The following is a 57671-nucleotide window of genomic DNA, read 5'->3' on the forward strand; positions in this document are numbered from 1 at the left end:
GCTGGCATCAGGCAACACAGCCAAGATGAAAGTCTACGCAATGATGATAGTGGCTGTATTCAACGTGGTGTCTAACCTCATATTCATTCCCCTGTACGGTGCATTGGCAGCCGCCTGGACAACGGTAGCAAGCCAGTTCCTGCTTGCACTTTTATTCATGCTGTTGGTCAGGACGTTTATTTTCCCGTCTACCGCGCCTGGTTTGCCACTAGCATCTGGCGAATGATGCGTCTATCAGCAAGCCACCAAGTCATCGTTTTTTCGGGTGTAAGGAATGGAAAGTAATCCAGGCACGACCTTCCTGACGCCGCGCCGTGATGGCCGGCTGATTGTTTCCATGGCGGTTGTGCTGCTACTGCCAAGCTTTCTTTTCGTGGCAACGGGGGCAAGCTCTCTAGCGCCGGGCATGCTGATGGCCAGTGGTCTGGTCTGCCTGCTGAACGTCCGGCATCTGCTCAATTTCCGGTTTTCATTCCCCGTCGTCGTGCTGCTGGCCATTTTCGGGCTGGCACTCGTCAGCGCAGTATTCAGCCTGCTGGATCAAGCGGTACACAAGCCCATCATGTCCCTGGTGATCCTGCTTGTGCTGGTGTCCGCCCTGGTGCTGGGGCGGCGAATCAGCGACATGGAGCCAGAAGCCACCCGGCGGAGCCTCTCGTGGCTGGTTGGCTTTTTGCTGCTGCTTGGCTGGCTGGCCATCGTATGGAGCCCGAGGTTCTCAGGGTACGCACCGCTTGAAAAACCGGTGTTCCCCTTCTCGGAAGAAAGCCATTACGCATTGGCGCTAGGGGTGCTGGCCTGCGGCATGGTCTACGCCGAGACCACCCTGAAAAGCCTGTTCATTCTGGGGAACATGCTGGCGCTGGCGCTGGCTTTTCCCAATCTGACGCTGCTTGTCTTTGTGTTTATCGGCTGCTTTGTGTTCAGCATGCGGTTTCCCAGGCTTGTTTTCTGGAGTATTTTTCTGGCGGGTGGGCTGGCCCTGCTGCTTGGATATTTTTTCGTCCTTCCGCAATTCACCTACTTTGCCGACAGGCTGGACTTTTCCGACACCACCAACTTGACGACGCTGGTCTATCTGCAGGGCTGGGGCCTGGCCTGGCTGAATATGCTGGATACCCAGGGCCTGGGTCTGGGTTTTCAAATGCTGGGCGAGGCCGGCACGCGCTATCCACACTACACGGACAGAATCGTCGAGCTTACCGGCCAGGAGTTCAACATATCGGATGCAGGATTTCTGGCAGCAAAGTGGATAGCTGAGCTGGGGTGGTTCGGCAGCTTGATGGCAGTCGCCTTTCTTGCGTTTCTGCTCGGCTTTGCCTGTGTCGGGAACGCGCTGCGGCGCCAACTGAAATACCTGCCCGAGGTGGATCGCGCCCGCCATGTTCGCCGGCTATGGCTGTTAGGATCCATATTTGGCTTTGTTGTCGAAGTGTTTCTCAGAGGCTATGGATACTTCTCACCCGGCGTCTTCTGGATAATAGCTTCGCTGTATGCCTTGCACTGTGATCGAGCCCGGAGCCTGACATGAGCCATCGTTTCGCATCAATCAATGTCGTCATCATCAACGACTTTGCCCATGTTCAGGGCGGGGCCGCAAAGGTGGCGATAGAAAGCGCTATTGGGCTGGCGGAGGCAGGGCATCGGGTGTTTTTCATCTATGGCGACGGCCCGGCCAGTGAGGCACTTTTTCATCCCAACATCCAGCTGATTGACCTTGAAGAACAGGAACTGTTGAACAACCCCAGCCGTTTCCTTGCCGCCAGGGAGGGCCTGTGGAACCGCCGCGTCGCTTCCAGGGTGGCAGAGGTGCTGCGTGGACTCTCAGCCGAGCATACGGTTGTTCACTTGCACAGCTGGGTCAAGGTGCTCTCACCCAGCGTCATCCACGCTATTCGCCGTGCGGGATTGCCGCTGGTCACGACGCTTCATGATTACTTTTCCGTATGCCCCAACGGCGGGTTTTACAACTACCGTACACAGTCGACCTGTCCGCTTAGGCCTCTGTCGGCCGCCTGCCTGGCAACGAATTGCGATGCGCGAAGCTATCCGCAAAAAATCTGGCGCTCGGCGCGTCAGTTCCTGACCTCAATGGCTGGCATGCCGAGGCATCAGCGACATTTCATCTATGTCTCCGAGTTCAGCAGGCGCGTCGTGGAGCCTTACCTGCCGAAAGCGGCCAATCTATGGCACGTACCCAACCCCATCAAGGCCAACAAAGAGGAGCCGGTGCTGCCTTCACGCTCCACGACAATGAGTTTCATCGGTCGGTTGACGCCGGAAAAAGGCGGCGATGTCTTCGTTGAAGCTGCGCGGCTTACGGGCATTCACGCCAAGCTGGTAGGCGCAGGAAGCATGCAGGACACATTGGAGGCCAGGCTGCCCGACGCCCAGTTTACCGGATGGCAGCCTCATGCGGCGGTGATTGACCATATGAAGACATCACGCTGCGTCGTACTTTCCAGCCGCATTTATGAGACCCAGGGCATGGTGGTAGCCGAAGCCGCGGCATACGGGGTGCCCAGCATTGTTTCCAGCGATTGCGCCGGCAGCGAGTTTATTGAAGATGGCGTGACCGGTCTGCTGTTCAGAAGTGGCGACATCAACGATCTGGCAGAAAAGATGCGCCGACTCGCCAATGACGATGCCCTGGTCAATCGGCTTGGCAAGCAGGCCTATGCGCGCTTCTGGGAGGCGGATCTGACAGCGCAGCGTCATGTCGATAACTTGATGACCTGCTACCGCCACATGCTTGCCACGCAGCGCTGATAAGCCAAAGCCAGCTTGATATCATGCATCAGCCGACGCTGACACCACTCGACAACAGAGATATGTTCCGTGCCAACTGAAACCGCGCAAAGCCTGATCGTTGTGCCTACGTGCAACGGCCTTCGCGACCTGAGGCGTCTCGTTGCCAGCCTGCCCGAGGACATCGATCTCTTCGTGATCGATTCCTCCTCCTCCGATGGCACCGGCGAGTATCTGCAGGCGCAGGGAATCGACCACCTGGTCATTGCGCAAAGCGAGTTCAACCACGGCGCCACTCGCCAGCGCGCCCTGCGTGAGCGCCCCGGGTATGCGTACTATATCTATCTGACGCAGGATGCCTGCCTGGCAGAGCCGCAGGCGCTTGAGCGCCTGCTGGCGCACTTTGAAGACCCGCAGGTGGGGGCCGTCTGTGGTCGCCAGCTGCCACATCCCGATGCTAATCCTCTGGCCGCTCATGCACGGTATTTCAACTATCCCGCCCCGTCTCGTCACAAGCGTCTGGCCGACGCGGAAGAGCTGGGGGTCAAGGCGGCGTTCATGTCGAATTCCTTCTCCGCGTATCGTGCCGACGCCCTGCAGGCAGCCGATGGCTTTCCGGCTCATGTCATCCTGGCGGAAGACATGTACGTCGCGGCGCGCATGTTGCAGAAGGGCTGGACAGTCGCCTACGCCGGGGATGCCTGTTGCCATCATTCCCACAACTATACCCCCTGGCAGGAATTCAAGCGCTATTTCGATACCGGTGTCTTTCATGCCAGCGAGCCATGGATTCAGGACGAACTGGGCGGCGTCAGCGGTGAAGGGCGGCGTTTCGTGCTGTCGGAGCTTCGCTACCTTGGAAAGGCTCACCGGGTCTGGTGGCCTGCGTCGATGCTGGCCACGGCCATGAAACTGGTCGGCTATCACCTGGGCAAGCGGCACAGCTATCTGCCACCACGCCTTCGCCAGGCGTTCAGCATGCACAGAGGATACTGGAATTGAACAAGATGCCTCACGCCGATCCGTCAGCATTGCATCAGGAGGACTGCGCCCATGCCATCTAGTCTGCACACGCTCAGCGGCTTTTCCGCCTATACGACTCAGGCCGTGCGGCTGGTGGACCTTACTATCGTGCTGCTGTGCGGCTGGCTTGCCTATTGGCTGCGGCTGGGCACGTTCAGCATGGATGAACGCTATCTGTGGCTGCTCACCCTGGGCGCTCTGCTGACGCTGCTGGTATTACCCAGCCTTGGCATTTATCAGTCGTGGCGCGGGCGCATGCGCGGGCAGCTGATGCTGCGCCTGCTGAGTGGATTTTTCCTCATTGGTGCGCTGATCACGCTGATCCTGTTTCTGGCCAAATCCGGCATGGCCTACTCGCGACTATGGCTGGTCGCCTGGATGCTGAGCGCCGCCGGTGGCTGCATTTTGATTCGCGCAGTGGCATACCCTATTCTCAACCGGCTGCGCGCCAGCGGGCGCAATCGCCGCACCCTGCTGCTGATAGGCGACGCCCATTCGTGCGCAACCGCCTGGCGGCAGCTGCAGCGCGTGCCCACCGCCGGCTTCGAGGTCGAGCGCATTCTGCTGATAGATGATGATCATCAAGAGGAGCTGGCGGGCATCCATCACGAGCGCTATACGCTGGGCGATCGGTTAGAGCACACGGAAGAAGAAGTGTGGATCTGCCTGCCGCTGGCCGAAGGCGATTGGGTCAAGGAAATACAGAACGCTCTCAGCCAGTCCACCGGTAACGTGCGCTACATGCCGGATCTAAGAGACTTTAGGCTGATCAACCATAGCGTTTCACAAGTGGCAGACCTGTACCTGCTCGACCTGAGCTGCTCGCCGATGACCGGCAGCAACCGCCTGCTCAAGTGGCTGGAAGACAAGCTGGTCGCCGCCCTGATACTGCTGCTGATCTCGCCCGTGCTGGCGGTGCTGGCCGTTGGTGTCAAGCTCAGCTCGCCGGGGCCGGTGTTCTACCGCCAGGAGCGGGTGGGGCTCAACGGCGTGCCGTTCATGATGCTCAAGTTTCGCTCCATGCCGGTGAATGCTGAAAAAGGAGGCGTTCAATGGGGCGGCGCGCGTAACAAGGAAGTGACCGCTTTTGGTGCCTTTCTGCGCAAGACCAGCCTGGATGAGCTGCCGCAGTTTCTCAACGTGTTCAAGGGCGACATGTCGATCGTCGGCCCGCGGCCCGAGCGCACGCAGTTTGTGCAGACGTTCAAAAACGAGATTCCCGGCTACATGCAAAAGCACATGGTCAAGGCCGGCATCACCGGCTGGGCGCAGATTAACGGCTGGCGCGGCGACACTGACCTGACCAAGCGTATCGAATGCGATCTCTGGTACATCAAGAACTGGTCGCTGTGGCTGGATGTGAAGATCATTCTACTTACCGTGCTCAAGGGGTTCGTTCACCGTCACGCCTATTGACGGCGCGCTACCCGCCCTGACAGCCTGAAGGACATGAGTGAAGGATGTTTTGCCATAGGCATCCAGGCATGGAACATCGCAAAAAGTGCCATGATGCGGGCCATGCGCCCGTAGGTTCATTGCTACCAAGCGGCGCAGGCTTGGCCCCTACCGCGCCATGTATAATGAACTAGGTGCTTGCACCGGAGACGAGTTAGGCGCTATGGTCTCATGCGGATAGAAAGTATGACGAAACGATGCGCCCATCGTTACACTGCCGGCTGGCCAAGCAGGCCGTGCAACACATTGTTAATGAAGGATGAACTTAGTGTTATCTCACTGGCTAACGCAGCAGCAACAATGTATTTTGCACCTGGGCAGGCCAAAACCGCTCTCAAAGTTGCTTGACGAGCAACTCTGAGAGCGGTCATGGCGCCATGGTCGCTTGCTTGGTATGGCCAAGCCTCGGTCGTTCCATTGGTTCAGTGAATATTCACCACGAGGAAGAAAACGATTATGTCTATGCAATTTAACGAAACGTATTACCTGGCACAGAACCAGGACGTTGCGACAGAAGTCGAAGAAGGCCTGCTGTCTGCCGAAGAGCACTGGCTTGAGTACGGTGCCAACGAAGGGCGTAACCCCAACGAAGTCTTCAACACCAGCGAGTATCTGGAAGCTAATCCGGATGTTGCTGAATCCGACATGAATCCGCTGACTCACTTCCTGGAGTACGGCGCTGCCGAAGGCCGCGCGCCGAACGCCGCCTACGCTGACGTTGCTGAAGGCTTCGACGAAGACGAGTATCTGGCAGCCAACGAAGACGTGGCCAATGCCATTGATGCCGGCGACTTCGAAAACGGCTACCAGCACTGGGTCATGTACGGCCAGTTTGAAGACGACCGCCCGGAAGCCACCGTCAACGGCACACCGGTCAGCGAAGTTATCGATGCCGGCGCCGGCACACCTTCAGACCTCACTGAACCTCTAAGCCTCGAAGAAGCACGTGCGGCGAAGGATGCGGACAACCTGCCGGCTGAGTACACGCTGCAGGACAGCGTTGCCAACATGGAGACAGCAGCGCGTGATCTGTACGACGACGCTGAAAGCATTATTGTCGTGGGTAGCGTTGATGAGCTGACCGATGGTGGTGAGCTGGTTGACATTGCCGGTGCAGCCGATACCACTTACCAGATCGAAGACACGCTGGCCAACATCGTGGCGGCGGATGACTCTCTGGTAGACAACGCTGAAGAAGGCTACGTCCTGACCGACGACACCGAAGGGCTGATCTTCGAAGATGCGAAGGCTGACAGCGAAGAGGTGGTTGTTCTGGCCGGCGCCAAAAACTCTGACGACTACAGCTACACGCTGCAGGACACCGTCGAGAACCTGAAGAACGCTGAAGACGGCGTAGTCGAAGGCGCGGAAAGCGTTGACATCACCGACTACGAAGAAGGCGATCTGGGTGGCGAAGTGACCGTGGCCGAGGCGATTCTGATTCAGAAAGCCGACATCGACGTTGACTACACCGTCAAGGATACTGCCGAGAACATCCTGGCAGCCCAGGACGAGCTGGAAGGCGTTGAGTTTACGGTAAGCGATGATGGCATCATCGAGGACGTGTCTGTTGAGGACGCAGAGTTCCTCCAGAACGCTGAAAACGCCCGCGACATCGACTACAGCATTTCCGGCACTGTTGACGAACTGACCTCCGACAGCGGCAACCTGCTGAGCGTTGTAACCGGTGCTAAAGAGTCCACCATCGTTGACAGCATGGCGAACATCGCCGGTGCTAGCGCAGGCGTAATCAACGCGGTTAACAACTACACCATCTTTGATTCGCTGGAGAACCTGGCGGCTGGCGAGAGTAGCTTGGTTCAAGATGCAGAAGAGCTTCAGCTGACCGACGGCGAAGGCGAAGAGATCGCTGAGGATGGCTTTGACCTGGGCACCCTGAGCGTTGCCGAAGCGGCGATTGTCCAGAAAGCCGTTTCCGACGGCAACGTGCCGAAGGATGCCGGCGGCTCTGATGTCACATATCAGCTCGACATTCAGGACAGCTACGAGGCGTTGACGACAGAGGCGAGCGATAACGACGATCTGTTGGGCGAAGACCTTTCCGATGTTCTGGGTCAAGGCGACGTCACGCTGGTGAACGACACCGTTGACGGTAACGGTGGCACAGGCATGGGCACTGACAATCCACAGCCGAACGAAGCCAATGAAAACGGCGAAACTCGCGACAGCGACATGGATCTGGACAAGATCGGCAAGTCCGATCAAAGCAGCGTTGTTCCTGCCGACGTTGTCTCCGACTTTTCCGGCCTAACCGTTGAATCTGACTGGAACCAAGGCTACGCGAACTACACGAATGCCGACGGCGAGACCACTTTCACCATCGCCAATGTGGCATCGCAGGTGAAAGATGCTGAAGACAACTTTGACGTCTTCAAGGCTGGCATCACCGTCAACGATACCGTCAACGATACCGTCAGCTTTGACGACCCGCTGAAGCTGAACCTGTCCGGCAACGCCGAAGACAGCTTCTACAGCGTTAAGACTCCGGCTACTGTCTTTGACATCACTGCAGAAGAAGGCAACAGCGGCGTCGTTTCGCTGGATAGCACGACAACTAATGTCGGCGACGAGGTTGCTAGCATCACCGTCAAGGGTGCTGGCGACCTGTCGTTCCAGGACCTCGCATTCAGCAACCTGAGCACGCTCGATGCCAGCAAGTCTGAAGGCGACATCAGCTTCGGCAACATCGACAAGACCACTAACGGTGACTTCTCTGGCGATGACGGTGCGAACCTGAAAGTGGCCGACGACTTCACCGCCACCACTGGCTCGGGCAACGACACGATCGACCTGACCAACGTGGGCACCGGTGGCCTGAACGGCGAAGTTGCAGTCAGCACCGGCGCAGGCAACGACGAGATCACTGCTAACGTAGGCCTGATTGAGAGCAACGAAGGCAGCAAATCGCTGGAACTGTCCGGCGGCAAGGGCAACGACAGCTTCGTGCTGAGCGGTTCCAACAGCGACAGCGAAACCGTCACCATCACGGACTTCTTCCGCGGCGATAATACGCTGACGCTGGAAGGCGTAGAGGGTGCTCTGAAGCTGGGCGAAAATCTCGGTGAGGACGGCGTCAACGTTGCGTTTGATGATGCTAGTGGCAACAACACTACGCTGACCGTCAACACTGACGACAGTGGCTCTGATGCCAACATGACCATCGAGCTGGCCGGCGTCTCCGGCGACGATCTTGCCGTAGAAGATGGCAACATCGTCATCGCGTAATCTCCCTCCCTGAGCGAGATGCCTATCGCCTGATAGGTCAAACGCCAACCCCCGCTCCGGCGGGGGTTTTTTGTTTCCTGCCCCCTTGAGGAGAGTGTTATGCCCCAATGGACCGCGTTATCCGCCACCGCGCACCGCGACAAGCGCCTGTTGCCCCGGGACGGCTACCGCCATGCCGCGCACGACCCGGTGGTGCCCGTGCTGCTGGCCGAGTTGAACCGGCTGATTCCCCATTACGCGCTGGGCTTTATCACCCGCGCGGACGCCTACCTCCCCGTGGCCCTGCTCAGCCTCGACGGGGAGCGTAATCTCTACGTCGCCCCCGACGGTCGCTGGATCGGCTCCTACGTCCCCGCGCTGATGCGCAGCTATCCCTTTGCCCTGGCCGACGGCCAGGAGGGCAACAAAATACTAGCGGTGGACGTCGAGCGCCTGAGCGACGACGGCGGAGAGCCGCTGTTCGAGGATGGTGAGCCGAGTGCCACGGTGCAACAGACCCTCGACTTTTTGCAGCAGTGCGAAGCCAACCGCCAGCAGACCCAGGCCGCCACGCAGGCGCTCCAGCAGGCCGGGGTGATTGCCCAGTGGCCCCTGACGATTCAGCGCCACGGCGAGGATGCCGAGCCGAAGGCGGTAAAGGGCCTGTACCGTATCGACGAAGCCGCGCTCAATGCCCTGGACGCCGAGACACTGGCCACGCTGCAAGGGGCACCCCTGGCATTGGCCTACGCCCAGATGTTCTCGACGGCCCAGCTGGAGCAGCTATCCGAGCGTGACAAGCGCCTGAAAGACACGGGCGATGTGCCCGAGAATCTGGACGGTTTTTTCGGGGAGGATGACGACGAGCTGAGCTTTGATTTTGACTGAGGCGCAGGGCGTTTTGCCAGCTACACTCCGGCATAATGGACAGGAGGTAGCCATCCTGCGGTAAGAGAAGGCACGTATACCGGAACCGGGTGGGTTACTGAACTCGCACCCAGCCGACTGCCGTGCGTTGCACAGTATGACCTGAACCCTGGTACCCACGCGCACGGTGGCTTATCCACCGAGGCAGGGATAGCCTCGGATACCCGCACAGGCGGTCCACTGCCCAGCTGAATCATGCGATAACAAGCCAACGACGCCCCGTGCGGCGTTTTATGCCGCTACCTGACTATTGGCCCGGATGAGTAGAAAAAGACCCGCCACAACGCCCTGACGCGCTTACAGCCTGCTATGATTCGGCCATGACCGATCTTATTAACCCCGAGCCCTCAACGGCGAGCTACGACATGCCCGTGATACCTCACGATACCCGCCAGGCGCTGATGCTCCAGCTGGAACGCTACGAGCACCTTCTTTTCGAGCCCATGAGCCAAGCGGATCTCGACAGCCTCTACGCGCTGTACGACCACTGGCAGGCCACGCTGGGCGATAGCCCCGAATCCATCGCCCTGAGCGACGCCCTGGACGACTTTATCAGTGCGGGGATAGAAGACGACGGCCAAGACAAGGACGGCCTCACACGCGCTTATATGGCGCTGTTTCAGACCGTGCGAGAAGGGGGAGAGTAGGGAAGAATGTCAAAAATGATTATTTTCGATGAGAAGGTCAGTTTTCGGACGCAGGTACGTGTGGCTCAGGTACACGCCATGATAAAAGCTTGCCGCCAGCTGCAAAGCGCTTATCGTGCTTTTCAGAGTGGAGCAATCCGTATAACGCTGCCTGGTCAAGTCGGCACCCAGCAGATGCAGGAAGCCTGGTTGACATCAACAGAACCCTTTCTCCTTGATATCCTGTCCAATTTTCGGCACGTAGCTTTATCGAACCATTTTGTCTGCGGTAACTGGGAGACATGCGACAAGCTTGAAGCGGATGACCCAAACTACTTGAGCCGCGATGCCTTGCGGCACCCAATCGATACGCGAGCAAGAATCCCCATTAGAAGGAGCGGCCCGAATCTTCTACCTCAAGCACCGGACTTTATGTGGCTGCGCCGGTTCATTCATTCTGTTGTGACTTGGGATATTACGGCAGCAGAGGGAGAAATGCCGATCAGGGATGTCGCGCTGTGTACCGATAACTGGGACGTTATTGCCGACCAGCTGGAGCATGAGCTGGATAAAGCCGTTGGCCCCGACCATGACCCTTGGCACTGGGTACGCCCACAAAACTCATCCTAGCTGGCACCCACGGCATTACCAAAAACTGGGCAGCCGCTTGTTTTTGCGATGCCCCAGCCACATGGAAGACGCCTCATCCTCGCCGGGTGAGGCGTTTTGCGTTGCGCTACGGGAAAGGCGGTGCCTACCCCTACATGACGGCATAAAACGGCCTGACGGCCCTGCTAGCTCTTCTTATCGGGTTTAGACGGCTCGGTAGTGTCATCACTCGCCTGGGCAGGTTTCTTCTCGGTCTTCGGGTCGAACTCCCAGCCCTCAACGGTTTCTCGACCGTATTTTTTCGCCCATTCTTTCAGCATGGTATTTTTGAAGCTCCGTGCTTCTACTACCTCCTCCGTATGTGGATTGCGGTAGTGCTTGAGCGGCAGGGATTTTTTTGCTTTTTTCGGGGACTTGCTGGTTTTTTTGGCGTCGCTGTCGCCATACAGCTCAAGCAGATCTGTTTCTGTCTTGCCATGCTGCTTCATGACTTTCTCAATCGCTTCCTTGAAGGCAATAGCGTTTTGATAGCTATCACTGTTCTCCAGATCCTTTCTTTCCTTCTGAATACGTTCCTGTTCCTGTACCAGGTTCTCATGGCGTTTGATGGGGTTGGGCATGCTTGGGCTCCTCGGGTTGATTATTGTCCGTAACGTACCACGCTTCACCCGCGCTATCGAACGATGAGGTCATGCGTCAGCATCAGGTAAGTGCCTATGCAGATATTTTGATGTATAGAATCACTAGCTGGCCCTAGAAGCTTATCGATCGCCTAGACGCCTCTGTAATGGGGTTCACCGGCTGCTCAGGGCTACGGCAAAAATGCACGATTAATTATGCATAGCTACTTACCGGCTTATGGTTTTCCTTTGTCTTTTTTTGGGAGGTGGTTGTTTTTTTTCTTTTTATTGGTTGTTTTTTTAATACTGGATGTGCCAAAGGTGTGCATGTTTTTAGGGGATTCGGGCTTGACGTACATCTGGTATAGACCCATGAAGCGAGCTAGGGCATCAATGCCGCGTTGAGCTTCTTCGCTATCTTTTTTGAGTAGGCCAAAATATTGTTCTTGTGCCCTCTGGTTGCTGTTCAGAATGGGCGTTTTGTAACTGCTTCCCTGACCTGCGACAGATTCCCAATATTTTCCAAGGGCATGAGTCAAGCTGTATTGCTGGGTTTCCAATACAGCATTATAGATAAGGAGCATCATGCAGGTGATGCCCTCACCGTGTGTGTATCGGTATTTCCATACGTAGTTGATGAGCCCATTGAACAGCGGGTGGTGATTTCGTTTTTTGAGGAAGTTTTTTCTGGCTTCATTAATTGAATGGTAGTCAATATATTTTTTTCCTTTCATTTCATTCAATATTCTATTAGCTTCATCAACGTAACTTGAAGTGCTGAGGTCAAGAAAGATAAATAAGACCTCTGGTGATTTTTTGAACGATTGATTGAATACATTTTTTATCGTTTCTTCATGTTTTTTGGATTGATTTTTACGTAATCGATGGTGTTTTTTTACGTCAGAATGTCGTAGCAATTTAACGAGATAGGAAAGGTGTTCGTTAATTACTAAGAGGTGATGTTGGGCTTCATCAAAAGTAAAGGTTTTTGTTCTTATTTCTACCCATGATAAGTGTAAATATGAGTGTTGAGGGCGACTTATTTTTTCATGTATTAATGTCGCTGTGGCATTCTGTATTGATGCGTGATGTGGGTGTTTTTCTTGCAGCGTTTGGCTTGTCATAAAAGCGCGATGAAACGCCTGGGTGTGAATAGATAGGTGTTCTACAGGAAGTGCTTTCAATGCGTCGTTGATTTTTTCCAGGCAATAATGAATCTGCCAAAGCCTTCCACGATTGTTGATGCCGTATGAGGCATCTTGAATATTTTGATGAAAACTTTTGGGTAGAAATTCATCCTTCAGGGAAAGATTCAGCGCAGCACCCTCTGCAAGATTTTGAGTGAGTTTTTCAACCTCTCGTAATGAATCAATGATGGCCAGTTCATACTGATCAAAAGGGCCCATATGCTTGCCTTGCCTGAGTGCGAGTATCGGGCTGGTATCGCTTGCTCTGAGCTGATCATCACGGCGAGGGCGCTTCATTATGTCGTTCCTTATAGGCAAAAAATGTAGCTGTATAGTACCCTCATAAAACTCAAAAAAATAGATATTTTTTAGTGGAAAGTTATTTTCCCACCCCGCTTCCATGGGGCTTGCGGCCATAAAAGCGGGGGCTAGGCGTTTTCCTGGTGCTGCGCGAACCAGCGCTCAAGCAAGGTCGCTCCCGGCCTTTTGGGATATCGTCGAAACTGCAACCATTCCTCCAGCGTGCGACGGGGGACACCCAGCTCGGCTGCGACCTGTGCCTGGGTGATACCGCGCCGTTTGGCCAGTGCCTTTACGTCCCGGATCAACCGACGCTTGGGTTCGTTCTGTTCCATCCTGGCGAGTCGTTGCAGGTCGTCATCGACATCCTGCATGGGGGGTTCAGAAGACGTCTGTACGGCATTGTGAGACGTGGAGAAAGAATCCCGGGGGATTGGTCCGGATGAATCATTCGCGTGGCTGTGTGACGCCTGTGGAATGATAGGCGCGATGTTGAACGGGTTGGGTCGTTGAAACATGATCAAGCTCCTTGGGCCAACCATAAAAAAGGCCTGCACCAAAAGCGCAGGCCATCTCGACAGTAAGGGAATCACCGGCTTCTTTTCTCCGTCATTGGTTGGCGGCGGTGAGTTATTCCATGTTTTTTACGTGGGTGCGGTAGATGTGCATACCATAGGCACAACAGGCTTACTTTTTGCTGGTCATCAATCCGCGCTGCCACTGCCCGAAGTGTTTGGTCTGCGCCTTGCATAGATAACTGACCCGGTGAAAGGCTTTCGGGAGCTTGTCGTAGTCTTCCAGGGGATCGAGGTAATATTGGCAAACGCCAGGCTTGAATCGGTACTGCACGCTGTTAATCGCCTCTTCCAGTAGAATACCCAAGGCACTGGCCCACGCTTCACCAATCATCCAGAATAGGTTAGGCATCTCGGAGTCCATCGTCCCCAACTGACGATAGGCATGGCCGTTCACCAACAGCATGACGTGGAAATGCACACGTCCGTTACGCGGACCGATCTCCCGGGCCACGATGTAACGCAGGGGACATTGATGCGGGCTCTGCTTACGCTTCAGGTTCGCGTCAATCTTGCTTTGTATGGAAGCAAGAAACCGGCGAATGATCTGGCTGCTTTCCTTGTGGTCAGGCAGGGTCATACTTCGCGGGATATGCAAATCAAACCGCACGGCAAGGATACGGCTGTGATGCTCCAGCGCCTTGCGAAAAACCGCGTAGGCCTGATCCAGATAACTGTCGACCAACGGTCCTTGCTTGGTCATCACCGGATACACCACGCCTTCGGCAGGGGAGTATTCGGGGGCGTAATGCAGGCTGTGGTTACGGTTGTCTTTGGAACGCTTGGGGTGGGACATGACGATATCTCCATTCGTGTCAGAAAGAATCGGCGAGGCTTGTAACCTCGCCGTTATCGCCACGTTGCGACGTAGAGTAGGGCGGTATGACGAGATGGCTGGCAGAGGCGAAGTGAGCAGGCTTCGCCCTCACTGTCCCCGACCGTATCAGGATCATCACATGCAGCCCTTTTGGGGGCTGCATGAGTGCCTGGCGTCATCGGTATCAAGTCCTTGACAGGACTACGGTATCCGCCTTCATGGCTGAGCTATTGTCGTCCCTCTTGAAGGGGACGATAGACACCTTGTCGGTCTACTGTTGAACTACTGTATATTAACATATACCTAAATGGACGCTGAGCCGAAAGGCCGGAAATGACGGGTCAAGGGAATCCCATTATCCGGCAGGGGCTATCCGTCCTTGTCTGTCAACCACTCTAACGAGAAATGAACGTGGCATCACATGATACGCCTACGTAAGAAATGACATCAGGCCTTCCCATGACGCGAAAAGTCGTGATCTTCTTTCACCCCGCCTAATCTGCTTCCCTTCTCGATTTGATTCAAAAAAATCTCAGCCCTGTATTACCAAGGTGAAGCTAGTGCACACCACTGGCCTCACACAACCACACGTACAGGAGCACATAGCCATGTCGGTATATTGCCCGAGCTGCGGCTCGCATCAGGTGATCACGCGCAACGTCGGCCGCAAGGTCGGTGGGGCCACGGGAGCCGCTGCCGGTACGGCGTCAGGCGCAGCAGGGGCGTTTAGCGGCGCAGAAGCCGGCGCGCTGGTCGGCGCCTTTGCCGGCCCTGTGGGTATCGGCGTTGGCTCGCTTGCTGGTGCCGTGTTCGGCGGCCTGGTGGGTGGCACGGCCGGTGGCGTAGCCGGTGCCAGGCTGGGCGACGAGCTGGACAGCAAGGTACTTGATAATCACGAGTGCCGCGCCTGCGGCCATGCCTTTGGCTCGCCAGTGGAGTAGGGCACAGCCCGTCACCCCACCAAAATTTACCACAGCGCCTTGCTGTTATATCCGTCCTTCATCAGCGGCCCGTTGCCCCAAGGCACGGGCCGTTATGCCGTGAGCGGAAGAAATATTATCAGGAGAAACATCATGAGCCAGAAAGCCATACACGCTAAAACGCCGCTGTTTCCGGTCACGCAGGAAGAAATCGAGCGCAGCACGCTGATTCCGTTTGAGCAGGCCGGTCAGGATATTCACGCGGATACAGCGCCTTCCATCGATACAGCGCAGGACAAGCCGCTCTCGTCCAAAGCCAGGCCTGGGAGCGTGACGGCGTCTGTACTGGACGCCATCGAGCAAAGCGGTATGCCGGAGCCCGTGAGTCGTGATGCCCGTGTTAAACGCCCACAACCGCAACAACGTCGCTATCGCGCTCACGCCCGCCGTCTGGTGGATACTCGAGCTCTAGATCGCAGTGCCTGGCTGAACATTCGTCAGGGCGGTATCGGCAGCTCAGATGCCGCCGCGGCCATCGGCCTGCATCCGTACAAGTCTCAGCTGGAACTCTGGCTGGAAAAGACCGGCCGTCAGCCGGGAATGACTGAGCCGGATAAAGAAGCTCAACTCACCAGCCCGCTTCACTGGGGGCAGGTACTGGAACCGATTGTGGCTGACCATTACGCCAAGCACACCGGTTATCGTGTTCAGCGGGTCAACGCGATTCTGCAGCACACGAAGTATCGGTGGATGATGGCCAACCTTGACCGTGAGGTGGTGGGCAATGCCGATGTCGAGGTACTGGAGTGCAAGACGGCGGGTGTGCACGGGGCACGCCTCTGGAAGGACGGCGTGCCCGAGTACGTACAGGTACAGGTGATGCATCAGCTGGCCGTCACGGGGCAGCAGGTAGCCGACGTGGCCGTATTGCTGGGCGGCCACGAGCTGCAAATCCACCGCATCGAACGCGACGAGGCCATGATCGAGCAGCTGATTGCCCTGGAACGCCAGTTCTGGGACTGCGTGGAGCAGGACATACCCCCGCAGGCCAACGGCACGGAGTCCGACGACCGCGCCCTGCGTCAGCTGTTTCCCCGGGACGACGGCGAGATATTGGATTTCACCGAGGACGGCGAGCTAAGCCAAGCCTTTGCCGCTTTGCAACAGGTACGCCAACAGCTCGACACGGCAAAAAAGCAGGAAGCCAAGCTCAAGCATCGCCTTCAGCAAGCGATGGGTACCGCTACTCAGGCGACGTTCCCCAGCGGCAGCCTTAGCTGGAAACAATCCAAACCCAGCACGCGACTGGATGCCAAGCGGCTGCAGCAGGAGCACCCCGAGATTTGCGCGGACTATCTCAGGACCGTGCCCGGCTCGCGTCGCTTTGTGGTGCGCCAGTAGGGCGGTGACGACCCGATACCCACGCCAGCGGTGAAGCGCATCAAGGCCGTTACAGCGGCGATGACGTCATACCCGCACCTATATCAACTCATACCACGCAACGCCTCAGCGCGGCTTCTCTGGCCGCTCTGGGGCGTTTTTTTATGTCAGGAGCACTCTCATGCTTAAAGGACTCGCCATTACCCCGCCGATACTCGGGCGGATCGCCATCGGTAAGGTGGTCGAACAGAACGGTAAGCGCCTGCCCCGCAAGGACGATCAGTTCACTATCACCTCCCAGCTTCAAACCAAAGAGGGCTGGATACCGCACCCCATGGACGAGCTGCTGCGTGGCAAACAGGACGGCAAGCTCCGCGAAATCCCCATCCGCTTTTTGTTCAACGACCCCGACCTCAATCTGAGGGCCGAATACACGCTGTTTGATCGCCAGACCGCACGCCCGCTGTGCGTAGGCGACGGGGAACAGTGTAAACGCCGCACCCGCGACGGCATGGAGACGCTGCCGTGTCCCTCGCCAGATATGTGCCCGCTGGCTCAGGGCGGTGCCTGCAAGCCCTACGGACGGCTTAACGTGCTGATAGGCGACGACGACCCGTTGGGCAGCTTTATCTTCCGTACCACGGGCTTCAACTCGATCAGAACGCTCGCGGCTCGCTTGGCCTATTTCAAAGCCGTAGCCGGCAACCGGCTGGCCTGTATGCCGCTGGCTCTACGCCTGCGCGGGAAATCCACCCGGCAAAGCCGGGGTACTCCGATCTTCTACGTGGACATCACTCTACGCGAGGGCTGGACGCTGGAAGACACCCTGGCCGAAGCCCGGCGTATCGACGAGGAACGGCAAGCGATGGGCTTTGATCAGAAAGCCCTCGATAAGGCCGCCAAAAGCGGTTTTGCCAACGGCGCGTTTGAAGACAGTGCGGAGGAATCCGCCGACGTGGTGGAAGAGTTTTATCCCGAAGCCACCCAAGCGAACGATGCCGGGCAGCAGGGCCAAGCGGCCAATGCCCCCAACACGCTGGCTGACAAGCTCCAGGCGAAGACCGAGCAGGCGCATAAGCAGGAAGGGCAAGGCCAGAACGGCCAACAGCCAAAGCCCACGGGAAAAGGGCTGACCCCGGCGGATAAAGATCCCCGGAAAAAGTAAGCCTGACTCACTCCACCCAACAAGCTGTTATCACGCCATTTTTTACCCCTACGCCATAGCCCGCTCCCCGCTGCCTGAAGGGGCGCGGGGCGCTATGCCGTGGTGTGGGTATCCGAATGAGAAAAACATATCAGGAGATAGACCATGCAAATTTTGACCCACGACCGCCTGCACCGTCATGCCCCCGCGATCTTTGCCCAGGAGCCCGATAACGCCGTGTCCGAGCGCTACGGCTTTGTGCCCACCATCAACGTGGTGGATGCCCTGCAGGCCGAAGGTTGGTATCCGGTACGCGCCCAGCAAACCAACGTGCGCGACATGAGCCGCCAGACCACCGCCCGGCACATGATCCGCTTTCGGCAGGAGCCTGACCGACAGATAGACCTGGGCGACAGCGTGGCCGAGTTGGTACTCACCAACAGCCACGACCGCAGCGCCGCCTATCAGCTGGATCTGGGCCTGTTTCGGCTCATCTGCTCGAACGGCATGGTGGCCCCCGTCAGCGACATGGGCGGGATACGGGTACGCCACGGCAAGCATGTGGTGGACGAGATACTGGAAGGCTCCGTTGCGCTTAGCCATCAGGTGCCGCGTATTGCCGAGGGCATGGAGGTGTTTCAGTCGACGATGGTGCATAGCGGCGAAGCCCGGCTATTTGCCGAAGCCGCGCTCGCCCTGCGCTATGGCGATGATTGGCAGCAGCACAGTCCCATTCGCCCGGACAACGTTCTCCAGGCCCGACGCACCGAGGATGCGGGCGGCACGCTCTGGCAGGTATTCGGGCGAACCCAGGAAAACCTGTTTAAGGGCGGCGTGCGTGGCAAGTCGGCTAGTGGCCGTCGTACTCGCACTCGAGCCATTAATAACGTCACCGAGGACGTGCGCCTCAACCGCGCCCTCTGGACGCTCACCGAACGCTTTGCCGAGCTGAAAGGCGCGACGCTCCCCGCGTTTCCTGAATAACCCTCGGCAGGCGATCCCCAGCCTGCACGGCCCAATTACGCCCATTTATCCCGGTCTGGTTTTACGCGACCGGCTTATCTACTGGAGGCCACATGTCTCAACCACAAGCCCACCAACCACAGCCCAAGCTCATGGCCGGCGAGCAGCCCGGCACCTATCAGCTGTCGCAGGACGTGACCGCCGAGGAACTGCTGTATCTGGCCAAGATGATCGCCCGCCGCAAGCTGCGCAAGGGCAACAAGCTCACTGCGCCCCACACGGTGCACCGCTGCCTGCAAACCCTGATGCTCGACTACCCGCATGAAGTCTTTGGTGTGCTGCTGCTCGATAGCCAGCATCGCCTGATCACCTTCGACGAGCTGTTTCGGGGCACGATCGATTCGGCAAGCGTCTACCCGCGCGAAGTGGTCAAGCACGCGCTCCACCATAACGCTGCCGCCGTGATACTGGTTCACAACCACCCCAGCGGCGAACCCGAGCCCAGCGACGCTGATAGACGCATTACCCGCCGCCTGCAGGATGCCCTGGGGCTGGTGGATATCCGGGTACTGGATCACGTCGTGGTAGCTGGGGAGGGCTTTACCTCGTTTGTCCAGCGGGGGTGGCTGTAAGGCTGACGCCAACGCCACTGCCCGCTTTTTCTTCCATCCTTTTTATTACCGCTCTGTCTCACGGTCGTCCTTAACGACACTGTGGGACAGGGCACGGCGATGGGTATGCTTTTTTTTTTGGTTTTATATCGGACGTACTGGGCGCACGGCATGACCCGGCGGGGCCTGGCAGGTGGTGTGCTATAATGGTGGCATTGAAACAGGAGCACGCATGGCCAGTCACTCGCACGATATCGCCTACAAGGAACTGTTCAGCCATCCCGAGTTTGTGCAGCAGCTGATCGAAGGCTTTGCGCCTGACGACATCGCGGCGCTGATGGACGTCACGACGCTCAAGCAGCACAACGGGCATTACGTGACGCCGCTGAATCAGGAAAAGATCGAGGACGTGGTGTGGTCGGTGAAGGCTACGTGGGAAGGCGTGACTCAGCGGGTCTATCTCTACATCCTGCTGGAGTTTCAGTCCCGCGTGGATTACATGATGCCCGTGCAGATGATGCACTACGTGGCGGGGTTCCACGATCAGCTGATAAAAAACGGCGTGACGACCCCCAGCAAGGGGTTGCCGCCGGTATTTCCTATCGTGCTGTATAACGGCGCTCAGCGCTGGACAGCCGAGCGGGACGTGTCTGACATGATCACCCCGCAGCCCCCCGGTTTCTTGCAGCCGTATCAACCGCATCTGCGCTACTACCTGGTGGATGAAGGGCGCTATAGCGACGAAGACCTGGCCGAGCGTAACAGCGTGCTGAGCGGGATTTTTGGTATCGAAAAAGCAAAAGATGGTCGCGAAGCGCTGCAGAAAGCCGTCGATCGTATCGTGGCGATTATTCAAGCCGACCCGGACAAGGACCGCATCGACCGCATTGTCACGCGCTGGATCAAGCGGCATTTTGAACGTTTGGGGGCGAAGGTCGATCTAACAGAGCTGAATAGCCTGGTGGAGGATAGAAATATGTTGGCAGATAATCTGGAAAATTGGGCGAAGCGCGAGCGTGAGGAAGGCGAGAAGCGCGGCGAGGCCAAAGGCCGTACAGAAGGCCGTACAGAAGGCCGTATCGATACGCTACGCAAGCTGATCGAGCTCAAGTTCAATCAAGTACCGGCGTGGGTCGATCAGCGTCTGGAGCAGGCCAGCGAGCACGAACTGAATCATTGGGTGGAGCAGATATTGGTTGCGGATTCGCTGGACGTGCTGTTCGGCGACTGATTAACGTAGCCCGGTGGAGAACAGGAACATGCTGGCAGACAACCTGGAGAATTGGGCGAAGCGTGAGTGCGAGGAAGGCGAAGCTAATGGCGGCTAATTCACCGCTGGATTGGCTGTATCGCGTTGCTCGACAACCTTTGGAACAGCCTCTTGATAGCGTCACAGACTTGGCTGAAGCCGTTTGGTATCACGGCTATGTACCGACGGCCAAAGAGCTGAAAGGCCTCCAGCGTGCTGTGGAGCAAGAGCAGTTTCAGCGTGTGTTATGTGCCTTGGAACTCATCAGCCAGTACCCAGTATGCCAGCGTAAAACGGCGCGTTATTTGCAGACGCTAACAGACCAGTTTCACGAGCAGCTGTTTGGGCCAGCCGCCAAGCCGACACAGGGGCGGTACTCACCAAGCTTACGCTGGGGGCTGAAAGAAAGAACTGAAGTGGACCCCAAAATTTGGACAGGGGCCTAAGCTCTGATTCACCATCTCCATGAGGAGAAAAATCATGAGCAAAAAACGCCAGCAGTACAGCGCATCATTCAAGTCAAAAGTCGCTCTGGCCGCCCTCAAGGGCGAGCAGACCACGTCTGAAATAGCCGCACGCTTCCAGGTTCACCCCACCATGGTGAGCACCTGGAAGCGTGAGCTGATGGAGAACGCAACCGATCTCTTTGAGGGCAAGAAAAAGACGAGCAAGCCGTCCAATGAGCCCAGCAGCGACGAGCTTTACCGCGAGATAGGCCGACTGACGGTGGAACGCGATTTTTTATCGCGCAAGCTCGATCAGTAAGCCGTCAACGCCGATTGACGATGATCGAGCGTGGCCACCCCCAGGTCAGCACTTCACGCCAATGTGAGCTACTCAAGCTGAGTCGTTCCTCGGTGTATTACATCTCCCGTGCGCAACGCCACGAGGATCTCGACATGATGTATCTACTGGATCAGCAGCACCTGGAAACGCCGTACTATGGCTCTCGCAAGATGCGAGTTCACCTGCAGCACCAGGGCTACCGGGTGAATCGGAAGCGGGTGCAGCGCTTGATGCGCACCATGGGCATTCAGGCGGTGTATCCGCGTCCGAGAACCAGCACCCCGGGCGATGGGCACAGGATCCATCCGTATCTGCTGAAAGGCCTCAGGATAGATCGGCCCAACCAGGTGTGGGCAACGGATATTACCTATCTTCCGCTGGCTCGGGGCTTCATGTATCTGATCGCCATCATCGACTGGTACAGCCGCAAGGTGCTGTCCTGGCGGGTCTCCAACACCATGGACACGGACTTCTGTGTTGACGCGCTTGAGGAAGCGCTACAACGCCACGGAACGCCGGAGATCTTCAACACCGATCAGGGCGTTCAGTTCACCAGCGACGCCTTCACCAGTGTGCTCAAGGAGCATGGTATCCGTATCAGCATGGACGGCAAGGGCTGCTACCATGACAATATTTTCGTGGAACGGCTCTGGCGTAGCGTCAAGTATGAATGCGTTTACCTCACCGCCTTCGAGGACGGCCATCACTTGAAGCAGTCGCTCAGCCGATACTTCCGGCATTACAACCGGACTCGGTATCATCAGGGCCTTGATTACCACACACCGAATCAGGTGCACTACCAACAGGTCACGACCCTGGCAGCTTGAGCCGGGAATACAGCCGAAACAGAGCTTAATGGCGCCTTCAAGCTGTCCAACTGATTGGGTCCACCTCAAACAGGCCCGCTGCGTAAGGCTCTATTGCCGCTACAGACTCGTACCTATGCGGATGCTACAGGACGTACTCATGGGCTGAGCGCATAGCTGCTTGCTAGAGGATAAAAATATGCTGGCAGACAATCTGGAAAATTGGGCGAAACGTGAGCGGCAGGAGGGGGGGTATAACTGCACTGGAAGGCGCGTTACGCAACCAAATCAAGCTAAAGTTTGGTGAAGTGCCCGCGTGGGCAGATCAGCGCATTCAGCAAGCCGGTGACACTGAGCTTAGCGAATGGGTCGTGCAGATCCTGTCAGCAGATTCACTGGAAGCGCTGTTCGCGCACTAAATCTCCGCTCATCCCGCCTGTATCCTGAAGCACCACGCATAAAAAAGGCAGCCCGTTGAGGCTGCCTTTTTCGCACTGTAGCGTGGAGAAAAAACGCTTGACAGATGGTCGTGTGCTATAATAAAGGCATTGAAACAGGAGCCCCCATGAGCGACGCGGACACATCCCGAAGCAGCGATCACGACAGCCCCTGGAAGATGGCTCTGGACGCCTATTTCCAGGAGTTTCTGGGGCTGCTGTTCCCCGACATCGAAAAGCAGGTGGACTGGTCGCGGGGCTACAGCTTTCTGGATAACGAGCTGCAGAAAATTACCGCCGACGCCAACAGCGGGCGGCGCTATGCCGATAAGCTGATCAGGGTCTACGCCCGGGACGGCTGCGAAACCTGGGTATTGATTCACGTTGAAGTGCAGGGCGAACCGGAAGACGACTTTGCCGAGCGGATGTATACCTATCAGTACCGGCTACGCGACCGCTACGGCATGGATGTGGTGAGTCTGGCGGTGCTGGCCGATACCCGCGAGACCTTCCGGCCCACGACGTTTCACTACGAGCGTTGGGGGTGCGAGCTGACTTACACATTCCCCACGGCCAAGTTGATTGATTGGGAGCAGCACTGGGAAGCGCTGGAACAAAACCCCAACGAGATGTCGCTGGTGGTGATGGCCCAGTTGCACGCCAAGCGGTTGAAGGACGGCGCGACACGCAAGGATACCAAGGTTGCGCTGACGCGCCTGCTGTTTGAGCGGGGCTATGAGCGCGCGGAAGTCGTGCGTCTATTCAACATCATTGACTGGATGATACAGCTGCCGTACGGGTTGGAACCGATATTTTCTCATGAGGTCGATGAGATACAAGAGGAGAAGAAAATGGCTTATGTAAATACGTTGGAGCGTCAGGCGTTGGCCAAAGAGCGTATGAGCGTGCTGGAAAGCACGCTGCGCAATCAGATTAAGCTCAAGTTTGGTGAAGTGCCCGCCTGGGCAGATCAGCGCATACAGCAAGCTGATGATACTGAGCTAAGCGAGTGGGTCGTGCAGATCCTGTCGGCAGATTCACTGGAAGCGCTGCTGAACACTTGAGTTATGGGGCGGGCCGGAGAAGAAAGTGGCTTATGTGAATACGTTGGAGCGCCAGGCGTTGGCCAAAGAGCGTATGAGCGCGCTGGAAAGCACACTGCGTAAACAAATGACACTCAAATTTGGTGATATACCGGCATGGGCGACTCAGCGTCTGGCTGACGCCAGCCAACAAGAGTTGGAAGTGTGGGCGGAGAAAAACATGACGGCCGATAGTCTGGAAGCGGTATTCGCGCACTGACTCTCAGCTGATACCGCCCGTATCCTGAAGCACCACGCATAAAGAAGGCAGCCCCTGGAGGCTGCCTTTTTCGTATCTGTCCGTTTTATTCCTGCGGATCTTCCGTCTCCGACCCGATGCGATCCCTTGCCCGGGGCAGTGTTCTGTCTGCCTGTGCCCGCTGCCGTCGGGTTTTATCCCACGGCACGGACTGGGCCGCTGAATCTGCTGCTGATACCAAGGAGTCATGGCTCAGGTGGGCATAGCGCTGAGTGGTAGTGATCTGGTGATGGCCCAGCAGTCGCTGCACCTCGTAGAGGCTGCGTCCGGCGTTGACAAGCATACTGGCGAAGCTGTGGCGTAAATCGTGAATGCGGAGCTCGGGCATCCCCGCCTGACGTCGTGCCGTATCCCAGCTGTAGAAAATGGCGGTAAACGGCTTACCTGTTCTCGGGTTGGGAAAGAGAAATCCTTGCCCCTCCTCCCTCGGAATCTTGGCCAGTAGCGACAGCATCCCGTCCGACAGCGGCACGAAGCGCGTTTTCCCCGTCTTGTTGAACTTGATACGCCAAATTTGCTTTTCCTGGTCCATGTCTTCCCACCGAGCCGTCAGCACCTCCCGTCGCCGTGCGCCGGTGAGTAGTAGCATGGCAACAATGAAAGGCAGCTGTGTATTGCGCGATGTCTCCAGCGCCTCGAACAACCTTACCGATTCTTCCTCCTTCAGATACCGATCCCGCTTGTTATTCACCGGGTACAGGTCAATCCCGGTCGTCGGGTTGCGCGTCACACCTTCTACCTCCCATCGCAGCGCACAGTTATAAATGTAGCGACACAGCACCAGAGCGCGGTTAGTCGAGGCAGGCGCATGGGTCTGGCGGTGATAGGCCAGCATTTCGATCACATGCTGCTTTTTCACCTGGTCCATATGCAGTTTGCCCAGCCAGGGCAGGATATGCAGACGCAGGAAGGTTTCATCGGTTTCCCAGCTGCGCTTGCGGCTTTTGATGTGGGGCATGTACCAGCGCTCCACGAAATAGCCGAGCGTTGGCACTTTCTTCAGGGTTTCGCGCTTCTCGAACGGATCGTCGCCGGTCGCCACTTGAGAGAGCACGTCATGGGCTATTTTCCGCGCATCAGCCAGCTTCATTACGCTTACGCTGCCCAGCTTGCGCTCTATCAGCTTGCCGCGTGCATCACGGTAGCGGATATAATAGGCTTTGTTGCCTGACTTCAGCACCTTGAGGGAAAAGCCCACGAGCTTGGTATCGTAGTAATCCATCCGGGCTTTATTGGCGGGGCAGGTAGCGGCGCCGTCGACAAACTGCTGGGTTAGTGTCATTTTGGGCATATAGGCATCCTTCAGCTATTTAAGGCCTTTTTTTGTCACAAAAGTCAGCATCGATAACTTCAGTGTATGCTAGCTGGCGAAAACCCGGAGCACAAGCCCTGTATGTACGACACAACGCGATTGGCTATTGCCCTGCGCATGTCGCGTGCCGTCACGCGGATGACGCAGCAGGAACTGGCCAAAGAACTGGCCGTGAGCAAAACCGTCATTGCACGGAATGAAAAGCCTGACATGGCCATGCGAGCTGACACGTTGATGCGGCTTGTTTATGTGATGAACGCGAACGGTATCCAGGTCGATGTGTTCAGCACTCTTGACCAGGTGGAGCTCTATGTTTGGGGCGAAGACCTTTCTTCTATCAGCATGCGAGTGGCACGAGCCGCACTAAACCTCAACCAACAGGAATTTGCTGACCTTATCGGTGTGCCCAAGGTAAGGGTGACGCGAGGAGAGCGCCCGGGCTCGTCAGTACGGGCGGATGTGCATGGATTGCTCAGGGAAAAGATGCGACAAGAGGGCGTCACGATAGAATGGTCGCCGACGACCCAGGAATTGGCTGTCACGGTGCATCCCCAGGCACTTCAACGGCAGGAAGCGCTGCGTAAGGGAGAAAGCCTCCCGGGCGAGCCTGACGAGGACCTGGTGCCGACGCCACTGCATGAAAAGCTCAGTAATGATGCCTTACCCCGTTATCGCACGGAAAAGCGAAATACAGGGCTAAAGCCACCTTCCTCGCCGGACAAAACGTAAATGGTCCAAGTGAATATTTGATGGAAAAAGTGGAAAATATAAAAAAACAATAAAATCAGTGGCTTAAGTGAAGGCGGTGGAGTTGGCTCATGCAATGTCCATCAGGAGAAAGTGGATATGTGATGGAAAGCCATAAAAGCGGGGAATAGGGAAGGAGATAAAGTCATTAAAAACAGTGAGTTATCAAGGTGCCCGACTCGCATGCTCACTGCAGACATCATCGACACCCTTGCCGGCGACAGCGGCAACAACGTGTTCGACGCCACCGAGCTCAACAGCCTCGCATCCGGCGACTCCATCATTGACAACAACCCCAATGATAACGACGTGCTCAACGCCGAGATCAAAACGGCCAACCTGACCGGCGTGACCATCCAGAACGTCGAGGAGATCAACCTCAACGCTCAGACGCTGGGAGCAACCCAGTTTGATGCGGGCAGCGTCACCCACACCAACGTCGGCGGCACCACCATCACCGTGAGCAACCAGCGCGCGGCGTTCGGTGACTTCACCGTTTCCGGCGCGGATGACAACAACGTCACCGCCGGTAACAACATCACCAAGCTGACCGTTAACGACCTGACAGGCGGCGTGGTAGACGCCGGCCAAGCCGAGACCGTCACCGTTTCCGGCTCTGGCGATACCGACGGCGCAGCGAACGTGATTGCCAACGGCGAACTGACGCTGAACGTGTCTGGTTCTGCCACTGGCCTGAACCTCGAAGCTACCGTCGACTCTACCGTTGACCTGACTACTGCTAGTGTTACCGACATCGCCGGCTCCGGCGAAGGCGCGCTGACGCTGGAAGGTGATTTTTCTGGCGCCACCAGCGTCACCGGCGTTGATACCGTCGTTCAGGATACTGACGCATCCGTTAACGCCTCCGAGTGGGAAGTGGGCACCATCGACCTCGCAGCAGCTGACTACAGCGGCTCGCTGACCGTTGCCGACGGCCAGGACGTGACCATCTCCGAAACGCTTTCCGGCGACGGCTCCGGCGGTACCATCAAGGGCGACGCCAGCAACACCGCTGATACCGTCAACGTCACAAGCGCGCTGGCAAGCCTGGGCAACCTGACGTTTGCCGACCTCGCCACGGCCAGCATCGAGCTGACCAACGCCGAAGGCGCGGCGCTGGGCACGCTGACCACCGCGGGTGCTGATACCACCATCACCAGCGCGTCTGACCTGGCGATCGACACGCTGGCCTCCAGCGGTGACGAAGTCACGCTGAACGTAGCAGGCGATGTCAACCTGTCTAGCGGCTCCAGTGCAGAAAACCTCGACGCCTCCGGCGTGACCGGCGCACTGCAGAAGAGCACCGACGGCGGTGCTGATGGTGCACAAGAAGCGGCTGACTTCACCGCTGACAACGTCGTCGTCACCGGCGGCCAGGGCAACAACAACGTCTCCTTCACTGGTGACTCAGGCTCCGAAGATACGGTCGAATACACCGGCTTCGCCGGCGACGACACGATCGAGCTGGGCAGCTCCGGCGGCACATCAGCCGTCAGCCTCACCGGCGGCGAGAACACCGTTACCGCAACGGCGCTGACTACCGGCACGTTAGCCGTAGCTACCGAAGGCGGCAACACCACCGTTGAGCTGGCTGATCTGACCGACGGCGGCACCGTGGTGTTTGACGCGCTGGGCGCAGGCAACGACACCATCAGCATCACGTCTGACGATATCGGCACGTCCAACATCATCGGCACCTTCGCCAGCGGCACCAACACCCTGGAGCTGACCGAATCTGGTAGCGGCAGCGGCTCCGATGTGTCCAAGGCCAACCTGCAGCTGGAAGGCCTGACCGACATCGCACTGGGCAGCGACGCGACGTTTGCGGTTAGCCAGCTGAGCGGCGAAACGCTGAACGTGTCCAACGTTGCAGACAGCAACAACAACGTGCTGAAAGTCGGCGATGCTGCCGAAACAGCCGCTCAGACCATCGACCTGTCCGGCCTGACGCTGCAAAATACCGGCGGTATCGAAGATCTGGAAGTGACGGCTAGCGTCACCGGCGGCAGCGGCGATGACACCATCACCGTGGGCACCGGCACGTTCGCTGTTAACCAGTCTGAAGGCACCGACAGCTACACCTTCGGCGCAGGCGCAGACACCTACGTGGCTGCTGCTTCTGCCAAGAGCGAAATCGACGTCATCAGCGGCTTCGATGCCAGCGAAGACAAGATCGACTTCAGCGATGCCTTCTCTGGCGATGGGTTCACCGACCTGACTGAAGGCAACGGTGCCATCGAGTTCTCCACGGCGGACTACGCCAACGTAGACGCGGTGCTGGCGACCTTTGCTGCTGAAGGCAACGATCTGGCCACCGGCGCAACCGTGTTCGAGTTTGACGGCAGCACCTACGTGGTCGGCAGCGCTGATGGTGAATACGGCGCATCTGCTGACACCGTCATCGAGCTGACCGGCGTTGACCTCGGCCTGACGTCTGCCAACTTCGAGCTGGCTACCAGCGGCACCTAATCCCTCTCTCTGAGTTGGATGCCGGCGCATGAATTAACCATGCGTAACGGATAAAGCCTCAAACCCCCGCCTCGGCGGGGGTTTTTTTATGGCCTCTAGGTTGCCCCGGCAGGCCTTTGGCCTGCGTCGCGCACTGAAGTGCGTTTCTGTGGCAATCTGTGCATGGTGTCGGTGGCGTTGCGCCGCTGCGCTCGCTATCCTTGCGCTTTGTTTTTCTCCGCCTTTGCAAGGATGTGTCATGCCTTTGTGGATAGCGTTATCCCGCCCCTGGCGCTGCGGCCGATGCCGGCCGTGCCGTAGCCCGAGCCGTCGTCTTGATTGAGCGTGGGCGTCAGTGGGGCTGGGCGGCGGGTGCCGTGGCCGTGGCGCTGCTGGCGGTGTGGCTGCGGGCCAGCCCGGCGCTGTTTATCCACGGCGCCAGCGGTCTGATTGACTGGAACTATACCCAGCTTCTGTTCCGCTATGATGCCGGCTTTATCAAGCGTGGCCTGCTGGGCACGCTGCTTGGGTGGCTGCCCGGCACGCTGGACTACGCCACGGCAAGCCGGGTGGCCTATGCGCTGCTGGGCGTGCTCGCCGTGGCGTTTTTGCTGCCGTTTGTGCGGGTGTGGCGCGCAGCCGAAGGGCGAGCGGGGGCGCTGTGGCTGCTGCTGCTGGCGGTAACGTCGCCGGCCACCCTTGGTCACTTTGCCCGGGACGTAGGGCGCACGGATGCCGTGGTGCTGGCGCTCGCTATAGCGCTGCTGCTGGGGCTTGGCCGCTTGGGCGGTGCCCGGCGCGGCGCGGCGGCGGCGCTGGTGCTGAGCGTTAACGGCGCGGCCATACTCATTCACGAGGCGGCATTTTTCATGGTGGTGCCGCTGACTCTGGCCTTTTGGCACTATCGCGATGCAGCCCGCGCGGCGCTGGCATGGCAGGGGGCGTGCCTGGCAGCGTTGACGGCGCTGACGTATCTGGTGTCGACCCGGGGCGGGTTTGACGCCGTGCCGCTGGCCGAGCGCTTTGCCGAGCTACAGAGCGCTTATGGGGCGCATGTAGATAAGGGTTCGCTCAGCGTTTTGTACCACACGGGCCTTGCCGAAAACGTGCGCCATACGCTGGCAGAAGGGTTTCGTCCGGCGCGGCTGGCGCACCATGCGGTGCTGTTAGCCGCGCTGTTGCCGTTTGGCTATGTGGCGGTGCGGGTGCTGGCGGCGGTGCGCCGAGACATGAGCGTACGGGCCTGGCTGCTGCTGGCAGCGGCGTTTTCACCGCTGGCGCTGTATCCGCTAGGGCATGATCATTTTCGCTGGTGGTCGCTTGCTATCACCAACGCGCTGGTGGCGTTTGCCCTGCTGTGCCGGGCCGAGGGAGCGGTCGCTGAGCGGGCGCTGGCCTGCCTGGAAGCCAGCCGGCGCTGGGTTTGGGCTGCGCTGCTGCTGGCGCTGGTCACCGGCCCGCTTGGGGTGGTGACCAGCGTGGATGTGGCCGCCGCACTGCCCTGGCTGGAAACGCTGCGTTAGCGGGTAAACACGCCGCGAAAGTCTGCCGTGTGCTTCATGTCAAGATAGCTGCGTCGGGCCTCGGGGGTGAAGCTGTGGCCCAGTGCGCGCAAGAAGTCGTCCACCGCCAGCCGGCCGCTCCGCTTGACCAGATACAGATGATCGTGCCCGGCGTAGTAGCGCACGGCAAACACTCGGTAGGCGTCGGGGTGCTGCTCCAGGTGGGCGAGTACCGCCAGCGGCGCGCGGGACACGCCATAGTTGACGTCCTGCCAGTGTGCGCCGTGGCGCTTGCCGGCCAGCGCCCGGGCGGGGGTCAGTTCGCAGATGTCTTGCTGGCACATGCTGTCGTAGTGGGCCATACCGGCGGTATGGGTAAAGATCAGGTCGGGGTCGAGCCGCTGCAGATAGCCGGGCGATACCTTGTGGCGCGCGGTGTGGGCGGTGTTGAGCCCGACCAGGTCGTATTTCTTGCCCTGGGCCCAGTAGGCAAAGCGCCCGGCTTCCGTCAGGGCGATGGTGGTGTCCGGGGGCAGGTAGCGGTCCAGATAATAGGAGAAGTAGTAGATATATTCATTGCCCTGCAGCGCACGGATAATCCGTGCCCCGCTGGAGGCCTGCTGGGCGGTGGCAGCCAGTGCCAGCACGGCAAGGCCGACGATGGCCGCCCGGCGCAGCAGCGTGGGACGCACGCGGTGAGCCAGGGCCTGGGGGAGCAGCGCGGCCCACATGATGAGCACGATTGTCCCCGGTGCCTGAAACCGAAAGGCGGCGTTCTGGCTTTGGGTGGCAAAGGCAAAGGCCAGCAGCAGGACCAGCATCGGCACCGCGGCGGCCAGCATGCGGCCGCGGCGGGGGTGCAGGGCCAGTGCAGCCAGCGCCAGCCCTGTTAGCAGCCGGTTGCTCCATAGCCAGTCCAGATGCGGGCCAAGCCCCGGTAGGCTTTCCACCGATGTGCTCTTGACGTATAGCGGCAGCGGCAGCAGCTGGCCAAAGTAGGCGTAGCGCCAGCCAAAGTAGGCAAGCCCCACGGCAGCGCAAGCCAGCGCAGCGGCCAGGTAGGGTTTGAGCTCGCGCTGGCGCCAGGCGATAACGGCGCCCAGCAGCGTGGCCGTGACGCCCATCAGCACGCCGTCCGGGCGCAGCAGCCCAAGAACAATGCCCACCGCCGGTATCAGCCATGTCCGCCGGCTGGGAGCGGCATATAGCAGGCAAAACAGGGCGGCGGTCAGCGCGCCATATAGTGCGGTACTGAACCCGGCCAGCGCGGCCTGAGCGATCTGGGAAGACAGCATGTAGAGCGTCACCAGCACGCCGGCCAGAAGGTAATGGTACCCCCGGTCGGCGGGGGCCAGCAGGCGCATGGCCAGCCAAACGATGCCGGCAAGCCCCAGGCCGTTGAGCAGCCCGGCGGCCTGGGCGACGTCAAGCCCCAGGTAGCGAGCGCCGGCAAGCATGATCATCCAGAGAAAGTCCGTTGCGCCTTCTGCCGGCGGGCCGCCGGGGAAGTAGGCGATGCCGTTGCCGTGAGCCAGGCTTTCGGCGTAGATGTACAGGATATAGGCGTCTTCGTGCAGGTGGCCGGTGGTCAACAGGTACTGCGTTAGCCCCCAGTAGGCCACCATGGCGACAACGGGAAATAGCCAGGCCGGTAGGCGCGGCGGATTATTCGGCGGAGTGTGTTCCAGAGACATGAGCAATTCGCTGCCAGCAGTGGGGTGAAAAGACATCGGCCGAATCGGCGTCGGGCGGCGGCCGGCGGCGCTTGCGCCGCATCAGCCCGGTCTCTACCAGTTGCAGCATGGGCAGGTCGCCTTCGGTATCGCCATAGGCGTAGGTGGTGGCCGGGGCGGCCCGGGCCACCAGCGGCGCGATGCGGCGGGCCTTTTCGGCACCGTGGCAGTTGCGCCCGGCCAGCCGCCCGGTGACCCGGCCGTGAGCGGTTTGGGCCAGCGAGCTGCATATCACCCGGGAAAATCCCGCCTGAGCCGCCCAGGGGGCGAGGTAGATATCCAGCGAGGCACTGACCAGCACGCATTCATGCCCCCGGGCCTGGTGCCAGTCAAGCTGTGCCATGCCGCTGGGGCAGAGCATGGCGGGGATGGCCTCGGCGGCAAAGCGGCGGCCGCATGCCTGCAGTTCGGCCATGGCATGACCGGCGAGATAGCGCTTGAGCACGATCTGCTTGGCGATGTCGTTGCGCAAAAGCCCCGCGGCATAGGCTCCCAGCACCGGCGACAGCCAGGCCAGCCTGGCGTAGTAGGCCGGCGCGCCGACGGCAAAGCGCAAAAACGGCATCAGCGTATCGCCCCAGGTCAGGGTGCCGTCAAAGTCAAAAAAGGCCACAGGTTGCGGGGGCGCCTGGTTCATAGTGACAGCCGCTTGAACAGCGTCTCGGGAATATGGCGAATAATCAGCATGATGGGATGCCAGAACCATGGCAGGTAAACCACGCTTTTGCCCCGCTGCATGGCGCTGACGATGCCGCGGGCAACCTGCTCGGGGGTGGCCCAGAGCGGGCCGCCCTTGTTGATGTCTGCGGTCATGGGGGTGTCCACAAAGCCGGGCTTGACGGTCACCACGGCCACGCCGGCACCGGCTAGCCGGTTACGCAGCCCCTGCAAGAATACCGAGACCATGCCCTTGGCGGCACCGTAGACGTAGTTGCTCTGGCGGCCGCGGTCGCCGGCGACCGAGCTTATCACGGCCAGCACGCCGTGGCGGCTGGCTTCCATGCGGTTGGCCAGGTGCGTCAGCAGGCTGACGGTGCTGAGCGCGTTGGTCTGGCACTGGGCCAGGGTCAGGTCGGCATTGCCCTGGCAGGCGGCCTGGTCGGGCAGCGAGCCGTGGGCGATGAGCGCGGCGTCAAGGCTGCCCAGATGGGCTTCGGCGGCGTCGATCAGGGCGCCGTGGCCGTCGGTGTGATTCAGGTCTGCGTGGCAGCCGTCAATTCGCCGGGCGTCGCCGGCGCGGACGCGCAGGTCGTCCAGCAGGGCCTGTAGCTTGTCGGGGTCGCGGCCTATGCAGTAAAGCGAGGCTCCGTGCGCAACCAGTTGTCGGGCGGTCTGCTCGGCAATGGCTGAGGTTGCGCCAAAAATCACCACGCGCCGTAACGGCCGGGCAGATGCGGTAAACGAAAGCAGGCTCATGGGGTGACTCGCTGCCAGAAACGGGAAGAAAAGTCGGGGTCGATAAAGCGGCTGAACGCCTCCCACTCGGGGAAGCCGGACTGAAACAGGTGGGCCGGCATGCGCGCATCCTTGGCCGGGTACAGTGCGCCGCCTGCCGCGCTGACAATCGCGTCCAGGTCAGCCAGCAGCCGCTGAGTATCGCGGCCGCGGTTGGGGAAGTCCAGCGCCAGGGTGGTGCCCGGCCGGCAGAACGACAGCATGCCCGGGGCCGGCGCATGGCCCAGGGTCTTGAGCACGGCCAGAAAGGAGCCGTCGCCGCGCCGCGCTACGGCGTCTAGCAGGGCGGCTATGGCATCTTCGGCACTTTCGGGCGGGATGACGCACTGGTACTGATAAAAGCCGCGCCGGCCGTAGATGCGGTTCCAGCGCTGAATGGCGTCCAGCGGGTAGAAAAACGGCACGTAGTGGCCAAGGGTGCCGCCGGGGTGGGTCGGCTGACGGTAGTAAAGCGCGTTGAAGGCGCGCAGGCTCAAGCCGTTGACCAGCGAAAACGGCGGGTCGAACGGTATGCGCCGGCGACGCTCGTGAAACTGGGGGAGGCGGGGTTGAGGGGCGGCATGGCGTCCGGCCATCAGCAAGCCGCGCCCTCGTGCCCGGCCCCGTGCCAGGCAGTCAATCCAGGCGACGGTGTAGGGCCAGTCTGCCTCGGCCTGACGGCTGAGCGGCCAGAAAGCGTCCAGGTTGCCAAAGCGCCAGGATGCGGTGTGCAACCAGGGGTTGTGTATGGGCAGAAGGGCAAGCTGTACTTCGAGAATCAGCCCGGTCAGCCCCAGCCCGCCCACGGTGGCGGCAAACCAGCCGTCGTCGTCGGGGCGGCAGTGAAGCACGCTGCCGTCGCTGCGCGCCAGCGTGAGCGCGTGAACGTGGTGGCCAAAGCTGCCGGCCACGTGGTGATTCTTGCCGTGGACATCGTTGGCTACGGCACCGCCGACGGTGGCAAGGCGGGTACCCGGGGTGCAGGGCAGGAACCACCCGCAGGGCACCGTCAGCGCCAGCACCTCGGCCAGGGTGGTGCCGGCTTCGCAGCGCAGCAGGCCGCGTTCGGCGTCAAACTCGATGAAGCGATCCAGCCCCCGGGTCAGCAGCAGGGTGCCGCGCTCGGTCAGGCAGACGTCGCCGTAGCTGCGGCCGTTGCCGTGGGCCAGCAGCGGGCGCGGCAGCCGGGCCGGCAGCCCGGCGTGGCGCTGGGTCAGGGCGTGGGTGGCGTCCGGCGTCACCCGGGGCAGGCGGTTCCAGGAGCCGGGGGCATTCATGAGGCGGGCTCCGTCAGGCGTTTCTCGAGGCGGCTGCCCATCAGGCAGCCAAGGCCAATGGCCACGGCAAACCACAGGGTGGCTAAACGTGTAAAAACGGTGGCGGCCACTGCCGCAGCGGGGGGCATGCCGGCCACGGTGAGCAGCGAGACCATGACCGCCTCGGCGCTGCCCAGTCCGCCGGGCAGGAAGCTTAACGCGCCGGCCAGCATGGCCAGCGCGTAGATAAAGCAGGCAAGGCCCAGCGACACGTCGGCGCCCAGCCAGCCCAGCACCCAGTGAAAGGCCAGGGCTTCGGCACCCCAGGCGACCAGGCCAAGCAGGGTGGCCTGTGCCAGCATGGCCGGCTGGTGGCAGCGCCGCGCCCGCAGGAGAACATCGCTGGCGTGGCTCAGTAGCGTCATCAGTCGGCCGCGGCGGCGTGCGGCAAAGCGGTAAAGCGCGGCCGGCAGGGCCTTGCTTGTCAGGCAGCCAAGCGCCAGCAGAAGGCTCGCGGCACCGGCCAGTACCAGCCCGTGGGCCTGTGGGTATTGCGCCAGCCCGAACAGCGTGAGCATGAGCACGGCCAGCAGGTCCGACAGGCGTTCGCTGATAAAGGCGGCGAAGGTGGCCGGGTAGGGAACGCCATGGGGCTTGAGCAGCACGCCGCGAAACGCCTCGCCGGCCTTGCCCGGGGTGGTAGTGAGGGCGAAGCCGCCGAGGTAAATGCGCAGGCTGGCAGGCCAGGTCACGGCGTGCCCCAGCTGTTTCAGATACCGCTGCCAGCGCACGAAGCGCAGGCCGTAGTTGACCAGCGATAGCCCCAGTGCTGCGCCGGTGCCGGCAAGGCCAATCTGCCCGAAGGCAGCGGTGACGTCGTGCCAGCCGCTCCAGAAGGCAACGCCCAGGTAGCCTGCCGCCGCCACGCCGATGGAGAGTACCAGGGCGCGCAGCGGCCAGCCGCGGGTGACGGTACGGCGGGTCATGCCAGTATCCACAGGGTCGCGATGAGCCAGATGCCGAGGGTGGCAAGCATGTGCCGATCCTGAATCAGGTCCCGGGCGGTATCGTTGCCTCGGGCACGCCGATGGAGCAAGAACACGTAGCGGAAAATGCCGTACACCACCAGCGGCAGGGTGTAGACCAGCGCGGTACTGCCGTGAAGCTCGACGGCCTGGGGCGAGACGGTATATAGCCCGTAGGCCAGAATGGTGCAGGCCGCCGTGACGCCGATGAACTGGTCCAGCATGGCCGGGCTGTAGTCGTCCAGCACGCGCCGCGCCAGGCTGCGGTCGGCGCGGGGGTCGTCGAGCACCAGCAGTTCGGCACGGCGTTTGGCAAAGCCCAGAAACAGGGTCACCATCAGGCCGCAGAGCAAAAGCCAGGCGGAGGGTGCCAGGCCCAGCCCGGCCGTGCCGGCGAGGATGCGCAGCATAAAGCCTGATGAAATCAAAAAGACGTCGAGTATGACCACGTGCTTGAGCCGCCATGAGTACAGCACGTTCACTCCGAGGTAGGCCGTCAGGCAGAGCGTGACGCCGGGGCTGACCCAAAGCGAAAGCGCCAGGGCGCTGGCCGCCAGTATCGCCAGTAGCTGGATGGCACGGCCGTGGGAGAGCGCCCCGCTGGGCAGCGGGCGATGCTGCTTGACCGGGTGCGCCCGGTCAGCCTCGATGTCCATGAGGTCGTTCATCACATACACTGCGCTTGCCATGGCGCAGAAGGCGGCAAATACCAGCAGAGCCTGACCCAGCGTGTCCAGGCTCCACTGGTGGGCGAAAAGCGGCCCCAGAAAGACAAAGCCGTTTTTCAGGTATTGGTGAGGGCGCATCAGCGTGAGAGTCGGCCGCATGGTCACAGCATCCGGTACGGGCATAGGCTTGAAAGGGAGCCGATTCTACTCGACTCCGAGCAAAAATGCTCGCCATCGCCGGGCCGGGTTCCGGTAGTGGCGTCGCACCGTGACACCCGATACTCTTGGAGCCCGCTGACTTTTCTGTAACCGCAAGGACTTCTTCATGCCTCAGTGGATCGCGTTATCCAGAACCGAGCATCGCCACAAGCGCCTGCTGCCCCGGGACGGCTATCGCTTTGCCGCCGCCGAGCGCGCGGTGCCCGTGTTGCTGGCCGAGCTCAACAAGGTGATTCCGCATTATTTGCTCGGTTTTATTGCCCAGGGCGAGGCGTTCGTGCCGGTCGCGCTGCTGGGCACCCGGGACAATGCCTATCTGGCACCGGACGGCCGCTGGCTGGGTGCCTACGTGCCGGCCACGCTGCGCGGCTATCCCTTTACCCTGGCCGGTGCCGAGGACGGCAGCCGGGTGCTGGCCGTGGAGGCCGGCCACCTGACCGACGACGACCAGGGCGAGCCGCTGTTCGACGGTGATGCGCCGAGTGCTACGGTCAATCAGACGCTGGAGTTTCTTCAGCAGTGCGAACAAAGCCGCGAGACCACGCTCAAGGCCACCCGGGTGCTGGCTAAACACGGCCTGCTGGCCGAGTGGGATCTGGCCGTCCCTACCGATGCCGACGGCGGCACGCCAGTCAAGCTCGACGGCGTCTATCGGCTGGATGAAGCCAGGCTGAATCAGCTCGACGGCGAAGCGCTGTGCGACCTCAAGGGCGCGCCGCTGACGCTGGCCTACGCCCAGATGTTTGCCACCGGGCAGCACAAGGCGCTGGCCGAGCGGCTGGCGTTTCAGGCCAGGCACGCAGCGCAGCAAGAGGCCCCCGATGATCTGGAGAGCTTCTTCGGTGAAAGCGACGACGAGCTGACCTTTGACTTTGACTGACCCGGCGGTCGGCACAACCCCGGCATGACGTTTCACGGAGGAGACCATGTCACTGAAGGATCAGCATCATACCCCGCGTATCATCCACCACGGCGGCGCTTCGGGCGTCACCGGCAGCTGCCACGAGCTGGTGGCAAGCCCGGAGCACTCGCTTTTGGTGGACTGCGGGCTGTTTCAGGGCGAAGACGCCGCGGCTGACGCCTTCGCCCAGCTTGAGGTGAACTTCGATATCAGCCGGGTGCGGGCGCTGGTGATCACCCACGTCCACATCGACCACGTGGGCCGGCTGCCGTACCTGCTGGCGGCGGGCTTTAGTGGGCCGATTATTTGCTCCAAACCCACCGCCGAGCTTTTGCCGCTGGTATTGGAAGACGCGCTGAAAATCGGCTTTACCCGCAACCGGGCGCTGATCGAGCGCTTTGTTGACCGGGTCCGCGAGCTGACCGTGGCGCTTGGCTACCGCCGCTGGCACGACGTGGTGAATGACGCGGGCCTGGCGCTGCGGGTCAAGCTCAAGCGGGCGGGGCATATTCTGGGGTCGAGCTACGTGGAAGTCGCCGTCAATGACAAGACGCATGGCGACAAGGGCCCTGGCCAAAGGCACCGGGTGGTGTTCTCGGGAGACCTCGGCGCGCCGCATTCGCCGCTGCTGGCGGCACCCCGTTCGCCCTACGGGGCGGACGTGCTGGTGCTGGAATCCACTTACGGTAACCGCCACCACGAAGGCCGGCGCGAGCGCAGCCAAGCGCTTGAGCGTGCCATCGAACAGGCGCTTGAGAACCGCGGCACGGTGATTATTCCGGCGTTCAGCATCGGCCGTACCCAGGCGCTTTTGTACGAGCTGGAGGGCATCGTCCACCGCTACAAGACCCGGGCCGCTCAGGCCGGCCGGCTGGACTGGAGCGCGCTGGAGATCATCGTCGACTCCCCCCTGGCCGCGCGCTTTACCCGGGTCTACCGGCGGCTTGCGCCATACTGGGACGCCGAGGCGCAAAGGCGTTTGCGGTCAGGCCGCCACCCCTTGAGCTTTGCCGGCGTCTACACCGTGGACGACCACGCCGAGCACGAGCAGACCGTCAAGTATCTGGCCCAGAGCGGCCGCCCGGCGGTGGTGATTGCCGCCAGCGGCATGTGCGCCGGCGGGCGGGTGGTCAACTATTTGCGCGCGATGCTGGGTGACCCGCGCCACCAGGTGCTGTTTGTGGGCTATCAGGGCGCGGGCACCCCGGGGCGGGACATTCAGCGCTACGGCCCCGCCGGCGGCTACGTGGTGCTCGACGGCGAGCGCATTGACATTCGCGCCGGTGTGACCACCATCAGCGGCTATTCGGCCCACGCCGGGTGCGACGACCTTTTGCGCTTTGTACGCCGCATGCGCCGCTGGCCGGGGGAGATCCGTCTGGTGCACGGCGACGACCACGCCCGCCGGGCATTGAAGCAGGAGCTTGAGGCCATGGCGCAAAAGCGCGGTGAGAACGCCAGGGTGATGCTTCCGCAAAACGCGGTCTGACCGGCCCGGGGGTTTGCTTTTGTGCCGCGAGTGGTTTTAACTGGCCGCCGATTATCGCTTGGCTGAAACATCGGGGAGTATTTCATGGCAGACACGCAAACGCTGACCATAGACGGTGTCGATTACCGGCTGGAGGAACTTTCCGAAGGCGCGCGCCAGCAGGTGGCCAACCTGCGCGCCGTGGACGAAGAAATCGAGCGGCTGCAGCGTAGCCTGGCCATTGCCCAGACGGCCCGGAGCGCTTACGCTCGCGAGCTGGGCGATGCCCTGCCCAAAAAACACTGAACGTTGGCTGACAGGGCACACGGATGACGCTGGCTGCCGGGCACCGCGAGCGGGATGAACAGCGCACGCGGGCGCTATTCAATGCCTTGAGCCTGATAAAGGTGTTCGGGGCGTCATTGGTGATGGCCTCGCACTATGCCGGGGCGTATTTTTCGACGTCGTTTTATAGCTATGGCACAGGGTGCTTTTTTGTCGTGGCAGGTTACTATGCGCTTAATCAGGAGCGCAGCCGCGGTTTTTACTACCTGCTAAAGCGCCTTGCGCGCCTGTACCCAGGGTATTTGCTCGCAGTACTGATATATTTACTGGCGCGTCCGCTGCCGCTGGCCGAGTGGCCGGAGCTGCTTGGGCATCATTTGGTGTTTTTACTGACGGCGTCCGAGCCGGCGACGGTGTTTGCCCTGAATCCGCCGTTTTGGTCGCTGCCGGTCTTTTTCACATTCTTTGCCCTGGTGGCCTGTCTGCCTCGCCTTGAAGTGCGCGGCTGGCAGGTGGTGGTGCTGATGGGGATGGCTGCAGCGACCGTCATGCTGGGGGCAGATCAGTGGCGTAACGGCTACCTTGAGCTTCTGGCGTGGCCGCTGCACTTGTATGCCTTCTGGCTGGGCGGCTGGCTGGGGCGCGTCGTGCAGTTTTGCCTTGAGGGCATGCGCCACCGCTATACGCTGCTGGCGGGCGGGCTGATGCTGGCCGTCATTGCCTGCGGGATGTTTCATGAATGGCTGACCCAGACGGTATTTGGCGGCGAAACCTATGCCTACCGCGGCGCCATGGTCGTGCTGCATGCCGCACTGTTCTGGTGCGTCAGCCGCAGTCCGCTGATCACAAGGCGCCTGGCTGTGCTCAACTTTCTGGGTACCGTCAGTTTTGGCGTGTTTTTATTCCATGAATTGCCGATACTCTGGCTGAAGTCCGTTTTTCCAGCGCCTATCGCCGTGGTGGGGTCGGCGGCGTTGTCGGTGGTGCTGGCCTGGCTGTCCTGGCGCTGGGTTGAAGTGCCCGCCCAGCGCTTTATTCGGCCTCGGCTGGCGCGGTGGCAGGCAAGCGTGGCGTCATGACGGTGGCCGGGTGACGCAGCAAGCCCTCAATAGACATATGGCGAAAGGAGCCTGACAGGTGAAAATATTGGTAACCGGCGGGGCGGGGTTCATCGGCTCCGCCGTGGTGCGCCACTTGATCCACGATACCGAGCACGCGGTGGTCAACCTCGATGCGCTGACCTACGCGGGCAATCTGGAGTCGCTTTCCGGCGTGGCGGACCATGAGCGCTACGTCTTCGAGCACGTCGACATCACCGATGCCGAGGCGGTGGCGCGGGTGCTGGGTGAGCACCGGCCCGACGTCATCATGCACCTGGCGGCGGAGTCCCACGTGGACCGCTCCATCGACGGCCCGGCGGCGTTCATGCACACCAATATCATGGGCACCTACACGCTGCTGGAGGCCGCCCGCACCTACTGGCAGGGTTTGCAGCAGAGTGCGCCGGAAAAGGCCGCCGGGTTCCGCTTTCATCACGTCTCTACCGACGAGGTCTACGGCGATCTGGAAGACCCCGCCGAGCTGTTCACCGAAGAGACCTCCTACGCGCCCAGCTCGCCGTATTCGGCGAGCAAGGCAAGCTCTGACCACCTGGTGCGCGCCTGGCAGCGTACCTTCGGCCTGCCGGCGGTGCTGAGCAACTGCTCGAACAACTACGGGCCGTATCACTTCCCCGAGAAGCTGATCCCGCTGATGATCTTGAACGCGCTGGCGGGCAAGCCGCTGCCGGTGTACGGCAACGGCCAGCAGGTGCGCGACTGGCTGTACGTGGAAGACCACGCCCGGGCGCTGGTACGCGTGGCCCTCGAGGGCCACAACGGCGAGACCTACAACATCGGCGGCCACAACGAGAAAACCAACCTTGAGGTGGTTCATGCCCTGTGCGACCTGCTCGACGAGCTGGCGCCGGAAAACGCCCCCCGGGGCGGAGGCTACCGCGAGCTGATCACCTTCGTCGCCGACCGCCCGGGCCACGACCTGCGCTACGCCATCGACGCCGGCAAGATCGAGCGCGAGCTTGGCTGGCGGCCGGAGGAGACCTTTTCCACCGGCCTGCGCAAGACCGTGGAGTGGTACTTGCACCACCGCGAGTGGTGGCAGCGAGTGCAGGACGGCAGCTACCAGGGCCAGCGGCTGGGGGTGCTGTAAATGGCGGATACGGTACCGCAGCAAAAAACGATACTGGTGACCGGCGGCAACGGCCAGGTCGGCTTTGAGCTGCGCCGGGCGCTGGCCCCGCTGGGCCGGGTGCTATCACCCGGTCGGCAAGAGCTGGACCTGACCGACAGCGCCGCGGTAGACCGCTGGCTCGAGCGCCACGCGCCGGATCTGATCGTCAACGCCGCGGCCTATACCGCGGTGGATAAAGCCGAGGACGAACCGGCGCTTGCCCGGCGGCTGAACGCCGAGCTTCCCGCGCAGCTGGCGGCTTACTGCGCCGCGCGCGGGGCCTGGCTGGTGCACTATTCCTCGGACTACGTCTACAGCGGCGAGGGCAACACCCCCTGGCAGGAAGACGCCGCCACCGCGCCGGTCAATGTCTACGGCGAGACCAAGCGCGACGGCGACGCGGCGGTAGCGGGGAGCGGCTGCGAGCACCTGATTTTTCGTACCAGCTGGGTGTACAGCGCCCCGGGCGGCAATTTCGTCAACACCATGCTGCGCCTGGGGGCGGAGCGCGAGGCGCTGAGCGTGGTGGCCGACCAGATCGGCGCGCCGACCCCGGCGCGGCTGATCGCGCAACTCACTGCGCTGGCGCTTTCCGCCTGGCCGCGCACCGGCGAAGCGTCCGTGGCGCCCGGCGTTTACCATCTGGCGCCCCGGGGCGAGGCCAGCTGGCACGACGTGGCCGTGGCCACCTTTGATGAAGCCGCCCGGCTGGGCATGCCGCTGACGATAACCCCCGAGGCGGTGGCGCCCATTGCCACGGCGGATTACCCCACGCCGGCGCCAAGGCCGCTGAATTCGCGCCTGAACCTCGCCCGCCTGGAGGAGGCGCTGGGCGTGACGCTGCCCCACTGGCAGGCGCAGCTGGCGCTGACCGTAGAAGAAGCAAGGAGGCACCATGCAACGTAAGGGCATTATTCTCGCAGGCGGCAGCGGCACGCGCCTGCACCCGATTACCCGCGGGGTTTCCAAGCAGCTGTTGCCCATTTACGACAAGCCGATGATCTACTACCCGATTTCGGTGCTGATGCTGGCCGGCATCCGCGAGATTCTGATCATCTCCACCCCGGAGGACTTGCCCCAGTATAAAAACCTGCTGGGCAGCGGCGAGGCCTTTGGCCTGCGCTTCGAGTACGCCGTGCAGCCAAGCCCGGACGGCCTGGCCCAGGCGTTTCTCATCGGCGAAGACTTTATCGGCGACTCTCCGGTGTGCCTGGTGCTGGGGGATAACATCTTCCATGGCCAGCACTTTTCCGACCAGCTGACACGTGCCGCGGAGAAGCCCAGTGGGGCAACGGTGTTCGGCTATCTGGTCAACGACCCGGAGCGCTTTGGCGTGGTGGAGTTCGACGCCGACGGCCGGGCCATCTCCATCGAGGAAAAGCCCGAGGTGGCGAAGTCGCCCTATGCCGTCACCGGGCTTTATTTCTACGACAGCGACGTGGTGGATATCGCACGCCGGGTCGAGCCCTCCGAGCGCGGCGAGCTGGAGATCACCAGCATCAACAACGCCTATCTCGAGCGCGGCGACCTGAGCGTGGAGCGTTTGGGCCGCGGCTTTGCCTGGCTGGATACCGGCACCCATGACAGCCTGCTGGAGGCCAGCCAGTACGTTCAGACCATCGAGCACCGGCAGGGACTGAAAGTGGCTTGCCTGGAAGAAATCGCCTGGCAGCAGGGGTGGCTGAGCGATGAGGACCTGGCCACCGCGGCGGAGGCGCTGAAAAAGACCGGCTACGGCCAGTACCTCAAGCGCCGCCTTCGGGCCGGCTGAGCCGCAGAGGATGTCCTGGCGCAGCCGCCATTGCCGGCACTCAGCCGCCCCGCAAAGCAGCCTTGAGGGCTGCTTTTTTTATGCTTGCCACATACCGGCTCTGGCGCAATTTCACCGTTAGCATGTTAATGTTTAGCGGCCAAGGCAGTGCCGCAACGCATGCCTGGCAGGGAGGAAACGCAGGGCCAAAGAGGTAGCAGGTGAGCAAGGTAAAGCCGTCGGCGCGGTCCGACATCAGACCCCGGGGGCCGGCGGGAGACGCCGCTTTTGCGCCGCTTTATGATCCCAGCCTGCGCTGGCCGGTGCGCCGGGCCTGGCTGGAACTGTTTGTCCGCGAGGGCGTACAGCAGGCGCTGGGGCTGCCCCTTGAGCGCTTGCTGATGGGCGTGTGGCTTGGCCATGCCCCCGGCAGTGCTACCGTCGAGCGGCTGGGCTTGCCGCGGCGGGCGCTGGGCGAGGCCATGGGCGAGGCGCTGACGCTTGCCGTCCCCCCTCGGGAGCTGATTCAGAGCGTGCGCTGGGGCCCCGTGCCGCACCGTCAGCGGCCGTCGTCGGTGACCTTTATCTGGAACGGCGAATGGGATCGCCACCGCGGCGATTTGCGCTTCAGCTCGCGCTATGAGCTGATCCGCGAGCTTGATATCCACCGCGACGCGCTCACCCGGACTCGGCGTTTTCACGAGCTGGCGGCGCGCCTGGCCGCAGGCCGCCCCTGGCAGTCGCACCAGCAGGGCGTGCTGCTCAACACCCGGGCGCGTATTCTCACCTATCTGCAGGCCTACCTGGGGTTTCTTGACGACATGGCGGCGCACGGCTTCAACGCCGCGCGGGGCAAGGATGCGCTCGGCGTGGCGGTGAGCCGCAACGGCGGGCTGCTGAAAATCAACCGCGGCCTGCATCGGCTGGCCATGGCCCAGTACCTGGGGCTGGAAACCGTGCCGGTGCGGGTGCAGGCGGTGCATCGTCAGTGGTGGCATGAGGTGGTGGGCAGCGCCCGGGGCGCAGACGCGCTGGAGCGGCTGCGCGACGCCCTGGGCCGCTGCGTGCCGGAAAGCGCTCCCGGCGTTGAAGGCTTGGCGCCGCCGGCGCAGGACTTTCACTGGCCGGCCCCCAGAGGCTGAGCGGCACTCGGCTTCTGTCCCGAGGCCTGTTAACGTCCGCTTAATCCCGGGTCGTCATGATCTGGCCAATTTGAGGGAGCCGCCCATGCACGTACTGCTGGTCGAGGACGACGCCCTGGTGGCGTCGGGAATTCGCGCCGGACTGGAAACCTTCGACCTGGTGGTGGACGAGGTCGCCACCATGGCCGAAGCGCGCCGGGTCATGGCGTCCATGCAAAGCGACGTCGTCATTCTTGACCGCGGCCTGCCCGACGGCGACGGCCTTTCGCTGGTGGAAGAGTGGCGGGCCGCCGGGGTGCAGGCGCCGGTGCTGATTCTCACCGCCCGGGACGCCGTGCGCGACCGGGTGGACGGGCTCTCCGGCGGCGCCGATGACTATCTGGTCAAGCCGTTCGACCTGGACGAGCTGGTGGCCAGGCTGTACGCGCTTTTGCGCCGGGCGGCCGGGCGTGCCAGCGGCGTGCTGTACCACGGCGAGCTGAGCCTGGACCCCGCGGCCCGCCGGGTGTGCGTGGGCGGCGAGCCGGTAGCGCTTTCCCGCCGGGAGCTGGTGCTGCTGGAGGCGTTTTTGTACGCTCCGCGCAGCGTGCTCTCGGCCGGGCAGCTCAAGGATAGCCTCTACGGGCTGAACGACGACGTCGAGAGCAACGCCCTCAACGTTCATATTCACCACCTGCGCCGCAAGCTGGGCGCCGGCGTGATTGAAACCGTGCGCGGCCTGGGGTATCGCCTGGGCCGGGCCGACGCCGTGGCGCTACCGGACGCCGGAAGAAAGGGGCCGTCGCCTTGAGCCTGCGCGCGCGTCTGCTGCTGACGCTGGGCCTTGCGCTTGCGCTGTTCTGGGCCAGCGCGGCGGCCTGGCTGGCGAAGGATTTGGAGGACAAGCTGGTGGAGACGCTGGACCAGCGTCTGGCGCAGTCGGCGCGGATGGTCGCGGGGCTGATGCTGCAGCTGCCGCCGGAAGCGTGGCAGCAGGCCGATCGGCGCTCGCTGTCGATCCCTCCCATCGAGGGGCTGGCCTGCCAGGTGCATTCTCCCAGGGGCGAAATCATGGCGCGCACCCACAGCGACCTGGAGGGCGTGCTCGACCCCCGGGAGCCGGGCCACGCCTATCGCCGCGAGGATGGCGTGACCTGGCGGGTGTTCACCTATCGGCGCGGCGGGCTGACGATCACCACCGCCGATCGCATGGACGAGCGCGACACTGTGATGAGCGGCGTGCTGTGGGTGGCGGTGGTGCCGTTCATTGTGGCGCTGGTGGGCAGCCTGGTGGCGCTGTGGGTGGCGGTGTGGCGCGGGCTGGCGCCGCTTTCCCGGCTGCGCGAATCGCTGGCCCGGCGTGACCCGGACACGCTCGCGCCGGTGGCGCTGAAGGGGCTGCCGGCGGAGCTGCGCCCGCTGGTGGCAACGCTCAACTCACTGCTCGTGCGGGTGGACGAGGCGTTTGCCCGGGAGCAGCGCTTCACCAACGACGCCGCCCACGAGCTGCGCACCCCGCTGACCGCGATCAAGACCCACGTCCAGGTGGCGAAAAGGGTCAAGGGGCAGGCCGCGATCGACGCGCTGGACTACGCCGAGCAGGGGATCGTGCGGCTCAATCGCACCCTGGACCAGCTGCTGCTGCTGGCCCGGGTCGAGGGGCGCAAGCCCTGGCAGGAGCCATCCTGCGACGCCGCTTCTGTCGCCCAGTGCGCGGTAGAGGATACCGGCCACCCCGAGCGCGTCAGGCTGCCCGCCGAGTGGCCCGGCGCGAAGCTGCTGATGCCCCACGAGCTGGCGGTGACGGCGCTGCGCAACGTGCTCGACAACGCCCTGCGCCACGGCCCGCCGGAAACCCCGGTCCGGCTGGAGGCGCGCTGGATAGACAACAACGCTCCGGAGGGCGGCGCGGCCTCCGGGCATACCGCTGAGCTGGCGTTTTGCGTGCGCGACGAGGGCGCGGGGCTTTCGCCCCAGGGGCTTTCGCAGCTGACCCGGCGCTTCTGGCGCGACAGCCGCGCCGGAGGCAGCGGGCTGGGGCTTGCCATTGTCGCCGCCATCGTCGAGCGCTTCGGCGGCCGGCTGGCGTTTCACAGTCCCCCCGGCGAAGGCCTCAGCGTCGAACTGTTTGTGCCGGCCGTGGCCCCTGATCACGGCGACAGGGCACCGTAGTATCCCGGCAAAGCACTGCCGGGAAAACAATAATGCAAGGGAGATCGTGATGAACAAAAAGATGCTTGGCGGGCTTGGCCTGCTATTGGGCGCCGGCGTCTATGCCGGCGCCGCCACGGCGCTGGAAGGCGATCCGGAGAAAGGGGAGGAGGTGGCGCGCGTCTGCGTCGCCTGCCACCAGGAAGACGGCATGGGCAAGAACAACCCCGACACAGAGTCCTGGCCGCGGCTTGCCGGCCTGCCGGAAGCCTATATGGTCAAGCAGCTGCACGACATGAAGGCCGACAAGCGCCACAACGCCAGTATGGCGCCGATTCTCGGTACGCTCGATGACCAGGACATGGCCGACGTGGCGGCCTATTACGCCGAGCTTGAGCCCTGGCCCGAGCTGCCCACCGCCTACCACGCCGCCGACCCGGACAACGCCGCCGAGTGGCTGGCCGAGCGCGGCGACTGGGAAGACGGCAACTTTATTCCCGCCTGCAGCCAGTGCCACGGCCCCAACGGCCAGGGCGTGGGCGACAGCTTCCCGCCGCTGGCCGGCCAGCACGCAGCCTACCTCAAGACGCAGCTTGAGCACTGGCGCGAAGGCCAGCGCCACAACGACCCCAACGAGCTGATGGCAGGCGTCGCCAATCGCCTGGATGACAGCCAGATCGACATGATCGCGGAATACTACGCCACGCTTCCCGAGCGCCTGGAAGCGCGCGGTAACGAGCAAGAGGAGAGCGCCCAATGAACCTGCATATATCCCATTGGCTCATCACCGGTGGCGTCGTTTCTGCTCTGAGCGCCTCGGCGCTGGGGTTCTCGCTGGTGGCACTGGCGCAAAGCGGCGAGGTGGAGCGCGACTACCAGATCCAGCTGCCCGACCCGCCCGAGGGCGAAGTCACGTTCACGCCGCCGGCGGAGGCCGAGCTGGGCGACAGCCAGTATGACGACATGGTGCGCCGGGGGCGCGATCTCTTCATCAACACCCAGTCGCTGCGCGGCGAAAACGTGTTCAACGAGCAGAACTGCGCCAACTGCCACCTGGACGCCGGCCGGCTGGCGCACTCTGCGCCCATGTGGGCAGCCTTCGGCGTCTATCCCGCCTATCGCGGCAAAAACGACATGGTCAACACCCTGTCCGACCGCATCCAGGGCTGTATCACCTACTCGATGAACGGCAAGGCGCCGGAAAAGGGCAGCGACGTGCTGGTCGCCCTGCAGACCTATCTGCACTGGATGGCCACCGACGCGCCCAACAATACCTCGATGCCCGGGCGCAGCTACCCCACTCTTGACGATCCCGAGAAAGAACCCGACCGCAAGCGCGGCGCCGAGGTTTACGCCAACCAGTGCGCGGTGTGCCACGGCGACAACGGCGAAGGGCAGAAAGTCGGCGAACGCCAGGTGTTTCCGCCGCTGTGGGGCGACGGCGCCTACAACTGGGGGGCGGGCATGCACCGGGTCAATACCGCCGCCAACTTCATCCACGCCAATATGCCGCTGAGCAAGTCGTACTCGCTGAGCGAGCAGCAGGCCTGGGACGTGGCGGCCTTCGTCAACAGCCACGAACGCCCCCAGGACCCGCGCCGCCGCACGGTGGACTCGCTTGACGAAACCCAGGAACTGTTCCACCAGCACCAGGGCTTTTACGGCAAGGAAGTCGACGGCAAGCGTCTGGGGGACCACGAAAACTTCGGCGAGCATCCGGACGGCATCGACGACTAAGCCGCTTTGCTTGCCGGCACGATCAACCCCGCTGCCATTGGTAGCGGGGTTTTTTGTGGATACGCGTTTCGGCAGGCCTTCGGCGAACCTGTGAGAGGCTACTGAACTTGAGGAAGAGAGGCTGTTGAGCCTGTGTGAGAGCACTGAACTTGTAGGAGGGCGGCTTCGCCGCGCGACGGGCGCCGACAGGTGCCCTGGGGTTGCCAGGCTGCAGGGCCAGCATCCGGCAGGCCTTCGGCCTGCATCGCCCGGTAAACCGGCCTCCCACAAACCCCGGTAGAGCCACTGAGCTGATGGGAGGTTGGCTGCTGAACCTGTGAGAAGCTGCTGAACTTGTGGGAGGGCGGCTTCGCCGCGCGACGGGCGCCGCCAGGCGCCCTGGGGTTGCCAGTCTGTAGAGCCAATATCCGGCAGGCCGTCGGCCTGCATCGCCCGGTAAACCGGCCTCCCACAAACCCCGGTAGAGCCACTGAGCTGATGGGAGGTTGGCTGCTGAACCTGTGAGAAGCTGCTGAACTTGTGGGAGGGCGGCTTCGCCGCGCGACGGGCGCCGCCAGGCGCCCTGGGGTTGCCAGTCTGTAGAGCCAATATCCGGCAGGCCGTCGGCCTGCATCGCCCGGTAAACCGGCCTCCCACAAAACCCGGTAGAGCCACTGAGCCGGTGGGAGCTTGGCTGCTGAACCTGTGAGAAGCTGCTGAACTTGTGGGAGGGCGGCTTCGCCGCGCGACGGCGCCGTCAGGCGCCCTGGGGTTGCCAGGCTACATAGCCAGCACCCGGCAGGCCTTCGGCCTGCATCGCCCGGTAAACCGGCCTCCCACAAAACCCGGTAGAACCGCTGAGCCGGTGGGAGCTTGGCTGCTGAATCTGTGAGAGGCTGCTGAACCTGTAGACATGATGGATGGACCTGCCCCGCTTCAACGTCGTGGGTTATGTTGAAGTAGGGACCACAACACAGTGCCAATATTGAAGGAGGCAGGTCATGAAACAGTCTAACGCAACAAATCCCGTTCTTGTAGAAAGTGAAGCCGCAAAGCGGCTCAACGCCGTCGGCAGCGGCCATGCCGCCTACATCGGGCTGGACGTCCACAAGGTCAGCATCTCTGTCGCCGTTGCAGAAGAAGGTCGACAAGCGCCTGAATTCCTGGGGGAAATACCCAACGAGCCCAAGGCCATCGATCAGCTGATTCGGCAAATGAGCGAACGCTTTGCCGGGCAGCCGCTGCTGTTCTGCTACGAGGCGGGGCCATGCGGCTACGGCATTTATCATCAGATCCAGGCTAGCGGGCATGATAGTGAGGTGGTGGCGCCGTCGCTGATTCCCCAGCGGCCGGGGGACAGGGTGAAAACCGATCGACGAGACGCCGTGTTGCTGGCTCGCCTGTCACGTGCCGGGGAACTGACGGCCGTATGGGTGCCAACGGCTGAACAGGAGGCCATACGCGACTTAACACGGGCGCGAGAAGACATGAAGGCCGCCGAGCTCCGAGCACGGCAACGTCTCAATGCGTTCCTGTTGCGCCACAACAAGCCCTATCCCGGCAAGAGCCGTTGGACAGCAGCACACTACCGCTGGCTGGAAACCGTCCGATTCGACTCGCCCATTCAACAGCTTGTGTTGCAGGAGTACATCGAAAACGTCAGGGAAGCCGAGCGTCGTGTGGCCGGCCTGGAAAAGCAGATGCGAGCCGCGTTGACCGAGTGGTCACTGGCTCCCGTGGTGGAGGCGCTCATGGCGCTGCGCGGCGTCAGCTTGATCACCGCCATGACCGTGCTGTCCGAGCTGGGCGATATCAGCCGCTTCGACTCGCCCCGTCAGCTCATGGCCTACCTGGGCCTGGTGCCCAGCGAGCACTCCAGCGGCGGCAGTCGTCGACAAGGCGGGATCACCAAGACGGGCAACGGTCACGTCAGGCGTGTGCTGGTGGAGTCGGCCTGGAGCTATCGCTACCCGGCGCGCAAAACTCGTATTATCCAGCAGCGTGCCGAGCGAACGTCCCCGATGGTACAAGCCATCGCCTGGGAGGCGCAGAAACGCCTGTGCGGCCGTTATCGCCGGCTAGCCGCTACGGGGAAGGCCAAACAGCAAGTGACCACGGCGGTCGCTCGCGAGTTGGCGGGCTTCTTGTGGGCCATCGCCTGTGAAGCCATGGGCAAGCCCCACGGCAGTCGGGCCACGGCATAACCGTGCGGTTCCCGTGTTCATGGCTCAGGGGGCGTCGGGCCGACAGGAGAACCCCAGCTCCTCCTATGAGGCCCTGCCCTCCGGGGTAAGGTGACCCTCGATTGTAGACCCGGGAAGCTCCGCGACGAAGTGATGACAGGTCGGTAACCAACCCACAAATACCAGAGAGATCCACCGTCGCTAACAGCCCTTCGCTTCCTGAGCCATGAGCATGGAGAGCATCGCATGTAGTTAGCCTCAGCCAGTCGTTGACAGGTCAATCCATACCAGGAGGGCGGCTTCGCTGCGCGATGGCGCCGTCAGGCGCCCTGGGGTTGCCAGTCTGTAGAGCCAATATCCGGCAGGCCTTCGGCCTGCATCGCCCGGTAAACCGGCCTCCCACAAAACCCGGTAGAACCGCTGAGCCGGTGGGAGCTTGGCTACTGAACTTGTAGGAGGGCGGCTTCGCTGCGCGATAGGCTGAACTTGTAGGAGGGCGGCTTCGCCGCGCGACGGCGCCGTCAGGCGCCCTGGGGTTGCCAGTCTGCATAGCCAGCACCCGGCAGGCCTTCGGCCTGCATCGCCCGGTAAACCGGCCTCCCACAAAACCTCGCAATAGCGACTACCCTGCAGGATATTGCCTGGTGGAGGAGTTTGCCATGTCGACTCCCGGTTACGTCTCTCTTCGCAAGGGGCGGCTATCGCTCCCCGGTTACTGCTATCACATCACCATGTGCACTCGAAATCGACAGCCTGTATTTCTGGACTACCTTCACGCAAGGTCTGCATGCCGCACATTCGGGGAAAAAGCCATTGGTCGATACGGCGCCACTCAGGCTTTTGTGGTCATGCCGGATCACGTTCACTGGCTTTTGCAGCTTGAGGGCGATTTGTCCGGTGCGGTAAGGGTGTATAAATCCAAGGTGTCGATCGCCGTAGGGCAACCGGTATGGGAGGACGGCTTTCATGATCGCGCGCTGCGTCATGAGGATAATATTCGGCAGGTGGCGCGCTATGTTGTGGCCAATCCCCTGCGAGCTGGCCTGGTCGATGAGATAGGCCAGTATCCCTACTGGGATGCTATCTGGCTATAACCTGCAAGCCGGAGAATGCTATATGGCCTGTGGGAGGGCGGCTTCGCCGCGCGACGGGCGCCGCCAGGCGCCCTGGGGTTGCGTTTCGGGTTACTGGGGTTTTTCACTGCCCATCATCTTGACCAGGGCGTCGTCGGCGGGCATGCCCTGTACTCGCTTGATGCGGGTGCTGCCGCCGTCGGTTTCGCGCTGGTAGGCGCTGGTCGGGGTGGCGTAAAGCCCCAGGCCTTCAAACAGCTGGTTGTTGGCGTAGACCTGTTCTTCAAACTTCTGGGGCTGGGCGCTGGGCGTCACGGCTTCGCCCTGTTTCTGGTTGCGCAGGGTGGCCGAGGGGTCGTCCGAGGCGAGGATGGTGGCGGCCTTGGCCGGGCTGTCGGCGGCGAGAATGCCCACCATGATGTGGCGCATCTGCACCTTGCCGGCTTCTACCCAGGGACGCGAGGCGTCCCACAGCTGCTGGCAGTAGGGGCAGTTGGGGTCGGTAAAGGTATAGATGATGCGCGGGGCGTCTTTATCGCCGTCCTGAATCCAGTGGCTGTCTTCCAGCAGGCTCCAGGTCTTGGCCTCCAGCGGGGCGCGAACGTGCTCGTCGAGCTCGGGCTCGGTGAGGTCGTTGCCCTCGGCGTCCATCAGCGTCCCCACGACGACGTGGTCGCCGTCCGGGGTGAGATAGGCGGCCATCTCTTCGCCCTGGGGAGAGCTGGCACCGAAGCCGGTCAGCCCGCTGGGGGCGTCAAAGCGCTCGTGGATCTCGATGCCCTGCTTGGCAAGGGCCTGCACCGGGGCAGGCAGGTTTTCATCGGCGAGCGCCGGAGGGGCCATGGCCAGCGCCATGCCGATAGCGCTCAGCCTGCCCAGCGGACCTCGCAGGCGCGCTGCCAGCCCGGTGCGCAGAGGGGTATCGCCGAGTATATGCATAAATCGTAGTGTCATGGTGATGACCTTTAGCGGTGGATGCCGTGGCAATATGGCGTCATGAAGAAGGCGTCAGTCGCTGCCAGTATGGCAGCGCCGGATTAGGTCCGAATTAGGCGATTGGGGAGCAAAGTGCAAGAAATACTGCAGATTATGTGCCGAATCGTTACACTGGCCGACCCATGTTCCACCGGTAAGATATCTTGCTGAATCAGGGTAGCCTTTAATGCATTGCCCCTTTTGTGGTGATCACGACACCCGCGTTTCCGACTCGCGCCTGGTGGCCGACGGCGATCAGGTGCGCCGCCGCCGCCAGTGTGCCCGCTGCCAGGAGCGCTTTACCACTTATGAGACCGCCGAGCTGATGATGCCGCGGGTGGTGAAGTCCGACGGCTCCCGGGCGAGCTTCGACGAGCACAAGCTGCGCGCGGGGATGCTGCGCGCGCTGGAGAAACGTCCGGTCAGCGCCGAGGCCATCGAGGTGGCGGTGGAGCGCATCCGCCAGACCCTGCGCTCCCGGGGGGAGCGCGAGGTCGACGCCCGGGATATCGGCGAGCTGGTGATGCAGGCGCTGGACGATCTCGATCCGGTGGCCTATATCCGCTTTGCCTCGGTGTATCGCAAGTTCCAGGATCTGAACGAGTTCCGCGCCGAAATCGACCGCCTGGCCGGCGCGTCGGGGCGTGACGAGGCCGACCGCGGCGATGCGGATGGGGAGCGCTAGCCCCATGGCGACCTTTTCTGCCGCAGACCACCGCTATATGGCCCGGGCGCTGCGCCTGGCCGAGCGCGGGCGCTATACCGCCGACCCCAACCCTCGGGTGGGCTGCGTCATCGTCCGCGAAGACGGCGCGGCGCCGGCTATCGTCGGCGAAGGCTTTCACCGCCGGGCCGGCGAGGCCCACGCCGAAGTCAACGCCCTGGCGGCGGCCGGCGAGCGCGCCCGCGGGGCAGTTGCCTACGTCACTCTGGAACCGTGCTCGCACACCGGGCGCACCGGGCCCTGCGCCAAGGCGCTGGTGGAGGCCGGCATCGCCCGGGTGGTCGTTGCGATGGAGGACCCCAACCCCCGGGTCAGCGGCCGCGGCGTGGCGCTTTTGCAAAGCGCCGGCGTCAAGGTGGAGACGGGGCTGCTGGCCGACGACGCCCGGCGGCTGAACCCGGGCTTCATCGCGCGGATGGAGACCGGCCGGCCGCTGGTACGGCTGAAGATGGCCATGAGCCTGGACGGACGCACCGCCATGGCGTCGGGGGAATCCCAGTGGATCACCGGCCCCGAGGCCCGCGCCGAGGTGCAGCGCCTGCGCGCGCGTTCCAGCGCGGTGCTCAGCGGGGTGGAGTCGGTGCGCACGGATGATTCGCGGCTGACGGTACGCGCCGCCCAGCTGGGGCTGGAGAACGCCGACGAAGCGGCTCGCCGCCAGCCGCTGCGGGTGATTGTCGATTCGCGCCTGCGCCTGCCCGAGACGGCGGCCTGCCTGGCCGAGCCCGGCCGCACCCTGATCGCCACGGTGCCCGGCCACGACGCCGAAAAGCGCAGCGCCCTCGAGGCCGCCGGCGCGGAAATACTGATCCTTGAGGCCGGCGCCGACGGCCGAGTGAGCCTGGCCGCGCTGGTGGCCTACCTGGCCGCGGCCGAGGCGGTCAACGAGCTGCTGGTGGAAACCGGCGCTACACTTGCCGGGGCCATGCTGGACGCCGGGCTGGTCGACTCGCTGTGGCTGTTCATGGCGCCGACGCTGTTGGGCGCCGGGGCCCGGGGCGCGTTTGCGCTGCCGGGACTTGAGCGCATGGCGGACCAGCGCCGGCTTTCGATTGACGACGTTCGCGCCGTGGGGCCGGACTGGCGCATTATTGCCTCGCCGCTGCCGGCTGGCGCACCGGGCGATACCAAGGTACCCTGACGCGCGGCTGTCGGCGCTGGCCGTTCGGCAGCGTCGCGTTTCGGCACTGCGCAAGTTCGGCACTGCGAAAGACACTACTGGGAGACTTCATGGCGCAATCCTCCGCCGGGGGGCTGGCCCCCATCGCCGATCTGGTTGACGATATTCGCCAGGGGAAAATGGTGATCCTCATGGACGATGAGGATCGCGAGAACGAAGGCGATATCATCATGGCCGCCGAGAAGGTCGAGGCCGAGCACATCAACTTCATGGCGCGCTTTGCCCGGGGGCTGATCTGCCTGCCCATGACCCGTGAGCGCTGCGAGCAGCTGAGCCTGCCGCTGATGGTGCATAACAACGCCTCGGGCTTCGGCACCAAGTTCACGCTCTCCATCGAGGCGACCGAGGGCGTGACCACGGGGATTTCCGCCGCCGACCGCGCGCGTACGGTGCAGGCCGCCGTGGCCCCCGGCGCGGGGCCTGCCGATATCGTCCAGCCCGGGCATATCTTCCCGCTGATGGCCGAGCCCGGCGGGGTGCTGCGCCGCGCCGGCCACACCGAAGCCGCCTGCGATCTGGCCGCGCTGGCCGGCTGCGACCCCAGCGGGGTGATCTGCGAAGTCATGAACGACGACGGCAGCATGGCTCGGCGCCCGGAGCTCGAGGCGTTTGCCGAAGCTCACGGCATCAAGATGGGCACCATCGCCGATCTGATCCACTATCGCATCGTCAACGAGCAGACGGTGGAGCTGCTGGAATCGCGCCCCCAGCAGACGATTCACGGCGAGATGACCCTGCACGTGTTTCGCGACCGCATTCAGGGGGCGCACCACCTGGCGCTGGTCAACGGCCGGCCCGAACCGGAGACGCCGACCACGGTGCGCGTGCACCTGGCCGACACCCTGCGCGACGTGCTGGGGATGCTGCAGGACGACAAAAACCGCTGGGACGCCGGCAGCGCGCTGGCCGAGATCGCCGGCAGCGAGCCGGGGGTGTTTGTCCTGATCGATGAAAATCTGCCGCCGCCGGATCTGAAAGACCAGCTGGACGTGTTCCTCGAGCGCCGGCGAACGCCGCGCACCAGCGACTCCGACGGCGCCGGCAACTACCTGACCATTGGCACCGGCTCGCAGATTCTGCGCCATCTGGGCGTGGGCAGGATGCGCCTGCTCAGCTCGCCGTGGAAATTTTCTGCGCTTTCCGGCTTCGATCTCGAAGTCGTGGAGCGTCTTGGACCGAACGACAAGGCCTGAGGGCCTTGCAAGCAGGAAGACATGATGGAACCGCTCGCCCAAATTGAAGGCAACTTTTTCGACGTCAACGGCCGCTACGCCATCGTGGTCGGGCGCTTTAACCACCACGTGGTCGACAGCCTGGTGGAGGGCGCCGTGGACAGCCTGGTGCGCCACGGCGTGGACCCGGAAAACATTCAGCTGATACATGCGCCGGGCGCCTGGGAGCTGCCGCTGGCGATCAAGCGCGTGCTGGGCGTGGTCAAGCCCGACGCGGTGATCGCGCTGGGCGCGGTGATCCGCGGCGGCACGCCGCACTTCGAGTACGTGGCCGGCGGCTGCAACTCGGCGATGAACAGCCTGCAGCTGGAGTTCGATACCCCGGTGGCCAACGGCGTTCTGACCGTGGAGTCCATCGAGCAGGCCATCGAGCGCGCCGGCACCAAGGCCGGCAACAAGGGCACCGAAGCCGCCATGGCAGCCATGGAGATGGTTTCGCTGCTGCGCACGGTGGGAACGACAGGAGCGGCGCAATGAGTCGGCAACGCAAGCCCTCGGCCGCCGGACAAAGCCGCCACGCCGCCCGGGAGCTCGCCGTCCAGGGGCTTTATCAGTGGCAGATGAACAGCAAGTCGATGACCGCCATCGAGGCCGAGTTTCGCGCCCAGAGCCCGGATGACGACCTCGAGCCCCACGAGAACTGGGCGACGGTGATGGGCATTGCCGACCAGGCGCTGTTTTCCGAGCTTCTGCACAATATTGCCCGGCTCAAAGGCGAGATCGACCGCGATATTTCGCCGGTGCTCGACCGCCGGCTGGAAGATCTCGACGGCGTGGAGCTTGCCATTCTGCGCCTGGGCGCCTATGAATTACGCTATCGCCTGGAGGTGCCGTACCGCGTGGTGATCAACGAGGGCGTGGAGCTGGCCCGCTCCTTCGGCGCGACCGACGGGCACAAATACGTCAACGGCATTCTGGACAAGCTGGCCAACCGGTTGCGCAGTGCTGAAGTCAGCGCGCGGCGACGCTGATGCCTGCCGCCGCGTTCGAGGTGCCACTTCCTGTTTAAGAGGCCGTTGTGCTTGCCGAATTCGACCTGATCCGACGCTATTTCACGCCCGGCGGTACTGCCGGGGCAGAAAGCCGCGGCATGACGCTGGGGGTGGGCGACGATGCCAGCCTGCTCTTGCCCCGGTCGGGCCATGAACTGGCCGTCAGCGTCGATACTTCGGTGGTGGACGTTCACTTTCCCGGGGACGCCCCGGCGCGCGCCTTGGGCCACCGGGCGCTGGCGGTGGCGGTGAGCGACCTGGCGGCCATGGGCGCGCGGGGGCGCTTTTGCTGGATGGCGCTGACCCTGGACGCCCAGCGCCTGGCCGACGAACATGCCGCCGAGGCGTGGCTTGCCGGCTATGCCCGCGGCTTCATGGACGGCTGCGCGCGCTGGGAAACGGCGCTTGCCGGGGGCGACGTGACCTCGGGGCGGCTTGCCATCAGCGTCACGGTGATGGGGGAGGTTCCGGCCGGCCAGGCGCTCAGGCGCAGCGGGGCGCGGGTGGGCGATGTCGTCGCCGTGACCGGGGCGCTGGGCGGCGGTGCCGGCGGGCTTGAGCTGTGGCAGCGCGGCGAGCGCGACCTTGATCACCCTCTGCTGCGCCGCTACCTGCTGCCCGAGCCGGCGCTTGAGGCCGGTATGGCGCTGCGCGGGCTGGCCTCCAGCGCCATGGACATTTCCGACGGCCTGCTGGCGGATCTGGGCCATATCCGCTGCGCTTCCGGCGTCGACGCGGTGCTGAAAGTTGACGCGCTGCCGCTCGCCGACGGCCTGGGCGCCGCGCTGGGCGCCGATGAGGCCCGCCGGGCGGCGCTTTCCGGCGGCGACGACTACGAGCTTCTGGTCACGCTGCCGCCGGCGAATCTCGCCCGGGCGCAGCAGGCGCTTGAGGCCGCGGGCATCGCCCTGACGGCCATCGGCCGCTGCGTGGCGCCGGGAGAGGGGCAAAACGCCGCCGAGATTCTCGAGACCGCCACCGGCGGCCGGCGCGGCTGGCAGCACTTTACCTCACCGGACCCGGCGCCGACGGAGCCACCCCGATGAATCGCGCCCCGGCCAGCGTCTGGCGGCGCCCGACCCACTTTTTCGCCTTCGGGCTGGGTAGCGGCACCATGCCCTGGGCGCCGGGCACTTTCGGCACCCTGGCGGCCATTCCCTTTTATTGGCTGATGGCCGATCTCAGCCAGGGCTGGTATCTGGGCATCGTGCTGGTGGCCTTCGCCATCGGCGTCTGGCTGTGCGACAAAACCTCCCACGACCTGGGGGTGCACGACCATTCGGGGATCGTCTGGGACGAGTTTGTCGGCTACTGGATCACCATGACGGCGGTGCCGTTTTCCTGGGAAGCCGCGCTCTGGGGCTTTGTGGTATTTCGCGTTTTCGATGTCTTCAAACCCTGGCCGATCCGCTGGGCGGACCGCCGGGTCGCCGGGGGCTTTGGCATCATGATCGATGACGTCATGGCCGGGCTCTATGCCTGGAGCTCCATGCACCTGTGGTTCTGGCTGCATTAGCGGCCCCGGGTGGCAAGCGGTTTAGGCCTGAGGAAGCGTGATGCGTAAAGAGCGCCTGATAGTGCCCGTGCTGGCGGTGCTG

General features: G+C 62.1%; 56 protein-coding genes (2 of these 56 only partly in view). 44 read left to right on the top strand and 12 right to left on the bottom strand.

From position 1 onward, the window contains the following. The 9 genes from P1P91_RS05855 to P1P91_RS05895 all read left to right on the top strand — a co-directional run. Positions 1-226, top strand: partial view of an oligosaccharide flippase family protein gene (locus tag P1P91_RS05855; protein WP_311885173.1) — the end only. Its footprint begins 1004 nt before the window's first position; the window shows 226 of its 1230 coding nt (coding positions 1005-1230); its start codon lies off the left edge, out of view; it ends in the stop codon at positions 224-226. A 48-nt stretch (positions 227-274) separates the two neighbouring features. Continuing rightward, a complete protein-coding gene (locus P1P91_RS05860) occupies positions 275-1531 on the top strand; it encodes a hypothetical protein (protein ID WP_311885174.1) in 1257 nt (418 codons plus the stop codon). Beyond that, entirely contained in the window at positions 1528-2769 is a 1242-nt protein-coding gene (locus tag P1P91_RS05865; protein ID WP_311885176.1) for a glycosyltransferase family 4 protein, read from the top strand. The genes P1P91_RS05860 and P1P91_RS05865 overlap by 4 nt, the downstream gene beginning before the upstream one ends. A 69-nt stretch (positions 2770-2838) precedes the next feature. Then, on the top strand, positions 2839-3750 hold the full coding sequence (locus P1P91_RS05870; RefSeq protein ID WP_311885178.1) for a glycosyltransferase: 912 nt from the start codon (positions 2839-2841) through the stop codon (positions 3748-3750). Positions 3751-3801: 51 nt separating this feature from the next. Next, on the top strand, positions 3802-5187 hold the full coding sequence (locus P1P91_RS05875) for an undecaprenyl-phosphate glucose phosphotransferase (protein ID WP_311885180.1): 1386 nt from the start codon (positions 3802-3804) through the stop codon (positions 5185-5187). A 501-nt stretch (positions 5188-5688) separates the two neighbouring features. Then, positions 5689-8472 (top strand): autotransporter outer membrane beta-barrel domain-containing protein, encoded by a 2784-nt coding sequence (locus P1P91_RS05880; protein ID WP_311885182.1) that lies wholly within the window; start codon positions 5689-5691, stop codon positions 8470-8472. A 99-nt stretch (positions 8473-8571) separates the two neighbouring features. Next, positions 8572-9339: a SapC family protein gene (locus P1P91_RS05885; RefSeq protein WP_311885184.1), complete on the top strand. Its 768-nt coding sequence runs from the start codon at positions 8572-8574 to the stop codon at positions 9337-9339. A gap of 359 nt (positions 9340-9698) precedes the next feature. Beyond that, positions 9699-10025: a hypothetical protein gene (locus tag P1P91_RS05890; RefSeq protein WP_311885186.1), complete on the top strand. Its 327-nt coding sequence runs from the start codon at positions 9699-9701 to the stop codon at positions 10023-10025. 6 nt (positions 10026-10031) lie between these two features. After that, a complete protein-coding gene (locus P1P91_RS05895) occupies positions 10032-10634 on the top strand; it encodes a hypothetical protein (protein WP_311885188.1) in 603 nt (200 codons plus the stop codon). A gap of 164 nt (positions 10635-10798) precedes the next feature. Here P1P91_RS05895 and P1P91_RS05900 read toward each other — a convergent pair whose 3' ends face one another. From P1P91_RS05900 to P1P91_RS05915, 4 genes are all read right to left on the bottom strand, one after another. Then, complete coding sequence (locus tag P1P91_RS05900; RefSeq protein ID WP_311885190.1) at positions 10799-11233, bottom strand: hypothetical protein; 435 nt, start codon at positions 11231-11233, stop codon at positions 10799-10801. A 236-nt stretch (positions 11234-11469) separates the two neighbouring features. Beyond that, entirely contained in the window at positions 11470-12837 is a 1368-nt protein-coding gene (locus P1P91_RS05905; RefSeq protein WP_311885191.1) for a YagK/YfjJ domain-containing protein, read from the bottom strand. An 11-nt stretch (positions 12838-12848) separates the two neighbouring features. Then, positions 12849-13238 carry a helix-turn-helix domain-containing protein gene (locus P1P91_RS05910; RefSeq protein ID WP_311885193.1) on the bottom strand — a complete coding sequence of 130 codons (390 nt, stop codon included), beginning with the start codon at positions 13236-13238 and terminating at the stop codon, positions 12849-12851. 169 nt (positions 13239-13407) lie between these two features. Then, positions 13408-14091, bottom strand: coding sequence for a YagK/YfjJ domain-containing protein (locus P1P91_RS05915; protein ID WP_311885195.1), 684 nt, complete (start codon positions 14089-14091; stop codon positions 13408-13410). Positions 14092-14720: 629 nt separating this feature from the next. Here P1P91_RS05915 and P1P91_RS05920 point away from each other — a divergent pair. The 10 genes from P1P91_RS05920 (at position 14721) to P1P91_RS05965 (ending at position 23710) form a co-directional block, all read left to right on the top strand. Next, positions 14721-15053, top strand: coding sequence for a hypothetical protein (locus P1P91_RS05920; RefSeq protein WP_311885196.1), 333 nt, complete (start codon positions 14721-14723; stop codon positions 15051-15053). A gap of 132 nt (positions 15054-15185) precedes the next feature. Next, the gene (locus P1P91_RS05925; RefSeq protein WP_311885198.1) at positions 15186-16433 is read left to right on the top strand and encodes a YqaJ viral recombinase family nuclease; all 1248 of its coding nucleotides are present in this window, start codon (positions 15186-15188) and stop codon (positions 16431-16433) included. Positions 16434-16593: 160 nt separating this feature from the next. Next, positions 16594-17577, top strand: coding sequence for a recombination directionality factor (locus P1P91_RS05930; protein ID WP_311885200.1), 984 nt, complete (start codon positions 16594-16596; stop codon positions 17575-17577). A gap of 144 nt (positions 17578-17721) precedes the next feature. Next, on the top strand, positions 17722-18540 hold the full coding sequence (locus P1P91_RS05935; RefSeq protein WP_311885202.1) for a DUF932 domain-containing protein: 819 nt from the start codon (positions 17722-17724) through the stop codon (positions 18538-18540). A gap of 92 nt (positions 18541-18632) precedes the next feature. Further along, a complete protein-coding gene (gene radC / locus P1P91_RS05940) occupies positions 18633-19151 on the top strand; it encodes a RadC family protein (RefSeq protein ID WP_311885204.1) in 519 nt (172 codons plus the stop codon). Positions 19152-19362: 211 nt separating this feature from the next. Further along, positions 19363-20361 carry an Rpn family recombination-promoting nuclease/putative transposase gene (locus P1P91_RS05945; protein WP_311885205.1) on the top strand — a complete coding sequence of 333 codons (999 nt, stop codon included), beginning with the start codon at positions 19363-19365 and terminating at the stop codon, positions 20359-20361. Positions 20362-20447: 86 nt separating this feature from the next. Beyond that, positions 20448-20825, top strand: coding sequence for a hypothetical protein (locus P1P91_RS05950; RefSeq protein ID WP_311885206.1), 378 nt, complete (start codon positions 20448-20450; stop codon positions 20823-20825). Positions 20826-20859: 34 nt separating this feature from the next. Continuing rightward, positions 20860-21992, top strand: a protein-coding gene (locus P1P91_RS05955) for an IS3 family transposase (protein WP_407650599.1) whose coding sequence is annotated in 2 segments (ribosomal slippage) — positions 20860-21142 and positions 21142-21992 — 1134 coding nt in all. Because the reading frame shifts where the segments join, the coding sequence is not laid out codon by codon here. A gap of 544 nt (positions 21993-22536) precedes the next feature. Beyond that, complete coding sequence (locus P1P91_RS05960) at positions 22537-23472, top strand: RpnC/YadD family protein (RefSeq protein WP_311885208.1); 936 nt, start codon at positions 22537-22539, stop codon at positions 23470-23472. 25 nt (positions 23473-23497) lie between these two features. Continuing rightward, positions 23498-23710: a hypothetical protein gene (locus tag P1P91_RS05965; RefSeq protein ID WP_311885210.1), complete on the top strand. Its 213-nt coding sequence runs from the start codon at positions 23498-23500 to the stop codon at positions 23708-23710. An 85-nt stretch (positions 23711-23795) separates the two neighbouring features. On the opposite strand, the gene P1P91_RS05970 is transcribed toward P1P91_RS05965, so the two are convergent. Next, positions 23796-25040, bottom strand: coding sequence for a tyrosine-type recombinase/integrase (locus P1P91_RS05970; protein ID WP_311885211.1), 1245 nt, complete (start codon positions 25038-25040; stop codon positions 23796-23798). 102 nt (positions 25041-25142) lie between these two features. Here P1P91_RS05970 and P1P91_RS05975 point away from each other — a divergent pair, with 102 nt between their 5' ends. The 3 genes from P1P91_RS05975 (at position 25143) to P1P91_RS05985 (ending at position 29779) form a co-directional block, all read left to right on the top strand. Next, a complete protein-coding gene (locus P1P91_RS05975) occupies positions 25143-25790 on the top strand; it encodes a helix-turn-helix domain-containing protein (protein WP_311885212.1) in 648 nt (215 codons plus the stop codon). Between the two features lie 201 nt (positions 25791-25991). Beyond that, positions 25992-28277 carry a beta strand repeat-containing protein gene (locus tag P1P91_RS05980; RefSeq protein WP_311885214.1) on the top strand — a complete coding sequence of 762 codons (2286 nt, stop codon included), beginning with the start codon at positions 25992-25994 and terminating at the stop codon, positions 28275-28277. Between the two features lie 314 nt (positions 28278-28591). Beyond that, positions 28592-29779: a hypothetical protein gene (locus tag P1P91_RS05985; protein WP_311885216.1), complete on the top strand. Its 1188-nt coding sequence runs from the start codon at positions 28592-28594 to the stop codon at positions 29777-29779. Here P1P91_RS05985 and P1P91_RS05990 read toward each other — a convergent pair. Genes P1P91_RS05990 through P1P91_RS06015 form a run of 6 tightly spaced genes read right to left on the bottom strand, consistent with a single transcriptional unit; the run spans position 29776 to position 36033 of the window. After that, complete coding sequence (locus tag P1P91_RS05990) at positions 29776-31452, bottom strand: hypothetical protein (protein ID WP_311885218.1); 1677 nt, start codon at positions 31450-31452, stop codon at positions 29776-29778. The two genes, P1P91_RS05985 and P1P91_RS05990, sit on opposite strands and share 4 nt — an antisense overlap. Further along, complete coding sequence (locus tag P1P91_RS05995; RefSeq protein WP_311885220.1) at positions 31424-32128, bottom strand: HAD family hydrolase; 705 nt, start codon at positions 32126-32128, stop codon at positions 31424-31426. Before P1P91_RS05995 ends, P1P91_RS05990 begins: the two co-directional genes overlap by 29 nt. After that, entirely contained in the window at positions 32125-32907 is a 783-nt protein-coding gene (locus P1P91_RS06000) for an SDR family oxidoreductase (RefSeq protein WP_311885221.1), read from the bottom strand. Before P1P91_RS06000 ends, P1P91_RS05995 begins: the two co-directional genes overlap by 4 nt. Continuing rightward, the gene (locus tag P1P91_RS06005; protein WP_311885222.1) at positions 32904-34202 is read right to left on the bottom strand and encodes an FAD-binding oxidoreductase; all 1299 of its coding nucleotides are present in this window, start codon (positions 34200-34202) and stop codon (positions 32904-32906) included. The genes P1P91_RS06000 and P1P91_RS06005 overlap by 4 nt, the downstream gene beginning before the upstream one ends. Beyond that, the gene (locus P1P91_RS06010; RefSeq protein WP_311885223.1) at positions 34199-35167 is read right to left on the bottom strand and encodes a lysylphosphatidylglycerol synthase transmembrane domain-containing protein; all 969 of its coding nucleotides are present in this window, start codon (positions 35165-35167) and stop codon (positions 34199-34201) included. Before P1P91_RS06010 ends, P1P91_RS06005 begins: the two co-directional genes overlap by 4 nt. Beyond that, entirely contained in the window at positions 35164-36033 is an 870-nt protein-coding gene (locus tag P1P91_RS06015; RefSeq protein WP_311885224.1) for a decaprenyl-phosphate phosphoribosyltransferase, read from the bottom strand. Before P1P91_RS06015 ends, P1P91_RS06010 begins: the two co-directional genes overlap by 4 nt. Positions 36034-36199: 166 nt before the next feature. Here P1P91_RS06015 and P1P91_RS06020 point away from each other — a divergent pair, with 166 nt between their 5' ends. The 14 genes from P1P91_RS06020 (at position 36200) to P1P91_RS06085 (ending at position 50991) form a co-directional block, all read left to right on the top strand. Then, positions 36200-36973 carry a SapC family protein gene (locus tag P1P91_RS06020; protein ID WP_311885226.1) on the top strand — a complete coding sequence of 258 codons (774 nt, stop codon included), beginning with the start codon at positions 36200-36202 and terminating at the stop codon, positions 36971-36973. Between the two features lie 46 nt (positions 36974-37019). Further along, a complete protein-coding gene (locus P1P91_RS06025; protein WP_311885228.1) occupies positions 37020-38483 on the top strand; it encodes an MBL fold metallo-hydrolase in 1464 nt (487 codons plus the stop codon). A gap of 84 nt (positions 38484-38567) precedes the next feature. Next, on the top strand, positions 38568-38768 hold the full coding sequence (locus tag P1P91_RS06030) for a DUF6447 family protein (RefSeq protein WP_311885230.1): 201 nt from the start codon (positions 38568-38570) through the stop codon (positions 38766-38768). Positions 38769-38791: 23 nt separating this feature from the next. Continuing rightward, a complete protein-coding gene (locus tag P1P91_RS06035) occupies positions 38792-39826 on the top strand; it encodes an acyltransferase family protein (protein WP_311885231.1) in 1035 nt (344 codons plus the stop codon). Between the two features lie 58 nt (positions 39827-39884). Beyond that, on the top strand, positions 39885-40955 hold the full coding sequence (gene rfbB, locus P1P91_RS06040; RefSeq protein ID WP_311885233.1) for a dTDP-glucose 4,6-dehydratase: 1071 nt from the start codon (positions 39885-39887) through the stop codon (positions 40953-40955). Then, complete coding sequence (gene rfbD / locus P1P91_RS06045) at positions 40956-41882, top strand: dTDP-4-dehydrorhamnose reductase (protein ID WP_311885235.1); 927 nt, start codon at positions 40956-40958, stop codon at positions 41880-41882. Continuing rightward, a complete protein-coding gene (gene rfbA, locus P1P91_RS06050; RefSeq protein ID WP_311885237.1) occupies positions 41872-42747 on the top strand; it encodes a glucose-1-phosphate thymidylyltransferase RfbA in 876 nt (291 codons plus the stop codon). The genes rfbD and rfbA overlap by 11 nt, the downstream gene beginning before the upstream one ends. A gap of 200 nt (positions 42748-42947) precedes the next feature. Then, entirely contained in the window at positions 42948-43868 is a 921-nt protein-coding gene (locus P1P91_RS06055) for a hypothetical protein (RefSeq protein WP_311885239.1), read from the top strand. Positions 43869-43953: 85 nt separating this feature from the next. Next, a complete protein-coding gene (locus P1P91_RS06060) occupies positions 43954-44658 on the top strand; it encodes a response regulator (RefSeq protein WP_311885241.1) in 705 nt (234 codons plus the stop codon). Continuing rightward, positions 44655-46019 (top strand): ATP-binding protein, encoded by a 1365-nt coding sequence (locus tag P1P91_RS06065; protein ID WP_311885242.1) that lies wholly within the window; start codon positions 44655-44657, stop codon positions 46017-46019. Before P1P91_RS06060 ends, P1P91_RS06065 begins: the two co-directional genes overlap by 4 nt. A 49-nt stretch (positions 46020-46068) precedes the next feature. Then, entirely contained in the window at positions 46069-46758 is a 690-nt protein-coding gene (locus P1P91_RS06070; RefSeq protein WP_311885246.1) for a c-type cytochrome, read from the top strand. Next, positions 46755-47735: a c-type cytochrome gene (locus P1P91_RS06075; protein WP_311885247.1), complete on the top strand. Its 981-nt coding sequence runs from the start codon at positions 46755-46757 to the stop codon at positions 47733-47735. The genes P1P91_RS06070 and P1P91_RS06075 overlap by 4 nt, the downstream gene beginning before the upstream one ends. A 980-nt stretch (positions 47736-48715) precedes the next feature. Further along, on the top strand, positions 48716-49918 hold the full coding sequence (locus P1P91_RS06080) for an IS110 family RNA-guided transposase (RefSeq protein ID WP_311885249.1): 1203 nt from the start codon (positions 48716-48718) through the stop codon (positions 49916-49918). 638 nt (positions 49919-50556) lie between these two features. After that, a complete protein-coding gene (locus P1P91_RS06085; protein WP_311885251.1) occupies positions 50557-50991 on the top strand; it encodes an REP-associated tyrosine transposase in 435 nt (144 codons plus the stop codon). A gap of 90 nt (positions 50992-51081) precedes the next feature. Here the strand turns inward: P1P91_RS06085 and dsbG are convergent, their stop codons facing one another. Beyond that, positions 51082-51825 carry a thiol:disulfide interchange protein DsbG gene (dsbG, locus tag P1P91_RS06090; RefSeq protein WP_311885712.1) on the bottom strand — a complete coding sequence of 248 codons (744 nt, stop codon included), beginning with the start codon at positions 51823-51825 and terminating at the stop codon, positions 51082-51084. 307 nt (positions 51826-52132) lie between these two features. On the opposite strand from dsbG, the gene nrdR reads away from it, so the two are divergent. From nrdR to P1P91_RS06130, 8 genes are all read left to right on the top strand, one after another. After that, entirely contained in the window at positions 52133-52630 is a 498-nt protein-coding gene (nrdR, locus tag P1P91_RS06095; protein WP_311885253.1) for a transcriptional regulator NrdR, read from the top strand. A 4-nt stretch (positions 52631-52634) separates the two neighbouring features. Further along, the gene (ribD, locus tag P1P91_RS06100; RefSeq protein WP_311885255.1) at positions 52635-53810 is read left to right on the top strand and encodes a bifunctional diaminohydroxyphosphoribosylaminopyrimidine deaminase/5-amino-6-(5-phosphoribosylamino)uracil reductase RibD; all 1176 of its coding nucleotides are present in this window, start codon (positions 52635-52637) and stop codon (positions 53808-53810) included. A gap of 89 nt (positions 53811-53899) precedes the next feature. Then, positions 53900-55042, top strand: coding sequence for a bifunctional 3,4-dihydroxy-2-butanone-4-phosphate synthase/GTP cyclohydrolase II (ribBA, locus tag P1P91_RS06105; RefSeq protein WP_311885256.1), 1143 nt, complete (start codon positions 53900-53902; stop codon positions 55040-55042). A gap of 24 nt (positions 55043-55066) precedes the next feature. Further along, complete coding sequence (ribH, locus tag P1P91_RS06110; RefSeq protein WP_311885714.1) at positions 55067-55558, top strand: 6,7-dimethyl-8-ribityllumazine synthase; 492 nt, start codon at positions 55067-55069, stop codon at positions 55556-55558. Beyond that, the gene (gene nusB, locus P1P91_RS06115) at positions 55555-56052 is read left to right on the top strand and encodes a transcription antitermination factor NusB (protein WP_311885257.1); all 498 of its coding nucleotides are present in this window, start codon (positions 55555-55557) and stop codon (positions 56050-56052) included. The genes ribH and nusB overlap by 4 nt, the downstream gene beginning before the upstream one ends. 47 nt (positions 56053-56099) lie before the next feature. Beyond that, on the top strand, positions 56100-57119 hold the full coding sequence (thiL, locus tag P1P91_RS06120; protein WP_311885258.1) for a thiamine-phosphate kinase: 1020 nt from the start codon (positions 56100-56102) through the stop codon (positions 57117-57119). Continuing rightward, entirely contained in the window at positions 57116-57589 is a 474-nt protein-coding gene (locus P1P91_RS06125) for a phosphatidylglycerophosphatase A family protein (RefSeq protein ID WP_311885260.1), read from the top strand. The genes thiL and P1P91_RS06125 overlap by 4 nt, the downstream gene beginning before the upstream one ends. A 40-nt stretch (positions 57590-57629) precedes the next feature. After that, on the top strand, positions 57630-57671 hold the 5' portion of the coding sequence (locus P1P91_RS06130) for a DUF945 family protein (RefSeq protein ID WP_311885261.1). It continues 1206 nt past the right edge of the window; 42 of the gene's 1248 nt are visible here — the first part of the coding sequence; the start codon lies at positions 57630-57632; the stop codon falls past the right edge of the window.

This window comes from Halomonas piscis, assembly GCF_031886125.1.
Classification (GTDB): Bacteria; Pseudomonadota; Gammaproteobacteria; order Pseudomonadales; family Halomonadaceae; genus Vreelandella; species Vreelandella piscis.

Bases quoted from the DNA above. Each gene is read 5' to 3' on its own strand.
- P1P91_RS05860 (WP_311885174.1), top strand. From the start codon at position 275: ATGGAAAGTAATCCAGGCACGACCTTCCTGACGCCGCGCCGTGATGGC.
- P1P91_RS05865 (WP_311885176.1), top strand. From the start codon at position 1,528: ATGAGCCATCGTTTCGCATCAATCAATGTCGTCATCATCAACGACTTT.
- P1P91_RS05875 (WP_311885180.1), top strand. From the start codon at position 3,802: ATGCCATCTAGTCTGCACACGCTCAGCGGCTTTTCCGCCTATACGACT.
- P1P91_RS05880 (WP_311885182.1), top strand. From the start codon at position 5,689: ATGCAATTTAACGAAACGTATTACCTGGCACAGAACCAGGACGTTGCG.
- P1P91_RS05885 (WP_311885184.1), top strand. From the start codon at position 8,572: ATGCCCCAATGGACCGCGTTATCCGCCACCGCGCACCGCGACAAGCGC.
- P1P91_RS05890 (WP_311885186.1), top strand. From the start codon at position 9,699: ATGACCGATCTTATTAACCCCGAGCCCTCAACGGCGAGCTACGACATG.
- P1P91_RS05895 (WP_311885188.1), top strand. From the start codon at position 10,032: ATGTCAAAAATGATTATTTTCGATGAGAAGGTCAGTTTTCGGACGCAG.
- P1P91_RS05900 (WP_311885190.1), bottom strand. From the start codon at position 11,233: ATGCCCAACCCCATCAAACGCCATGAGAACCTGGTACAGGAACAGGAA.
- P1P91_RS05905 (WP_311885191.1), bottom strand. From the start codon at position 12,837: ATGGCCGCAAGCCCCATGGAAGCGGGGTGGGAAAATAACTTTCCACTA.
- P1P91_RS05910 (WP_311885193.1), bottom strand. From the start codon at position 13,238: ATGTTTCAACGACCCAACCCGTTCAACATCGCGCCTATCATTCCACAG.
- P1P91_RS05915 (WP_311885195.1), bottom strand. From the start codon at position 14,091: ATGTCCCACCCCAAGCGTTCCAAAGACAACCGTAACCACAGCCTGCAT.
- P1P91_RS05920 (WP_311885196.1), top strand. From the start codon at position 14,721: ATGTCGGTATATTGCCCGAGCTGCGGCTCGCATCAGGTGATCACGCGC.
- P1P91_RS05925 (WP_311885198.1), top strand. From the start codon at position 15,186: ATGAGCCAGAAAGCCATACACGCTAAAACGCCGCTGTTTCCGGTCACG.
- P1P91_RS05930 (WP_311885200.1), top strand. From the start codon at position 16,594: ATGCTTAAAGGACTCGCCATTACCCCGCCGATACTCGGGCGGATCGCC.
- P1P91_RS05935 (WP_311885202.1), top strand. From the start codon at position 17,722: ATGCAAATTTTGACCCACGACCGCCTGCACCGTCATGCCCCCGCGATC.
- radC (WP_311885204.1), top strand. From the start codon at position 18,633: ATGTCTCAACCACAAGCCCACCAACCACAGCCCAAGCTCATGGCCGGC.
- P1P91_RS05945 (WP_311885205.1), top strand. From the start codon at position 19,363: ATGGCCAGTCACTCGCACGATATCGCCTACAAGGAACTGTTCAGCCAT.
- P1P91_RS05950 (WP_311885206.1), top strand. From the start codon at position 20,448: ATGGCGGCTAATTCACCGCTGGATTGGCTGTATCGCGTTGCTCGACAA.
- P1P91_RS05960 (WP_311885208.1), top strand. From the start codon at position 22,537: ATGAGCGACGCGGACACATCCCGAAGCAGCGATCACGACAGCCCCTGG.
- P1P91_RS05970 (WP_311885211.1), bottom strand. From the start codon at position 25,040: ATGCCCAAAATGACACTAACCCAGCAGTTTGTCGACGGCGCCGCTACC.
- P1P91_RS05975 (WP_311885212.1), top strand. From the start codon at position 25,143: ATGTACGACACAACGCGATTGGCTATTGCCCTGCGCATGTCGCGTGCC.
- P1P91_RS05980 (WP_311885214.1), top strand. From the start codon at position 25,992: ATGCTCACTGCAGACATCATCGACACCCTTGCCGGCGACAGCGGCAAC.
- P1P91_RS05990 (WP_311885218.1), bottom strand. From the start codon at position 31,452: ATGTCTCTGGAACACACTCCGCCGAATAATCCGCCGCGCCTACCGGCC.
- P1P91_RS05995 (WP_311885220.1), bottom strand. From the start codon at position 32,128: ATGAACCAGGCGCCCCCGCAACCTGTGGCCTTTTTTGACTTTGACGGC.
- P1P91_RS06000 (WP_311885221.1), bottom strand. From the start codon at position 32,907: ATGAGCCTGCTTTCGTTTACCGCATCTGCCCGGCCGTTACGGCGCGTG.
- P1P91_RS06005 (WP_311885222.1), bottom strand. From the start codon at position 34,202: ATGAATGCCCCCGGCTCCTGGAACCGCCTGCCCCGGGTGACGCCGGAC.
- P1P91_RS06010 (WP_311885223.1), bottom strand. From the start codon at position 35,167: ATGACCCGCCGTACCGTCACCCGCGGCTGGCCGCTGCGCGCCCTGGTA.
- P1P91_RS06015 (WP_311885224.1), bottom strand. From the start codon at position 36,033: ATGCGGCCGACTCTCACGCTGATGCGCCCTCACCAATACCTGAAAAAC.
- P1P91_RS06020 (WP_311885226.1), top strand. From the start codon at position 36,200: ATGCCTCAGTGGATCGCGTTATCCAGAACCGAGCATCGCCACAAGCGC.
- P1P91_RS06025 (WP_311885228.1), top strand. From the start codon at position 37,020: ATGTCACTGAAGGATCAGCATCATACCCCGCGTATCATCCACCACGGC.
- P1P91_RS06030 (WP_311885230.1), top strand. From the start codon at position 38,568: ATGGCAGACACGCAAACGCTGACCATAGACGGTGTCGATTACCGGCTG.
- P1P91_RS06035 (WP_311885231.1), top strand. From the start codon at position 38,792: ATGACGCTGGCTGCCGGGCACCGCGAGCGGGATGAACAGCGCACGCGG.
- rfbD (WP_311885235.1), top strand. From the start codon at position 40,956: ATGGCGGATACGGTACCGCAGCAAAAAACGATACTGGTGACCGGCGGC.
- rfbA (WP_311885237.1), top strand. From the start codon at position 41,872: ATGCAACGTAAGGGCATTATTCTCGCAGGCGGCAGCGGCACGCGCCTG.
- P1P91_RS06060 (WP_311885241.1), top strand. From the start codon at position 43,954: ATGCACGTACTGCTGGTCGAGGACGACGCCCTGGTGGCGTCGGGAATT.
- P1P91_RS06070 (WP_311885246.1), top strand. From the start codon at position 46,069: ATGAACAAAAAGATGCTTGGCGGGCTTGGCCTGCTATTGGGCGCCGGC.
- P1P91_RS06075 (WP_311885247.1), top strand. From the start codon at position 46,755: ATGAACCTGCATATATCCCATTGGCTCATCACCGGTGGCGTCGTTTCT.
- P1P91_RS06080 (WP_311885249.1), top strand. From the start codon at position 48,716: ATGAAACAGTCTAACGCAACAAATCCCGTTCTTGTAGAAAGTGAAGCC.
- P1P91_RS06085 (WP_311885251.1), top strand. From the start codon at position 50,557: ATGTCGACTCCCGGTTACGTCTCTCTTCGCAAGGGGCGGCTATCGCTC.
- dsbG (WP_311885712.1), bottom strand. From the start codon at position 51,825: ATGGCGCTGGCCATGGCCCCTCCGGCGCTCGCCGATGAAAACCTGCCT.
- nrdR (WP_311885253.1), top strand. From the start codon at position 52,133: ATGCATTGCCCCTTTTGTGGTGATCACGACACCCGCGTTTCCGACTCG.
- ribD (WP_311885255.1), top strand. From the start codon at position 52,635: ATGGCGACCTTTTCTGCCGCAGACCACCGCTATATGGCCCGGGCGCTG.
- ribBA (WP_311885256.1), top strand. From the start codon at position 53,900: ATGGCGCAATCCTCCGCCGGGGGGCTGGCCCCCATCGCCGATCTGGTT.
- ribH (WP_311885714.1), top strand. From the start codon at position 55,067: ATGGAACCGCTCGCCCAAATTGAAGGCAACTTTTTCGACGTCAACGGC.
- nusB (WP_311885257.1), top strand. From the start codon at position 55,555: ATGAGTCGGCAACGCAAGCCCTCGGCCGCCGGACAAAGCCGCCACGCC.
- P1P91_RS06125 (WP_311885260.1), top strand. From the start codon at position 57,116: ATGAATCGCGCCCCGGCCAGCGTCTGGCGGCGCCCGACCCACTTTTTC.